This window comes from Thalassobaculum sp., from assembly GCF_040219215.1.
Classification (GTDB): Bacteria; Pseudomonadota; Alphaproteobacteria; order Thalassobaculales; family Thalassobaculaceae; genus Thalassobaculum_A.
Window position 1 is genome coordinate 56,130 of sequence record NZ_JAVJSX010000008.1, and the last position, 55,177, is coordinate 111,306.

At 67.5% G+C, this 55,177-nt stretch carries 57 protein-coding genes (2 of these 57 only partly in view); 16 read left to right on the plus strand and 41 right to left on the minus strand.

Annotated features, from left to right (window positions below; all coding sequences use genetic code 11):
- A protein-coding gene (locus tag RIC54_RS05575) for a DUF2125 domain-containing protein (RefSeq protein WP_350085119.1) crosses the window boundary here: on the plus strand, window positions 1-1,014 show its 3' portion. 6 nt of this gene lie to the left of the window's left edge; only the last 1,014 of its 1,020 coding nucleotides appear in the window; its start codon lies beyond the left edge, outside the window; its stop codon occupies window positions 1,012-1,014.
- A 36-nt stretch (window positions 1,015-1,050) separates the two neighbouring features.
- Here the strand turns inward: RIC54_RS05575 and RIC54_RS05580 are convergent, their stop codons facing one another.
- The 3 genes from RIC54_RS05580 to RIC54_RS05590 are packed head-to-tail and all read right to left on the minus strand — an operon-like array spanning window position 1,051 to window position 3,852.
- Window positions 1,051-1,968 carry a prephenate/arogenate dehydrogenase family protein gene (locus RIC54_RS05580; protein WP_350085121.1) on the minus strand — a complete coding sequence of 306 codons (918 nt, stop codon included), beginning with the start codon at window positions 1,966-1,968 and terminating at the stop codon, window positions 1,051-1,053.
- Window positions 1,965-3,065 (minus strand): pyridoxal phosphate-dependent aminotransferase, encoded by a 1,101-nt coding sequence (locus tag RIC54_RS05585; protein WP_350085123.1) that lies wholly within the window; start codon window positions 3,063-3,065, stop codon window positions 1,965-1,967. The genes RIC54_RS05580 and RIC54_RS05585 overlap by 4 nt, the downstream gene beginning before the upstream one ends.
- A gap of 28 nt (window positions 3,066-3,093) precedes the next feature.
- Window positions 3,094-3,852: a chorismate mutase gene (locus RIC54_RS05590; RefSeq protein WP_350085126.1), complete on the minus strand. Its 759-nt coding sequence runs from the start codon at window positions 3,850-3,852 to the stop codon at window positions 3,094-3,096.
- Between the two features lie 142 nt (window positions 3,853-3,994).
- Between RIC54_RS05590 and RIC54_RS05595 the strand changes: the two genes are divergently transcribed.
- Window positions 3,995-5,116 carry an FkbM family methyltransferase gene (locus RIC54_RS05595; RefSeq protein ID WP_350085128.1) on the plus strand — a complete coding sequence of 374 codons (1,122 nt, stop codon included), beginning with the start codon at window positions 3,995-3,997 and terminating at the stop codon, window positions 5,114-5,116.
- A 35-nt stretch (window positions 5,117-5,151) separates the two neighbouring features.
- Here the strand turns inward: RIC54_RS05595 and RIC54_RS05600 are convergent, their stop codons facing one another.
- From RIC54_RS05600 to RIC54_RS05615, 4 genes are all read right to left on the minus strand, one after another.
- Window positions 5,152-6,849, minus strand: a complete 1,698-nt coding sequence (locus RIC54_RS05600) for a methyl-accepting chemotaxis protein (RefSeq protein ID WP_350085130.1) — start codon at window positions 6,847-6,849, stop codon at window positions 5,152-5,154.
- 448 nt (window positions 6,850-7,297) lie between these two features.
- Window positions 7,298-7,582 carry a putative quinol monooxygenase gene (locus tag RIC54_RS05605; RefSeq protein WP_350085132.1) on the minus strand — a complete coding sequence of 95 codons (285 nt, stop codon included), beginning with the start codon at window positions 7,580-7,582 and terminating at the stop codon, window positions 7,298-7,300.
- Window positions 7,583-7,617: 35 nt separating this feature from the next.
- A complete protein-coding gene (locus RIC54_RS05610; protein ID WP_350085134.1) occupies window positions 7,618-8,406 on the minus strand; it encodes a class I SAM-dependent methyltransferase in 789 nt (262 codons plus the stop codon).
- A gap of 14 nt (window positions 8,407-8,420) precedes the next feature.
- Complete coding sequence (locus RIC54_RS05615; RefSeq protein WP_350085136.1) at window positions 8,421-9,515, minus strand: mandelate racemase/muconate lactonizing enzyme family protein; 1,095 nt, start codon at window positions 9,513-9,515, stop codon at window positions 8,421-8,423.
- A gap of 138 nt (window positions 9,516-9,653) precedes the next feature.
- Here RIC54_RS05615 and gloB point away from each other — a divergent pair, with 138 nt between their 5' ends.
- From gloB to RIC54_RS05630, 3 genes are read left to right on the plus strand one after another with little or no spacing between them, the layout of a single operon-like run.
- A complete protein-coding gene (gloB, locus tag RIC54_RS05620; RefSeq protein WP_350085138.1) occupies window positions 9,654-10,424 on the plus strand; it encodes a hydroxyacylglutathione hydrolase in 771 nt (256 codons plus the stop codon).
- A 34-nt stretch (window positions 10,425-10,458) separates the two neighbouring features.
- Window positions 10,459-11,070, plus strand: a complete 612-nt coding sequence (locus RIC54_RS05625) for a glutathione S-transferase N-terminal domain-containing protein (RefSeq protein ID WP_350085141.1) — start codon at window positions 10,459-10,461, stop codon at window positions 11,068-11,070.
- Window positions 11,067-11,501: a cupin domain-containing protein gene (locus RIC54_RS05630; RefSeq protein ID WP_350085143.1), complete on the plus strand. Its 435-nt coding sequence runs from the start codon at window positions 11,067-11,069 to the stop codon at window positions 11,499-11,501. The genes RIC54_RS05625 and RIC54_RS05630 overlap by 4 nt, the downstream gene beginning before the upstream one ends.
- Window positions 11,502-11,513: 12 nt before the next feature.
- Here RIC54_RS05630 and RIC54_RS05635 read toward each other — a convergent pair whose 3' ends face one another.
- The 3 genes from RIC54_RS05635 to yddG all read right to left on the minus strand — a co-directional run bounded on the left by RIC54_RS05635 (window position 11,514) and on the right by yddG (window position 15,685).
- Window positions 11,514-13,031 carry an aq_1923 C-terminal domain gene (locus RIC54_RS05635; protein WP_350085145.1) on the minus strand — a complete coding sequence of 506 codons (1,518 nt, stop codon included), beginning with the start codon at window positions 13,029-13,031 and terminating at the stop codon, window positions 11,514-11,516.
- A gap of 78 nt (window positions 13,032-13,109) precedes the next feature.
- Complete coding sequence (locus tag RIC54_RS05640) at window positions 13,110-14,738, minus strand: glycosyltransferase family 4 protein (protein ID WP_350085147.1); 1,629 nt, start codon at window positions 14,736-14,738, stop codon at window positions 13,110-13,112.
- Window positions 14,735-15,685 carry an aromatic amino acid exporter YddG gene (gene yddG / locus RIC54_RS05645; RefSeq protein ID WP_502989647.1) on the minus strand — a complete coding sequence of 317 codons (951 nt, stop codon included), beginning with the start codon at window positions 15,683-15,685 and terminating at the stop codon, window positions 14,735-14,737. Before yddG ends, RIC54_RS05640 begins: the two co-directional genes overlap by 4 nt.
- A gap of 267 nt (window positions 15,686-15,952) precedes the next feature.
- On the opposite strand from yddG, the gene RIC54_RS05650 reads away from it, so the two are divergent.
- Window positions 15,953-16,840: a DMT family transporter gene (locus RIC54_RS05650; RefSeq protein ID WP_350085149.1), complete on the plus strand. Its 888-nt coding sequence runs from the start codon at window positions 15,953-15,955 to the stop codon at window positions 16,838-16,840.
- Here the strand turns inward: RIC54_RS05650 and RIC54_RS05655 are convergent.
- A complete protein-coding gene (locus tag RIC54_RS05655) occupies window positions 16,766-17,542 on the minus strand; it encodes a methyltransferase domain-containing protein (protein WP_350085151.1) in 777 nt (258 codons plus the stop codon). The genes RIC54_RS05650 and RIC54_RS05655 overlap by 75 nt on opposite strands.
- A 173-nt stretch (window positions 17,543-17,715) precedes the next feature.
- On the opposite strand from RIC54_RS05655, the gene RIC54_RS05660 reads away from it, so the two are divergent.
- Window positions 17,716-18,225 carry a PAS domain-containing protein gene (locus RIC54_RS05660; RefSeq protein WP_350085153.1) on the plus strand — a complete coding sequence of 170 codons (510 nt, stop codon included), beginning with the start codon at window positions 17,716-17,718 and terminating at the stop codon, window positions 18,223-18,225.
- A gap of 14 nt (window positions 18,226-18,239) precedes the next feature.
- On the opposite strand, the gene RIC54_RS05665 is transcribed toward RIC54_RS05660, so the two are convergent.
- The 4 genes from RIC54_RS05665 to RIC54_RS05680 form a co-directional block, all read right to left on the minus strand.
- Window positions 18,240-20,546, minus strand: a complete 2,307-nt coding sequence (locus tag RIC54_RS05665; RefSeq protein ID WP_350085155.1) for an adenosylcobalamin-dependent ribonucleoside-diphosphate reductase — start codon at window positions 20,544-20,546, stop codon at window positions 18,240-18,242.
- A gap of 57 nt (window positions 20,547-20,603) precedes the next feature.
- Window positions 20,604-21,230: a YdcF family protein gene (locus RIC54_RS05670; protein WP_350085158.1), complete on the minus strand. Its 627-nt coding sequence runs from the start codon at window positions 21,228-21,230 to the stop codon at window positions 20,604-20,606.
- Window positions 21,231-21,302: 72 nt separating this feature from the next.
- A complete protein-coding gene (locus RIC54_RS05675; protein WP_350085160.1) occupies window positions 21,303-22,220 on the minus strand; it encodes a cell division protein FtsX in 918 nt (305 codons plus the stop codon).
- Window positions 22,221-22,222: 2 nt separating this feature from the next.
- Window positions 22,223-22,909 carry a cell division ATP-binding protein FtsE gene (locus RIC54_RS05680; protein ID WP_350087890.1) on the minus strand — a complete coding sequence of 229 codons (687 nt, stop codon included), beginning with the start codon at window positions 22,907-22,909 and terminating at the stop codon, window positions 22,223-22,225.
- Window positions 22,910-23,114: 205 nt separating this feature from the next.
- Between RIC54_RS05680 and RIC54_RS05685 the strand changes: the two genes are divergently transcribed.
- Complete coding sequence (locus RIC54_RS05685; protein WP_350085162.1) at window positions 23,115-23,969, plus strand: zinc-ribbon domain-containing protein; 855 nt, start codon at window positions 23,115-23,117, stop codon at window positions 23,967-23,969.
- 20 nt (window positions 23,970-23,989) lie between these two features.
- On the opposite strand, the gene RIC54_RS05690 is transcribed toward RIC54_RS05685, so the two are convergent.
- From RIC54_RS05690 to argH, 4 genes are all read right to left on the minus strand, one after another.
- Window positions 23,990-26,671, minus strand: a complete 2,682-nt coding sequence (locus tag RIC54_RS05690; RefSeq protein ID WP_350085165.1) for a TIGR02302 family protein — start codon at window positions 26,669-26,671, stop codon at window positions 23,990-23,992.
- A 153-nt stretch (window positions 26,672-26,824) separates the two neighbouring features.
- Window positions 26,825-28,087 (minus strand): diaminopimelate decarboxylase, encoded by a 1,263-nt coding sequence (gene lysA, locus RIC54_RS05695; RefSeq protein WP_350085168.1) that lies wholly within the window; start codon window positions 28,085-28,087, stop codon window positions 26,825-26,827.
- A 27-nt stretch (window positions 28,088-28,114) separates the two neighbouring features.
- Entirely contained in the window at window positions 28,115-28,261 is a 147-nt protein-coding gene (locus RIC54_RS05700; RefSeq protein WP_350085171.1) for a hypothetical protein, read from the minus strand.
- On the minus strand, window positions 28,258-29,691 hold the full coding sequence (gene argH, locus RIC54_RS05705) for an argininosuccinate lyase (protein ID WP_350085174.1): 1,434 nt from the start codon (window positions 29,689-29,691) through the stop codon (window positions 28,258-28,260). The genes RIC54_RS05700 and argH overlap by 4 nt, the downstream gene beginning before the upstream one ends.
- Between argH and RIC54_RS05710 the strand changes: the two genes are divergently transcribed.
- On the plus strand, window positions 29,690-30,289 hold the full coding sequence (locus RIC54_RS05710) for a TlpA disulfide reductase family protein (RefSeq protein WP_350085177.1): 600 nt from the start codon (window positions 29,690-29,692) through the stop codon (window positions 30,287-30,289). The genes argH and RIC54_RS05710 overlap by 2 nt on opposite strands.
- A complete protein-coding gene (locus RIC54_RS05715; protein WP_350085180.1) occupies window positions 30,289-31,326 on the plus strand; it encodes a TAXI family TRAP transporter solute-binding subunit in 1,038 nt (345 codons plus the stop codon). Before RIC54_RS05710 ends, RIC54_RS05715 begins: the two co-directional genes overlap by 1 nt.
- 119 nt (window positions 31,327-31,445) lie before the next feature.
- On the opposite strand, the gene RIC54_RS05720 is transcribed toward RIC54_RS05715, so the two are convergent.
- A complete protein-coding gene (locus RIC54_RS05720; RefSeq protein ID WP_350085183.1) occupies window positions 31,446-31,670 on the minus strand; it encodes a hypothetical protein in 225 nt (74 codons plus the stop codon).
- A gap of 127 nt (window positions 31,671-31,797) precedes the next feature.
- On the opposite strand from RIC54_RS05720, the gene RIC54_RS05725 reads away from it, so the two are divergent.
- Complete coding sequence (locus RIC54_RS05725; RefSeq protein WP_350085186.1) at window positions 31,798-32,445, plus strand: class I SAM-dependent methyltransferase; 648 nt, start codon at window positions 31,798-31,800, stop codon at window positions 32,443-32,445.
- 36 nt (window positions 32,446-32,481) lie between these two features.
- On the opposite strand, the gene RIC54_RS05730 is transcribed toward RIC54_RS05725, so the two are convergent.
- From RIC54_RS05730 to RIC54_RS05765, 8 genes are all read right to left on the minus strand, one after another.
- A complete protein-coding gene (locus RIC54_RS05730) occupies window positions 32,482-32,811 on the minus strand; it encodes an argininosuccinate lyase (RefSeq protein WP_350085189.1) in 330 nt (109 codons plus the stop codon).
- A gap of 202 nt (window positions 32,812-33,013) precedes the next feature.
- Window positions 33,014-33,883, minus strand: coding sequence for a 3-hydroxybutyryl-CoA dehydrogenase (locus RIC54_RS05735; protein WP_350085192.1), 870 nt, complete (start codon window positions 33,881-33,883; stop codon window positions 33,014-33,016).
- A gap of 63 nt (window positions 33,884-33,946) precedes the next feature.
- Window positions 33,947-34,885 carry an electron transfer flavoprotein subunit alpha/FixB family protein gene (locus RIC54_RS05740; RefSeq protein ID WP_350085195.1) on the minus strand — a complete coding sequence of 313 codons (939 nt, stop codon included), beginning with the start codon at window positions 34,883-34,885 and terminating at the stop codon, window positions 33,947-33,949.
- A 1-nt stretch (window position 34,886) separates the two neighbouring features.
- Window positions 34,887-35,636 carry an electron transfer flavoprotein subunit beta/FixA family protein gene (locus RIC54_RS05745; RefSeq protein ID WP_350085198.1) on the minus strand — a complete coding sequence of 250 codons (750 nt, stop codon included), beginning with the start codon at window positions 35,634-35,636 and terminating at the stop codon, window positions 34,887-34,889.
- A 139-nt stretch (window positions 35,637-35,775) separates the two neighbouring features.
- Entirely contained in the window at window positions 35,776-36,351 is a 576-nt protein-coding gene (locus tag RIC54_RS05750) for a cob(I)yrinic acid a,c-diamide adenosyltransferase (RefSeq protein WP_350085201.1), read from the minus strand.
- 7 nt (window positions 36,352-36,358) lie between these two features.
- Window positions 36,359-36,556 carry a twin transmembrane helix small protein gene (locus RIC54_RS05755; RefSeq protein ID WP_350085204.1) on the minus strand — a complete coding sequence of 66 codons (198 nt, stop codon included), beginning with the start codon at window positions 36,554-36,556 and terminating at the stop codon, window positions 36,359-36,361.
- An 87-nt stretch (window positions 36,557-36,643) separates the two neighbouring features.
- Window positions 36,644-37,336 carry a class I SAM-dependent methyltransferase gene (locus RIC54_RS05760; RefSeq protein ID WP_350085207.1) on the minus strand — a complete coding sequence of 231 codons (693 nt, stop codon included), beginning with the start codon at window positions 37,334-37,336 and terminating at the stop codon, window positions 36,644-36,646.
- 20 nt (window positions 37,337-37,356) lie between these two features.
- A complete protein-coding gene (locus RIC54_RS05765) occupies window positions 37,357-39,057 on the minus strand; it encodes an acyl-CoA dehydrogenase family protein (protein ID WP_350085210.1) in 1,701 nt (566 codons plus the stop codon).
- Between the two features lie 394 nt (window positions 39,058-39,451).
- Between RIC54_RS05765 and RIC54_RS05770 the strand changes: the two genes are divergently transcribed.
- The 3 genes from RIC54_RS05770 (at window position 39,452) to RIC54_RS05780 (ending at window position 41,608) form a co-directional block, all read left to right on the plus strand.
- Window positions 39,452-40,117, plus strand: coding sequence for a J domain-containing protein (locus RIC54_RS05770; protein ID WP_350085213.1), 666 nt, complete (start codon window positions 39,452-39,454; stop codon window positions 40,115-40,117).
- Between the two features lie 167 nt (window positions 40,118-40,284).
- Window positions 40,285-40,596, plus strand: coding sequence for an ACT-like domain-containing protein (locus RIC54_RS05775; RefSeq protein WP_350085216.1), 312 nt, complete (start codon window positions 40,285-40,287; stop codon window positions 40,594-40,596).
- Window positions 40,597-40,753: 157 nt separating this feature from the next.
- Window positions 40,754-41,608 carry a DUF4743 domain-containing protein gene (locus RIC54_RS05780; RefSeq protein ID WP_350085219.1) on the plus strand — a complete coding sequence of 285 codons (855 nt, stop codon included), beginning with the start codon at window positions 40,754-40,756 and terminating at the stop codon, window positions 41,606-41,608.
- A gap of 28 nt (window positions 41,609-41,636) precedes the next feature.
- On the opposite strand, the gene pheT is transcribed toward RIC54_RS05780, so the two are convergent.
- The 8 genes from pheT to rpmI form a co-directional block, all read right to left on the minus strand.
- Window positions 41,637-44,039, minus strand: coding sequence for a phenylalanine--tRNA ligase subunit beta (gene pheT, locus RIC54_RS05785; RefSeq protein ID WP_350085222.1), 2,403 nt, complete (start codon window positions 44,037-44,039; stop codon window positions 41,637-41,639).
- 3 nt (window positions 44,040-44,042) lie between these two features.
- Window positions 44,043-45,113 carry a phenylalanine--tRNA ligase subunit alpha gene (pheS, locus tag RIC54_RS05790; protein WP_350085225.1) on the minus strand — a complete coding sequence of 357 codons (1,071 nt, stop codon included), beginning with the start codon at window positions 45,111-45,113 and terminating at the stop codon, window positions 44,043-44,045.
- An 82-nt stretch (window positions 45,114-45,195) separates the two neighbouring features.
- Window positions 45,196-45,879, minus strand: a complete 684-nt coding sequence (locus tag RIC54_RS05795) for a pentapeptide repeat-containing protein (protein WP_350085228.1) — start codon at window positions 45,877-45,879, stop codon at window positions 45,196-45,198.
- A gap of 135 nt (window positions 45,880-46,014) precedes the next feature.
- Entirely contained in the window at window positions 46,015-47,319 is a 1,305-nt protein-coding gene (locus RIC54_RS05800; RefSeq protein WP_350085231.1) for a TRAP transporter large permease, read from the minus strand.
- Window positions 47,306-47,824, minus strand: coding sequence for a TRAP transporter small permease (locus tag RIC54_RS05805; RefSeq protein WP_350150844.1), 519 nt, complete (start codon window positions 47,822-47,824; stop codon window positions 47,306-47,308). Before RIC54_RS05805 ends, RIC54_RS05800 begins: the two co-directional genes overlap by 14 nt.
- Before the next feature lie 95 nt (window positions 47,825-47,919).
- Window positions 47,920-48,915, minus strand: a complete 996-nt coding sequence (locus RIC54_RS05810; protein WP_350150846.1) for a TRAP transporter substrate-binding protein — start codon at window positions 48,913-48,915, stop codon at window positions 47,920-47,922.
- A 264-nt stretch (window positions 48,916-49,179) separates the two neighbouring features.
- The gene (rplT, locus tag RIC54_RS05815) at window positions 49,180-49,539 is read right to left on the minus strand and encodes a 50S ribosomal protein L20 (protein WP_350085240.1); all 360 of its coding nucleotides are present in this window, start codon (window positions 49,537-49,539) and stop codon (window positions 49,180-49,182) included.
- A 12-nt stretch (window positions 49,540-49,551) separates the two neighbouring features.
- Window positions 49,552-49,749 carry a 50S ribosomal protein L35 gene (rpmI, locus tag RIC54_RS05820; RefSeq protein WP_350085243.1) on the minus strand — a complete coding sequence of 66 codons (198 nt, stop codon included), beginning with the start codon at window positions 49,747-49,749 and terminating at the stop codon, window positions 49,552-49,554.
- 243 nt (window positions 49,750-49,992) lie between these two features.
- Here rpmI and RIC54_RS05825 point away from each other — a divergent pair, with 243 nt between their 5' ends.
- On the plus strand, window positions 49,993-50,964 hold the full coding sequence (locus tag RIC54_RS05825; protein ID WP_350085246.1) for an SMP-30/gluconolactonase/LRE family protein: 972 nt from the start codon (window positions 49,993-49,995) through the stop codon (window positions 50,962-50,964).
- A gap of 4 nt (window positions 50,965-50,968) precedes the next feature.
- Here RIC54_RS05825 and RIC54_RS05830 read toward each other — a convergent pair whose 3' ends face one another.
- Both RIC54_RS05830 and RIC54_RS05835 read right to left on the minus strand, forming a co-directional pair.
- Window positions 50,969-51,199, minus strand: coding sequence for a hypothetical protein (locus tag RIC54_RS05830; RefSeq protein ID WP_350085249.1), 231 nt, complete (start codon window positions 51,197-51,199; stop codon window positions 50,969-50,971).
- Between the two features lie 32 nt (window positions 51,200-51,231).
- Entirely contained in the window at window positions 51,232-51,975 is a 744-nt protein-coding gene (locus tag RIC54_RS05835) for a TSUP family transporter (protein WP_350085252.1), read from the minus strand.
- 97 nt (window positions 51,976-52,072) lie between these two features.
- Here RIC54_RS05835 and RIC54_RS05840 point away from each other — a divergent pair, with 97 nt between their 5' ends.
- On the plus strand, window positions 52,073-52,963 hold the full coding sequence (locus tag RIC54_RS05840) for a LysR substrate-binding domain-containing protein (protein WP_350085255.1): 891 nt from the start codon (window positions 52,073-52,075) through the stop codon (window positions 52,961-52,963).
- A gap of 19 nt (window positions 52,964-52,982) precedes the next feature.
- Here RIC54_RS05840 and RIC54_RS05845 read toward each other — a convergent pair whose 3' ends face one another.
- The 3 genes from RIC54_RS05845 to RIC54_RS05855 form a co-directional block, all read right to left on the minus strand.
- Entirely contained in the window at window positions 52,983-53,768 is a 786-nt protein-coding gene (locus RIC54_RS05845) for a putative sugar O-methyltransferase (RefSeq protein ID WP_350085258.1), read from the minus strand.
- Between the two features lie 19 nt (window positions 53,769-53,787).
- Window positions 53,788-54,447, minus strand: a complete 660-nt coding sequence (locus RIC54_RS05850; protein ID WP_350085261.1) for a glutathione S-transferase family protein — start codon at window positions 54,445-54,447, stop codon at window positions 53,788-53,790.
- Between the two features lie 88 nt (window positions 54,448-54,535).
- Window positions 54,536-55,177 carry the end of an alkaline phosphatase family protein gene (locus RIC54_RS05855; RefSeq protein ID WP_350150848.1) on the minus strand. It continues 822 nt past the right edge of the window, so the window shows 642 of its 1,464 coding nt (coding positions 823-1,464); the start codon falls outside the window, past its right edge; its stop codon occupies window positions 54,536-54,538.

Here is a 55,177-nt window from a genome sequence, read left to right on the forward strand (position 1 = left end):
GTTCTGGGTGTTTGTCTGCTGGGCGCCGCGGCGTGGACCGTTGCGTGGCAGTTGTTGGCAATCCGGGTCGAAGCGACGTTGGATGCCTGGATAGCCCAGCGCCGGGCGCTTGGCGACCGGATCGAGCACGGACCGATGACCACCAGTGGCTTCCCGTTGGCGGTCGATGTGCAGATCCGGCAGGTGCATTGGAGTCGCGAGGACGGTCCGACCCTGCTGACGGCCGCGGCACCGGAGGTGATTGCCAGCACGCCGGTCTGGAATCCGCTGCGGTTGACGCTCCGACCGACCAAGGGCGGACGGGCAAGTGCGGCGGGCTCCTGGGGCTCGGTCACCGGTGACGCTGAAATTGCGCATGCCGTTCTGGCGCTTGGACGGCGGGCGCCCACCCGCATCGATCTGACGCTGCGCAAGCTCGACCTGACCGGCCCGGGTGGCGTGATGCATGCGACGGTCGACGAGGTTACGGCGGTGATCGACACCGAACCAGAGCCGGACGAGAACGCGGTCGCAGGCGCGGTGCCGACGGTCCTGACGATTTCTCTGTACGCCGACGGCGTGCGACCATCCGGGGTCGATCATCTGCCTTTCGACGGACCGGCCAAGATTGCGCTGAACGCCGTCCTGCGCGGACCGATGGATCCGACCGCCGGTGTGCCCGGGCTGGCAACGTGGCGTGACGCCGGCGGTGTGATCGATGTCAACCGGTTGACCCTGTCGTGGTCGCCGGTCGATCTGGTGGGCGACGGCACCGTCGCGCTCGACGCCGCCCTGCGACCGGAGGGAGCCGGCGTCGCGGAGATCCAGGGCGTCGCCGAGACACTCGACCGGCTTGTCGCCCAGGGGCGGATGAAGGCCGGCCAGGCGGCGCTGTTCAAGCTGGCGGTAATCGCGGCCAGCGAACCGTCGGACGACGGGTCGGCTCAGCGGCTCAAGGCGCCGGTCACGGTCCAGGGCGGAGTGGTGCGCGTCGGCCAGATTGCGGTCGGAAAGGTTCGTCCGATCACCGAGTAGCACCACCCGTTCGCGAGGCAGTGCGCGGACGTCTCGCTATTTGCCGTTGGTTCCGTAGGGGAAGGGTTGGGCCTGGTTGGCCTCGACCACCCCGCGACGAACCTCGCGGGTCTTGGTGAACAACTCTTCCAGCTTGTCGCCCTCGCCCCACCGGATGGCGCGCTGCAGGTAGCTCAGATCCTCGCTGAAGCGTTGCAGCATCTCCAGAACCGCCTCGCGGTTGTTCAGGAAGATGTCCCGCCACATGATCGGGTTCGACCCGGCGATCCGGGTGAAGTCCCGGAAACCGCCGGCAGAGAACCGGATGACATCACGCTGCTCCTGGCCTTCCAGATCGAAGGCCGTACCGACGATGGTGTAGGCGATCAGGTGCGGCAGGTGCGAGGTGACCGCCAGGACCTTGTCATGGTAGGCGGCCGGCAGCTCCTCCACCAGCGCGCCGCAGCGCGACCACAGCGTCGAGACCCGACCGATCGCCTCCGGATCGGTGCCCTCGGACGGGGTGAGGATCCAGTACCGCCCCTCGAACAGTGCGCCGGAGCCGGCGTCCGGGCCGGACTTCTCGGTGCCCGCGATCGGGTGGCCGGGGACGAAATGCACGCCGTCGGGCACGTGCGGGGTGACCGCCGCCACCACCGCCAGCTTGACCGAGCCGATGTCGGTCAGGACAGCACCCGGCTTCAGGTGCGGCGCGATGGCCTCGGCGATTGACGCATAGGCGCTGATCGGCGTGCAGATCACCACCACGTCGGCGTTCTCCACCGCCTCGGTCGCCGTTGAGACGTACCGGTCGGCAAGGTCGAGTTCCGCTGCGCGTGCCCGCACCTCCGCGGAAGCGTCGGCGACCACCACGGTCTGCACCAGGCCGCGTGACCGAACAGCGCGGGCGATCGACGATCCAAGGTTGCCGATACCGATCAGCGCCATGCGCTCGAAGACGATGCCGTCGCTCATGAGCTCGCCCCGTTCAGGAAGTCGCGAAGGGCGTCGACCAGCAGCTGGTTGTCGTCCTCGCTGCCGACCGACAGCCGGATGAACTCCGGCGCACCATAGCCGGCCATCTCGCGCACCAGAATGCCGCGGGCCGCCAGGAACCGGCGGGCGGCATCGGCGTTGCGCGCCGGCTCGGTGGGAAACCGGACCATCAGGAAGTTGGTGACCGTCGGCAGCGGCTCCAGGCCAAGGGCTTTGAACTGCGCTTGCAGCCAGGGCATCCAGCGGGCGTTGTGAGCCACCGTTGCGTCCTGGAACGCCTGGTCCTCGATCGCCGCCACCCCGGCCGCGAGGGCGGGTATGTTCACGCCATAGGGCGGCCGGATCGAGTACAGGGTATCGGCCATGGTCTTCGGGCAATACGCCCAGCCCAGTCGCAGCCCCGCCATCCCGAACGCCTTCGAGAAGGTCCGCAGCATCACCGTGTTGTCGGTCTCCTCGACCAGCTCAATGCCGGCGGCGTAGTCGTTGCGCTGGACATATTCCGCGTAGGCCGCGTCAAGCACCAGCACCACGCGGTCCGGCAGGCCGGCGCGCAGGCGACGCACTTCGTCATGCGCCAGGTAGGTGCCGGTCGGGTTGTTCGGGTTGGCCAGGAACACCAGCTTGGTGCGCGGCGTCACCCGCTCCAGGATCGCGTCCACGCTGACGGTGTAGCCGTCATCCGGTGCCGAGACCGGGACGCCGCCGGCGATCTTCGCGGCCATCGGAAACAGCAGGAATCCGTACTGGGTATGGATGACCTCGTCGCCCGGTTCGACGTAGGCAAGACACAGTACCTGGATCAACTCGTCCGAACCGCAGCCGAGTACGATGCGTTGCGGATCGATGCCGTGCTTGCGGCCGATCGCGACGGCGAGCCCCGATGCGTCGACTGCCGGATACTGGTGGATGCGGGTTGCCACGGTCTGCATCGCCTCCATCGCCTTGGGCGATGGGCCGAGCGCGCCTTCGTTCACGTGCAGCCGCACCACCCGCGCGTGTCCCGGTGCACCGGCGAGGGCAGGCTTGTAGCCAATCAGGTCGGCAATGGACGCTTTGGGCGCGACGCTGGGCATCGAGCACTCCTCGGGGAGGTCGGTTGGATCAATAGGAATGGGTACGGGCGTAGGCACCGATCGAGACTGCACCTGCCGGCAGGGTGTCGGCCAACGGCCAGCCGTCAATGGCGAGCAGGGACAGCGCCGAGCCGTCAACGGTCTTCGCCGTGTCGACGGCAGATCCCACCGTCCCCGGGACAACGCACAGGGTGACGTCGTCGCCGGAAGGATCAGGCTCCTGGCAGCCGACGCCGACACCGGCGAGCGCATCGGAACCAGGAGCCCCGAAAAGCGGAAGCCGCGCAATGATGCGCGGCTTCAGGGGCGAATCGACAAGCAACAACGGCCACCAGCGCCACTGGATCAGCTCCGGGGTCGGCAGCACGGCCAGCGTCGCACGGCCCTCGGCAACCGCTGCCAGCGCGGCGGCCGGGCCATCCACGGCCTCGACCCGGGTCGAGACACCGCCGCGATCACGGGCCAGGTCGACCAGGGCTTCGGCTCCGGCCGGTGCCCAGACCACGGTGACGGGATCGACCTGACGGGCCAGGTTGGCGGCCAGGATCTCGCGCCACACCCGCTCCATCACCGGCACGGGCAGGTCGGCACCGGTGAGCTTGCCGGCCAGCCGTCGCAGGATCTGCGCCTCGCGTCCCGGCCGCAGGAACGGTCCCGACGCGTCACCCTTGGCGGCCGCCACACGCCGGCCGATGCCGACCCGGCGCTCGAGCAGCTCCAGCAGGCTGTTGTCGATCTCGTCGATCTCGGCGCGAAGCTGCGCGAGCGAAGGGGACGCGTCGGCCATGGTCGTACGGTCGTCTCGACACGGGAAAAGGACCAGGACACTTATCGGGAGCCGCGGCCGATGGCAAGGATCACCGCGTCCTTCATTGACAGTGGACGGCTGCCATAGGAAACGGACCCGGCTGCGGAGCATGGATGAACGAATGACCGGGACTGCCTCGACGAACGATCGTGAGCGGGCGGCAGCGGGTCGGCCGCCACCCTACGAACTGGCGCGCGGCCTAGCCAATCGCTCGAGCGAACAGGCCAACCGCGACCTGCGGCGTGCCCTGATCCTGACGCCGGGCGACCCGGACATGAACGCGCTGGCGCTGTGGCATCTGCTGCGCCGCCACCGGGTTGAGCCTGCCACCCTGCGCCGCATCAACCGGGTGCTGGTCATCGTGCGGCTGCTCGACCGCCGGCTCACGACCGGTAACGCCTTCCAAGCCTGCGTCCTGGCCCGGCAGGCAACGCAGGAGCAGTCCGACCCCCACCTGTTCTTCCAGTACGCGACGGTCGCGCATGCCTGCGGCATGATCGCGTTCTGGGACCGCTACGGCCGGTCGCTGTCGGTGGAACACCATGGCCGCCGCTTTGACCTTCGGGTCGGCGATGCGCAGGTGTCGTTCAATGTTGCCGGCCCGCAACTCGGGCTGTTCTTCGACTTCTTTTTCATCCACGAGCCGGGCATGTGGGCGTGGTTGGCGGAGATGGCGCCGTCGGACGTGCTGCCCGACGTTGGCGCCAACGTCGGGCTGTACAGCATTGCCGCGGCGGGCCTGCGAGGCTGCCGGTCGGTCGGCCTGGAGCCGTTTCCGGTGAACATCGACGCCGCCACGGCGAACATCGCGATCAGCGGGTTGAACGATCGCGTCCGGATACTTCCCATAGCTGCGGCCGCCCGCAGCGGAAGTGGTCGCCTGAGCCATCGGGAGGTGCTTCCCGGCGTCGCGGCCCAGGCGTTTCACGGCGGACACGGTGCTGCTGTGTCAGGGGACGCGCACATCGACGTCGAGGGTGCGGCGATCGACGATCTGGTCGAGCGCGGAGTGATTCCGTTCCCGACCCATGTGAAGATCGATGTCGACGGTGGCGAAGACGGGGTGATCGCCGGTATGGAGCGGACGCTGGCCGATCCGCGCCTCGACAGCGTGCGCATGGAGATCCGCTGGTGGGAACCCGGGAAGCAGGCCGTCGTCGACCGGCTCAAGCGTCACGGCTTTGAGCCGAAGGTCGACGATGATCGCAAGAACCTGCTGTTCCGCCGGTCCTGGCCATCCTGAGGCAGCTGCGGTGGCCCGGGTTCGCGGAGTCTCGGTTAGGCCACCTTGACGTCCTGCAGGAACCGCTCGACCTGGCCTCGAAGCTTCTCCGCCTGCTGCGACAGCTCCGTTGACGACGTGAGCACTTGGGCCGCTGCGGCGCCGGTGTCCTCGGCAGCGTCCTTTACGCCGGCAATGTTCTGCGTCACCTCGGTGGTTCCATTGGCCGCCTGCTGAACGTTGCGGGCGATCTCCGCCGTCGCGGCGGCCTGCTGCTCGACCGCCGAGGCAATCATCGTGGAGATCTGATTGACCTCGTCGATGACCTTGCTGATCGACTCGATGGAATCAACGGAGTCAGTGGTTGCCGACTGAATGGCGGCGATCTGGGCCGAGATCTCCTCGGTCGCCTTCGACGTCTGGCTGGCCAGGTTCTTGACCTCGGCGGCGACCACGGCGAAACCACGGCCGGACTCACCGGCGCGGGCGGCTTCGATCGTTGCGTTCAGCGCCAGCAGGTTGGTCTGTGCGGCGATGTCGCTGATCAGGGTAACGACTTCGCCGATCTGCTGGGCGGCGGCTGCCAGGCCCTTGACCTTGGAATTGGCTTGATCAGCCTCGTCCTTGGCCCGGTTGGCGACCGAACTGGACTGCCGGACCTGATTGCTGATTTCCGAGATGGAGCTCGACAACTCCTCGGAGGCTGCCGCTACGGTTTCAACATTGGTGCCGGCCTCCTCGGCGGCGGCGGCCACCGCCAGGGATTGCTGGCTGGTCTGCTCGGCGGTCGCCGTCAGGGACGCGGCCGTGGTCTGCAGCTCGGTCGAAGCCGAGGCCACGGTCTTGAGGACTGCTGATACTTCGGAGTCGAAGGTGCTGGTCAGTTGGTTCAGCTTGCTTGACCGGGCTTCTTTCTCTCCGGCGGCGCGCCGTTCCTGCTGGCGGGTCTGTTCCAGCGTCGACTGCATGCCGATGAGGTGTTCGAGGGCTTGCCCGATCTCGTCGCGGCGCTCGATCTCGATCACGTTGTCGTACTTGCCCTTGGCGATCTCGCCCATCGCGGCGATCAGCCGTTCGAGGGGGCGTGATATCGCCCGGATGGTGGCAACTCCGCTGAACGTGCCGATGACGATGGCTCCGGCCAGAAGGGCCAGCATGACCAGGAAGGCGATCGTGAAGGTCGATGTCGCTGCCGCGTACTCCTGGGCTGCCACATCGGTCTGCAGGACCATCAGTTTCTCGGCTTCCGGCTTGGCCGCTTCGTAGAGCGGCACGACGGTCTTGGTAACAAAATCATCCAGTTCCGCGTAGTTCTGGACACCCATCAACACCAGGGCCGGGCGCAGTCCGCTCTCGACGAACGACTTGCGGGCTTTCTGGTAGGCGGCGGCGATGACGGCTTCCTCGGGCGTCAGGTAGGTCGACATGTAGACCTTCCAGATCTCGCTGATTCTGGAGATGTTCTGGTTGACCTGTTCGGTAACCGCCGCCGGGTCGAATTTGTGGCCGGCGCTGCCGTCGCTGGCGGCCTGGTACAGCGCGAGGATGTTCGCGCTCATGCGGTTGTTGATGTCTGCAATCTGTCCCAAGGGAACCGTCCGGTCGTCATAGACCGTTTTCAGCTTTCCATTGGAGTAGTTGGCGGTCAGGAGACCGACGGCTCCGACGATGAGCAGCCCACCCATCAGAGTTGCGATCAATGTTATCAACCGCGCCCTGATGGTGCCGGTCAGTTTGTCGGCCAGTCCACTCATCGTGAATTCCTTTCGGCGTCGAAGGCGGGCGACTTCCCGCCCGGTTCGCGTAATTGTTCGCCGCCAAGCGTGCTGGAGAGGCGGTGTGTTCCCAGCAAGCGTAATAATGAATTGCTAACAAGTTATTTACTTAATGATTATTTGTCGTTGATGGATAAATCATTATATTGACGGTTGAATAAATTGAAAAACATCAATTGAAATATGATTCGGTCTATTGATCTGCATGCTGTTGTTGAAATTGACATGAGAAGCCCCTCATCAATACGTTTGATGACACGGGGAAACCTCGGGCTGGTCAACCATCTCTCAACGGCGGAGAAAGCGAGCCGTATACGGAGCCGCCGAACCCAACAGGACAGAACGGGACGGTGGCTTCAATGCGGCGCATGGTGCCCGATCGTGGGAGGCAGCTGTCCGGGCCGCTCCACGACCGGGCGAACTAGGGTCAGGCGATCAGACTGCCGGTGGCGAGCACGCGGTTCTTCACCAGCGGTCCGGCAAATTTCGAGAACTCGGCCATGAAGTCGGCGGTCTTGTGGGCGTCGAACGCAGCGGCGTCCTTGTAGACCTCCCAAAGATGGAACGAGGCCGGGTTGTCGTGGTCGCGGCTGATCGAGAAACCAAGGCAGCCGGACTGGGTCAGGCTGTTCTTGGCGTGCTGCTTGATCCGTTCGGCGAACGTATCGGCGTCCTTCGGATCGACCACCAGGTTGACGGCAACGATGTACACGGCTCTCTCCTCGATCTGTTCGGTTCGTGCAAACGTCAGTCGGCCAGATCGCGCCGTGCCGGCACCGTGGCCCGGCCGCGGCTCGGCAGAAGCGCGCGGGCACGCGCCATCACCGGCTTGCGGTCCCGGCGGACCGCGTAGACTTCCTTCTGCGCTTCGATCATGACCGCACCGGCGAAGCTGGTAAACCACCGGTGCCCGACCTGTTCCAGCGCCGAGGCGGAACGGATCACCAGGCCGGAGGTGTAGGGCGGGGCGTACAGGGCGTGCACGGTGCGGGTCGGTGTGAACCGGCTGTCGCGCAGCACCCGCGACAGCTGCGAGACCGTGTAGGGCTGGCCGTGACCGAACGGGGTGTGGTCGAAGCGGGCCCACAAGCCGCGGCGGTTCGGCGCCACCGCCAGCAACCGCCCGTTGCCGGCCAGCACCCGCCAGGCCTCGGCCATCATGGCGGCGCGTTGTTCGGTGGTTTCCAGCGCGTGCACCATCAGGATGCGGTCGATCGAGGCGTCCTCGAACGGCAGCTCAGCCTCGTCGACCAGCAGCGACGCGTTCGGCCCCTCGGGTGGCCAGTGCAGCACGCCCTGCTGCGCCGGCATCGCCGCGATCACCCGCTCGGCCTCGCCGCGGTACAGACGCAGGTACGGCACGGCGTACCCGATGCCGAGCAGTGACTGGCCGCGCAGGTTCGGCCACAACTCGCGCAGCCGGCGCCGGATCATCCGGCGCGCGAGCACGCCCAGCGGGCCGTTGTAGAAGTCGCGCAGTTCGACAGCGTCCAGATACATGGCGCGGAGGGTACCCGTCGCCTCGCCCGCCGTCACCCGCGATGGCGCCGCTACGCCACCCGGTACCGCTTGATCACGTCCGGATCGGGGTCCAGGCCGAGACCGGGGCCGCCCGGCACCCGGAACGCGCCGTTCACCGGGTTGATCCAATCGCCGTACAGGCTGGCTTCCGGCTCCACGTAGAAGCGTTCCACCAGGCCCGGGTTCGGCATCGCCGCCGCCAGCTGCAGGGTGGCGAGGAAGCCGGGGCCGAAGTATGGCGAGTGCGGCATGACCTGTACGCCGGCGGCCTCGCACAGGGCGACAACCTTGCGGAACTCGGTGACGCCGCCGACCTTGGTGACGCTCGGCTGTGCGTAGTCGATTGCACCGGCCTCGATCGCCTGGGCGAACTGGAACGACGTGCACCAGTTCTCGCCGGCGGCCACCGCCACGCCGGTCTCGCCGCGCACCCGGGCCAGCGAGTGGAAGTCCTCCGGTGGGAACACCGGTTCCTCCAGCCAGTGCAACTCGAACTGGTCGAGCGTGCGGGCCATGCGTATTGCCTGCTCCGGCGTCCACGGGCAGTTGACGTCGACCATGATCGGGATCGCGTCGCCGGCCACCTCGCGGGCCGCTCCGACCTCCACCTCGCCGATCTCGTGCAGCTTGATGTACTCGTAGCCCTCGTCCAGGGAGCGCCAGACGTCGGCCATCACCTTCTCCTTGTCGCGCAGGATGAACAGCGACGAGTAGGCGGGCAGGGTGCGGTCGGTGGTGCCGCCGAGCAGGGTGGCCAGGGGCAGCCCGGCGGCCTTGCCTGCGATGTCCCACAGCGCGATGTCGAGGCCGGACAGCGCGAACAGGGTGATGCCGTAGCGTCCGAACAGGTGGAACTTCTGCTGCAGCCGGTGGCTCAGCCCGGCGATGTCACGGGCGTCCTGGCCGATTGCCGCCGGCTTGACCATGTTCTCGACCGCCGCCACCACCGATTCCCTGCAGTGGTAGGAGAAGGCGTCGCCCCAGCCGACGATGCCGGTGTCGGTGGTCACCTTCACCAGGCAGAAGTCGAGCGCCGGCCAGCCGCCGGCGGTGACGTCCCGGTCGGAACCGGCGTGGTTGAACGGCATGCGCAGCGGCACCGCCTCGACGTTTGCGATCTTCATGGTCGTCTCCTCGTGGGCCCACAATGTCCGGTTCGTGATGCCCGGGTCGGTGGCAGGTGCCTGATCTTAATGCTAGTGTGCGGCCCGCTGTCGACTCCGACAGTTCCGCACCGCCCAACACGACACCAGGAGGCCCCGATGGCAGCCCTCGAAATCGTGCTCGTCCCGGCTCTGTCGGACAATTACGTCTACCTGCTCCACGACGCCGGTACCGGCGCCACGGCGGTGGTGGATCCCGGTGAAGCGGCACCGGTGGAGGCCGCCCTGGCCGCCCGCGGCTGGACGCTGACCCAGATCGTCAACACCCACCACCATCACGACCACACCGACGGCAACGATGCGCTGAAAGCCAAGTACGGGGCGCCGCTGGTCGGTCCGCGCGCCGAATCGGCACGCATCTCGGGCATGGATGTGACGGTCGGGGACGGCGACACCGTGGAGATCGCCGGACACCGCGCGACCGTCTACGAGACGCCGGGCCACACCACCGGGCACATATCGTTTCACATCGCGGATTCCCAGGCGCTGTTCTGCGGCGACACCCTGTTCGCGCTCGGCTGCGGGCGGATGTTCGAGGGTACGCCAACCCAGTTCTGGAAATCGCTGTCGACCCTGCGCGGCCTGCCGGCCGATACACGGATCTACTGCGGCCACGAATACACCCAGTCGAATGCCCGGTTTGCGGTGTCGGTGGACGGCGGCAATGCCAAGCTGAAGGCCCGGGCTGCCGAGATCGACCGTCTGCGGGCGGCGAAGCAGCCGACCGTGCCGTCGATCCTGGCGGACGAGCTGGACACCAACCCGTTCCTGCGGGCCGACGACCCGGCAATGGCCGCGGCGGTCGGGATGGCCGGTGCCGATCCGACGGCGGTGTTCGCCGAGATCCGCAAGCGCAAGGATGCCTTCTGAACGCCTCGATAGTGCCACTGGGAGAAAACCCGTCATGAAGCTCTACCACTCGCCGGCCTCGCCCTATGTCCGCAAGGTCATGGTGCTGGCCCAGGAAACCGGACAACTCGACAAGATCGAGATCGTCGCCGTGGCCACCACTCCGCTGGCGCCCGACGCCAACGTGGCGGCCGCCAACCCGATCAAGAAGATCCCGGCCCTGGTGGCCGACGACGGCATGACCCTGTTCGACTCGCCGGTGATCTGCGAGTACCTGGACAGCCTGCATTCCGGCACCAAGATGTTCCCGCAGGGCAAGGCCCGGTGGGAGGCGCTGCGCCTGCAGGCGGCGGCAGACGGCCTGCTCGATGCCGCCCTGCTGGTGGTCTACGAGAGCCGGTTCCGCGAAGAGGCGATGCGCAACCAGGCGTGGGTCGACGGCCAGCTGTCGAAGATCGACGGCGCCCTCGATGCGTTCGAGGCCGCGGCCGGCGGCTTCGGTGACCGGGTCGACATCGGCACCATCTCGATCGGCTGCGCTCTCGGCTACATCGACTTCCGCCTGGGCCACCGCGACTGGCGGGCCAGCCGCCCGCAACTGTCGGCCTGGTACAAGGCATTCCTGGCCCGGCCGTCCATGGACGCAACCAAGCCGCCGGCGGCATGACGGCACGAACCGCAGAGGAACTGGTTGCGGCGCTCGGGCTGGCGCCGCACCCGGAGGGCGGGTGGTACAAGGAGACGTTCCGCGACCGGCCGGCAGACGGCGGTCGCGGCGCGCTCACCCAGATCTTCTACCTGCTGCCGGCCGGCGAGATATCGGCCTGGCACCGGGTGAACGACGCTACCGAGATCTGGCACCACTATGCGGGCGCACCGCTCACCCTGTCGCTGTCGATGGACGGCCGGACGGTGGTCGATCACGTCATGGGGCCGGACGTCCTGGCCGGGCAGGCGCCGCACGTGGTGGTGGCGCCCGCGGCGTGGCAGAGCGCGCGGTCGCTCGGCGACTGGACGCTGTGCGGTTGCACGGTGGCGCCGGCATTCGAGTTCGCCGGATTCGAGATGGCGCCGAGCGGATGGTCGCCCGGCGGTTAGGCCCCGGCGCCCCTAGCGGCGCGTCACCGCGAGTCCGTAGCGATTGGCGAGGTCGGTCAGGGTATTGGCCTTGATCTGTGACTCCTGAAGCGCGGAAACCGGAATCGGCCGGGTTCCGCCGATTGCCAGGGTGCCGCCGAGCCGCACGAAATCCTGGACGACCCTCAACCAGTCCAGCAAACGCGGATCCTTCTTGGCGTTCAGGGACTGGGCGAAGGCGCCCAACTGTTCGGCAAGGGCACCGCGCAGCTGCGATGGCCGGGCTTTCTTGTCGTCGGTCAGCATCAGCACGGTGCGGTCGAGGCCACCGGTGTCGGTAAGCGACATTGAGAACCCGTTGATGACGATGGCGTCGAGGCGGGGATCGCTCTTGGTGACCGTCTGCCATTCCGCGATCGTCAGGTCGGGGATCCCGAGCAGATCCAGCTGCAGCCCGACCGATCCGAAATCGTCGACCGTCATGCTCTGCCGATAACCCACGAAACCCTCGCTGGTATCGTAGGACAGGTCGCCCTCCAGGCGTGTTTCGAACTGGCCGTCGGGTGGAAAGAGCGCCATGAGAAAGGGCGCCAGGTCGTGTGCCGACTCCGCCGGCTGGCTGCGCATGCCTTCGCTGCCGAACACGATTGCCCCGGACCGGCCGGGGACGTAGGCGCGGGTCTTGGCCCACTGGCGATCGATCTCCGTGGTTCCCGTCAACGTCGACGACGTACGGACGCCCGACATCTCCACCATGCCGACCTGCAGGTCGGCGAGAGCGGACAGCAAGCGGACTTTGGTCGGCTCCCGGGTGACCTGGTTGGACAGCGTGCGGATGCCGAAGTCGGTGGCTCGGATTGCGTCGATGGACATCGTTGTCTGGTCGCCATCGCTGGCGGTCGGCGTCATGACCAGGTTGTCGACGTCCAGGCGCTTAATCCTGCCTTGTTCAACGCCGGAGGTGACAAACCGCCCGAAGCGGACCTCGACCGGTCGGTCCTCGACCTCGGTGCTGGCCTGGAAATCGCTGATCTCGACGCCGCCGGACAACAAGCGGGACCACAGTTCCTGGTCCTCGAGGTCCTGTCTCGCCTTGGACACCGACGCCGTCAGCAGCCGCAGCATGGTGGCGAGGTCAGGACGATCCACCTCGATCCGACGCGCGGCCAAGCTCGACCAATTGCCATCGGTCAACTGGACGGCCTCGAGAACCAGTGCATCTGCCACAAGACCGTCGGGGGTGGCGAGTCTGGGACGTTGCAGGGTCATGGTTCCGACGGACAGGCGCTCCACGCTGCCGTCGCGCGCGCCCTGCAGCCCGTCAACCGAGACGTGGGTACCGGAAGGTCCGGCCGTCACCCGGTCCCACGACAGTCGATAGCCCGATGCGGCCAACGGCTGGGCGATCGCGCGCAACCAGCCTTCGACGAGCACGGTTCGCGCGTCGGCTGCGGCCGGCCGCGGCGCCAGCGCACCGACTGTCAGGGCTGCGGTCAGAACCAGCACCGCAGTCCGAACGGGAAGGATGAAGCGGAGTCGACGGTTGATCATGCAGGCACCTGGTTCGGCAGCTACTGAATGACGTGGCCTAGTACGGGATCGTGTCACCAGCGTCGAGCCGATTGATCGTCAATGGAACGTGATCCGTACGATTCCGGCGTGGGCCAGCCAGAACGCGGCGCGCAGCAGGGCTCGATGCGCGCCTGGCTGGGCGGAGATCTGGTCGCCCGACAGGGTCAGGCTTCCTTGTTGGCCCAGCCGTTCCAGCAATGCTGCAGCGTCGCCCGGCAATCGGGGATCGATCACCGCCTTCGGCAATGCGGCAATCCGGGCCAGTTCGACCACCGGGTCCAAACCGTCGGTCGCCCGGATTCGCATCTCGCCGGTTCTGCCGGGGGTCGCGAAGCCGGCAAACGCGGCGAATGGATCGGGTGCGATCGATGGCTCGGCGCCTGCCGTCGGGCCGGCCGCGGCACGTCGCTCCATCAACTCGGCCCACAGGGCCTCGTAGGCGCCGATCACCCGCGGCCAGACATAGGTCGCCAGCGTCCGGGCCTGGCCCGCCGCCCCCATGCGGCGGCGCAGCGCCGGATCATCCGCCAGACGGGCCAGCGCCTCGGCGGCGGCCTCGGTGTCGACCGCAACCGCCTCGCTGGTCAAGGCATGGAACACCGACTCGTCGTCGATACCGAGCAGCCGGCGCCAGGCGAGCTCGGCGCCGATACCAGGCGGGGGCAGGGCGGTCGGGACCCGGAAGCCGGTCTCGCCATCAACGACGGTGTCGCGGTAGCCGTCCCAGTCCGAGACCACGCAGGGCAGGCCGGCGGCCATTGCCTCGACCGGGGTCAACCCGAAGCTTTCCTGCAGGTTGTCGGACAGCGACAGGAACACGTCGGCGCCGGCCAGCGCGCCGCGTTTCACCGCCGGCGGGCGGGCATCGACAGCGATCACGCGCACGGTTGGTGCCAACGCCGCCGCCGTCGCCTCGAACGCAGTCCGGGTTTCGTCGTCGTGGTACCAGCCGGCCAGCACCGCGACGATCGGTCGGGTCGTGCGCGATGCGGCGCGGCCCAGCGCGCGGAACATCGGTAGCGGATGAGCCTTGGCGTGGGCCGACAGGCGTCCGAGATACAGCACCGCCACCGCGTCGTCCGACAGTCCGTGCTCGGCCCGGAACCGGGCGCGATCCTCTCCGCGGATCCGCGGCAGGTCGATGCCCAGCGGAATCACCGGCAATTGCAGCGGAATGCCCATGGGAACGCCGCCGGTGCGTTCCGCCAAATGCTCGGCGTGGCGGTCGAGCACACCTTCCACCAGGTCACGGATCGCCCGTGAGGCGCAGATCAGCGCGTCCCAAGGCCGGGTCGGCGCCACCAGCAGGTCGCGCACCGCGTCGAGGGCGCGCACGCTCGACATGGTGTGGGTCACCCCGGTCAGCGAGTACGCAGCATCGCCGACGACCCGGCGCCGCCAGGCGAACGGTGCCAGCACGGGACCTGGCACGAACAGAGCGCCGGGCTCGGCGAGCCGCCGAGTCTGCAGGCGGTGCACCACCTCGATCCGGCGGTCCGTCGGAAACCGTCCGCGAAAGGCCTCGGCGTCGGTACTCTCGTCGGTGGGATGCAGCCACAGGGGCCCCGGCTGGGCGTGGTCCAGATAGGCGCGCAGGAATCCGGCGCTGGCCATGGCGAGGCCGGTCAGACGCTCGCGGCCGGCGTCGAAACCCCTGGAATCATACAGGATCGCGGCCCGGGTCATGGGGCGGGCGCCTTGGGCCGTCGCAGCACTTCGTTCGCGGCCAGGACCGCGCCGGTGACGATCAGCAGGCACGACGCCGCGACGATGCCGTTCAATGGTGCCAGCCCGGCGGCGATCAGGATCAGCGTCGACAGCAGCGGGGCGGCATAGGCAGCGGCACCCAGCGCCTGAATGTCGCCGCGCTTCATGCCGATGTCCCAGGTGAAGAACGCGCCGCCGACCGGGCCGAGGCCGAGCGCCAGGACTGCCAGCCACTCGATCCAGCCGGCCGGCCATACTGTGGTCTCGAACAGCAGATGGCAGGGCACCGCCAGGATCGCCGCCGCCGCGCAGAACCCGCCGACCGCGTCGGTAGGAACCTGTCCGAACCGGCGCGATCCGATCGAATAGCTCGACCAGATCAGCGCACAGGCCAGGGCGGCGAGATACCCCAGTGTATAGCGGTCGTCGAAATCGAGGCTGGCGCCCTTGGTGACCAGCAGCCCGGCTCCGGCTAGGCCGAGCAGCGCGCCTGTCACGTGGAACCAGCGCAACCGCTCGCCCGGCAGCAATGCCGAGAACACCACGATCAGCAACGGCCACAGATAGGCGATCAGGCTGGCCTCGACCGCCGGTGCGTTGCGCAGCGCCAGGAAGTAGAAGAAGTGATAGCCGAACAGCCCGCCAACCCCAGTGGCCCACACCGGCCAGGGCTGCCGCAGGTGGCTCAGCGGCGAGGTGCCGCGCGCGATCGATGCGACGACGCCGATCCCGGTGGCGATGGCGAAGGTCATGGCCAGCAACTGGAACGGTGGCACCGAGCCGGACAGCGCGGTCAGCAGGGCCAGCACGGCCCACATCAGCACGGCGGTGAAGCCGATCAGGGTGGCCCGCCGGCGGCGTGCCTGGTCGGAGGGCATATGGTTGGCGGTGGCTTGGGTGGCGGTGGCTTGGGTGGCGGTGGTCATCGAAGGCTCCCGAGACGGCTGCCGCTGGCCCACGGCCTATCGGCCCGACGGGTCGTCGGCGAACAAGACTGAGGGGAGCCCCCGGGCCCGCGCGGTTGCTCGCGCACCGACTGACGGCCTGCGGCGGCGCGGAGGACTCGAGGCGCGGCGCAGATTGCGTGTAGCGCGACGCGACGCGGTCGGCAAGGGGCAGTGGACTGCTGACAGGAGGTTGTCAGCAGCGGGATGGTAGGCGATGCCCGGTACCCGCATAACCCGGAGCGCACGATGTCGGCTGAAACAAGTGCGATCCCGCCGGCAGCTCGGATCGGCGCCATCATGGTGCTGCTGTCGGCGGTGGCCTGGAGTATGGCCGGGCCGTTGACGAAAGGAGTGACGGCGGATGCCTGGGCGGTGCTTGCCTGGCGCGGTTTGGTCAGCGGCGCGGTGATCCTGGCGTATGTGGCGTGGCGTTCCGGCGGCATCATGGTGGATTTGCGCCGAATGGGGTTGGCGGCCTGGGCGGCGACCGTGATCGGCAGTGTCGCCACGGTGGCGTTCATCGCGTCGTTCAAGATGACGGCGGTAGCGCATGTTGCGGTGATCTATGGCACCGCCCCGTTCTGGGCCGCGGGCGTCGCGTGGCTGTGGTTGCGCGAGCAGACCAGCAGGGCCGTGGTGATCGCCAGCACCGCCGCGTTGACCGGCGTCGTGGTGATGGTCAGTGGTTCGACCGGAGGCGGGCCGGCCAGTTTGACCGGCGACGGGCTCGCGATCCTGATGACCTTGGGAATGGCGGTCATGATGGTGATGATCCGCCGCTATCCGGGGGCGCCAATGGTACTGGCCGCGGCGGTTTCATCAGCGCTTTTGTTGATTGTCGGGCTGATGGTCGGAGCGATGTTCGGCGGTACCGATCCGCTGGCGATCCCGTCGTCTGAAATCGCAATCATGGTAGCGTTCGGCCTGCTGCATGCCGCGGCCGTTGTACTGTTGACCGAAGGCACCCGGCTCATTCCGGCATCGGAAGCGGCTTTGCTCGGGGCGATGGAGGTGCCTTTGGCACCCGTCTGGGCCCTGCTGCTCCTGGGCGAAGGGCTGTCAGGGTCGACCCTGGTCGGCGCTGGCACTGTGGTGGTCGCCCTTTTCTGGTATCTGCGCCGCGGCTCCGATTGAAGGCAGCCTGGGCCGCGCCACATAGGTGCGTCGCCGGGGATTGAAGCCGAAGTTCCGATCGAGGCGGGTCGCGGCGAACCCGGCGCTCGCGAGCAACCCCACGAACTCGCTGTCGCCGTAGGCTGACAGCCCGATCTGCCGGCGGATCCGCCGGTAGTCGGAGAACAGCGTTGCGCCGAGGCTGCCGATGGCTGCCAGCAGGAACCCGTGACGAGCACCGGTGCTCAGCAGCGCCGTTACGTCGGCGACCAAGCCGGCCTCCGGCGGGATCACGTCGGCGATCACCAGCATGCCGTCGTCAGCCAGCAGGCGCCGGAGGTCGAGCAGGATCGCGGGCAGGAGGTCGCGATCAATGTATTGGATGACCGACGATACCGTGACGACGTCGATCGAGTGGCGGGGAACGCCGGCCAACCCCTCGTCGTCCAGCACCGTAAGCTTCGGCGTATCGCGGAACGTCTCGAAGAGTCGGGCTCGGACGCTCGGCGCCGCGTCGTAGAGGAACAACCGCTCGGTCCGGGCAGCGACGCGGGCGGCCTCGCGCGCCTCGCCGCAGCCGAAGTCCAGAATCCGCAGCCCGGCGCGGCTTGGCAGGATGGACAGGATGTCGTCGGCAATGCGGACGTAGTGGACCTGCCGATGGCGGTCGTTCGCGTAGATCGCGTGCGGACGGTCCCAGAAACGGAGCCAGGAATCGCGCATCAAGCACGCAAGCAGTGATACCGGATGCCGAGCATGCCGGGGACCCGGGCCGCGAGCAAGAGGCTGACGCACGGCCCCTTGCCCTGTGATAGAATACGAAGGTGGCGTGCCTGACGGCGTTCGAACCGTCGCGGTACTCTTCGGTGGAAGACCTGCGGGAGATATCCACGCGCGTGAGCCAGGACTCGACCGGACTCGACATCGTTCAGCAGTCCAGCCATCCGCTGGTCCGGCAGTTCAGCGGCATGTGGAATGCCAAGCGCCGGAGCGGTGGTCTGCCCAGCCGCTCGGACTTCGAGATCGACGAATTGATGCCCTGGTTCGGGCACGTGATCATCATGGATGTCATCGACGGGGGGCGGGACTTCCGCTACCGGATGATCGGCACCCGGATCACCGAGTTCCTGGACCGGGACTATACCGGCAAGTGCGTGTCGGAGTGCGAGTACGGCGAAGGCCGGGCGAAGGTGGTCGACACCTTCAGGCGACCGATCATCGTCCAGGGGCCGGTGCACCGATCCGGCCAGGTGATCTGGGCGGCGGACAAGACCTGGCGTCGGTACGACAGCGTGCATTGCCCGCTGGCGCGTGACGCCGACACGCCTGAGTTCACGATCGGCGTGCTCTACTTCGGAGCCGCCGCCGTCTCACGCTCCGGCGGTCTGCACGATCTTTCAGGCTAGGCCGCCGCTGCTGCCTAGCCGCACTTCGAATAACCGCAGGCGGTGCACAGCGCGCAGCCTTCCTGATGAACCAGCGCCACGGATCCGCAGCTCGGGCACTGGCCCGGGGTGGTGCCGAGATTGACGACTTCGCGCTGCGCCTCCGGTTCGTGGCCGGCCGGCACGGCGCCCCGGCGCTTCAGGAAGCCGATCTCGATCATGTGAGTCTCGATCACCTCGCCGATCGCCGCCAGCAGCGACGGCACGTACTTGCCCTTCAGCCACTGGCCGCCGCGCGGGTCGAACACCGCCTTCAACTCGTCGACCACGAACGACACGTCGCCGCCGCGGCGGAACACCGCGCTGATCATCCTGGTCAAAGCCACCGTCCAGGCGAAATGCTCCATGTTCTTGGAGTTGATGAATACCTCGAACGGCCGGCGCCGGCCGTCCTGCAGGATGTCGTTCACAGTGATGTAGATCGCGTGGTCGCTGTCCGCCCACTTGATCTTGTAGGTCTCGCCCGGCAGCGAGGCCGGACGGTCGAGCGGCTGGGTGAGATGCACCACGGCGCGACCGTCGGCGAGGATGGTCGCGGTCTCCGCCGGACCCGCGGGCTCGGCAGCGGCCCGCTCCGGCTCTTTGCGGCGGGTGGCCAGCACCGCACCGGTCACGTCGTTCGGCCGGTAGGTCGTGCAGCCTTTGCATCCGGACTCATAGGCCTGCCGGTAGACATCCTTGAACGCCTCGAAGGCGATGTCCTCGGGACAGTTGATGGTCTTGGAGATCGAACTGTCGACATACTTCTGGACGGCCGCCTGCATCACGACATGATCACTCGGCGCCAGGCTCTGGGCGTGCACGAAGGCATCGGTCAACGGTGCGTCCGGACCCTTCAACTCGCGGTACAGGCGATAGGCGAGGTCGCTGACTTCCTCGGTCTTCCTGCTGCCGTCCGGCATCAGAACGGTCCGGTCGTAGGTGAAGCTGAACACCGGCTCCAGACCCGAGGAGACATTGTCGGCGAACAGCGAGATGGTGCCGGTCGGCGCGATCGAGGTGACCAGTGCGTTGCGGATGCCGTGCTCGGCAATGGCCTCGCGAAGATCCTCGTCCAGTTCCCGGATCGACTCGCCGGCCAGGTAGGGCTCGGCGTCGAACAATGGGAATGGACCTTTCTCGCGGGCGATGTCGATCGACGCCTGGTAGGCGTGGCGGCGTAGCAGGGCCATCCAACGCTCGGTGACCGCGACCGCCTCCGGCGAGCCGTAGCGCAGCCCGCAGAAGATCAGCGCGTCGGCCAGGCCGGTCACGCCGAGCCCGATCCGGCGCTTGGCCCGGGCTTCGGCGGCCTGCGCGTCCAGTGGGAAGCGCGAGACGTCCACCACATTGTCCATCATGCGCACGGCCAGCGGCACGATCTCGGCCAGTGCCGCCTCGTCAAGGGCGGCGTCCGCCTCGAAGGGGCGGGCGATCAGGGTTGCCAGGTTGATCGAGCCGAGCAGGCAGGCACCGTACGGCGGCAGCGGCTGCTCGCCGCAGGGGTTGGTGGCGCTGATGGTTTCGCAATAGTGCAGGTTGTTGCGACGGTTGATCCGGTCGATGAAGATCACGCCCGGCTCGGCCACGTCGTAGGTGGTCTGCATGATCCGGTCCCACAACGCGCGGGCTTTCACGGTGCGGTAGGTCGTGCCCTCGAACACCAGGTCCCAGTCGCCATCGGCCTTCACCGCCTCCATGAACGGATCGGTGATCAGGACCGAGAGGTTGAACATGCGCAGGCGCGACGGGTCGCGCTTGGCCTCGACGAAGCCTTCAATGTCCGGGTGGTCGCAGCGCAAGGTCGCCATCATGGCGCCGCGGCGGGACCCGGCGCTCATGATGGTGCGGCACATGGCGTCCCAGACGTCCATGAACGACAGCGGGCCGGACGCGTCGGCGCCGACGCCCTTCACCGGCGCGCCGCGCGGCCGGATGGTCGAGAAGTCGTAGCCGATGCCGCCACCCTGCTGCATGGTCAGGGCGGCTTCCTTGAGCGACTCGAAGATCCCGCCCATGGAATCCGGGACCGTGCCCATGACGAAGCAGTTGAACAGGGTGACGGACCGCCCGGTGCCCGCGCCGGCCAGGATCCGGCCGGCCGGCAGGAAACGGTAGCCCTCCATCGCCTCGTAGAACCGCTCGGCCCAGCGCGCCCGGTCATTCGGGGCCTCCGCCTCGGCCAACGCCGTCGCCACCCGGCGCCAGCTGTCCTGGGGCGATGCCTCGACCGGCTCGCCCCCGACCCGCAGCCGATACTTCATGTCCCAGATCTGTCGGCTGATCGGCGCCGGATCCTGCATCACACACCCAAACGGTAAAAGAGCGGCCTTATAAGATAAGATCCGGGGGCCGTCGGATCAATTTTTTTGTTCCTGATCCGTTCCGGAGGGCGGCATCGTGGCCGATGAAACCAGGTCGGCGAGCCCGATCCGGACCCGGGCGAAGACGTACTTGGTCCATTCGCCGGCGACCAGGCCCAGTGTCCCGGGCCAGCGCCACCAGGCATCCATCCGGACGTCGGGCGGGATGACTGGGTAGGGAATCAGCCGTACCTCCGGCAGGGCGTGTGTGAACTCCAGCCGGGCGCGCGGCATGTGGTAGTTCGAGGTGACCAGGATCAGGGATTTCCGTTCGGTCGCGCGTGCCCACAACGCGGTCTCGCGGGCGTTGCCGAGGGTGTCCGACGCGCCGTAGCCCAGGACGACGCAGCAGTCGATGACCGCCTGATCGAGACTGTCGCCGGCATCCGGAACCAAGTCGCGGATGCGCGCGGGATCGACCCGATGGTCAACGCCGGAGACGAACAGCACCGGCGCGGTGCCGTTCGACAGCAGAGCCACGCCGGCATCCATGCGTTTGCTGCCGCCGGTCAGCACGACGACCGCGGCCGCCGGCTCGACCAGAACCGGCTGGACGGGGATTCGGCCGGCGTAGCGCACCAGCCCGATTACCCAGGCGGTGGCCAGCGACAGGGCCACGACCATGATCAGCAATCCGATGCCGTATCCTGATCGGTCGGGTTCGCGACGGAACCGGTAGCGACGGCGGGCCATGGTTCAGGGCAGGCGGGCGAGCGACAGCATCACGGACGCCCGAGCGGTCAGGGTGGCGATCGCCGTGGCTGCGATCGGAAGCGCGATCACCGCCAGCCAGTCGCGGAGGCCGAAGTCGATCGAGGCGATCAAGGTCGCGAGACCGGCCGGGCCGGTCACCGCGGCGGCATCGGTTGCCGTCCAGCGCAGGGCGATCACGGTGACGATCGCCAGTATGGCCCCGATCACGCCGCCGACCGCGGCCAGCCGGCCGGTGTGGCGCTGGAACTGCCGGGCGATGAAGCGGTCCGGCGCCCCGATCAGGTGCAGAACCTCGATTTCGTTGCGGTGAACGCCAAGCCCGGTGCGCACGGCGAACACCACGGCGAGAATGGCTGCCAGCGACACCAGCACGATCACCACCAGCCCGGTGACGGCGACCGAACGCGCCAGGGCCTGGGCGTCGGCCAGCCACCGAGCATGGTCGTCGAGGGTGGTGCCCGGCGCCGCGTTCTCCAGGCGCTCGGCGAGGGACTCGCGGTCCAGCGGCTGGCTTTGCGCAAGCCGGACGTCCACCAGGAGCGGCAACGGCAGCGTGCGGACCAGTTCCGGTCCCAGCCAGGGTTCGAGCAACGCGGCCGAATCGGCTTCGGAGATCGGCCGCGCGTCGGCGATGCCCGGTGTCACCTTCAGCAGCCGCATGACCGCGTCGCGACGCTCGGCCGAGGCTGCACGGGACGCGTCGTCCCCGGTGTTCAGGGTGGGCGGGATCTGGATGGTGAGCGATCCGGCCAGCCGGCGGTCCCAGTCGGAAACGAAGCCCTGCGCCGTCAATCCGCCGACTGCCGCCAGCGCCGCCAGGTAGACCAGGACAGCCAGCAGGCCCGGCAGGAACCGGGTCGACGGGTCGCGCGCCAGGGCGAGATCGTTGCGGCCCCACATGGTCAGGCCGGGCGCGCGGCCGCGTTGCCCGGCTTGGCGGAGGCGCCGCCGGGCATCTGCACCCGGGACAGCCGTGCGCCCTCGAGATGCAGGCGCGGATGGTCGAAACGTTTCACCAGCGACTCATTGTGGGTGGCGATCAGTACGGTGGTACCCATTTTGTTCAACTCTTCAAACAGATAGAGCAGCCGGATCGCAATACGATCGTCGACGTTGCCGGTCGGCTCGTCGGCCAGCAGCAGGTTCGGCCGGCCGATCACCGCGCGGGCGATCGCGATCCGCTGCTGCTGGCCGCCGGACAGGGTGGCGGGCAGCGCGTCCAGATGACCGCTCAACCCGACCCAGGCCAGCAGTTCCGGCACATGCTCGCGGATCAGCGACTCGCGGGTTCCGGCAATGCGCAGCGGCAGCGCCACATTGTCCAACGCGGACAGGTGGGGGATCAGCCGGAAATCCTGGAACACCACTCCGACCCGGCGTCGCATTGCCGGCCGCTCGGCCCGGCGAATTCCGGAGATGTCGCGGTCGAACAGGCGGATGTTGCCGGACACCGGGCGGGCGCCGAGGTACATCAGGCGCAGCAGGGTCGACTTGCCGGCGCCGCTGCCGCCGGTCAGGAAGTGAAAGCTGCCGGGTTCCAGTTCGAACGACACATCGCGCAGGATGACGGGCCCGCCGTCGTAGCGCATGAACACGTTTTCGAACCGGACCACCTGGCTACTCGCCCCTCGCTCATTCTCGGCACGGCCGGATCTTGGACGAACGCCGTGGCGAAAGAAAGACATGGTCGCCGAGCACGGGAGCCGGTTTGCGGACCCAGGTCGCGACGCGATCGTGGCGGGGCCCGGCGGGCGCGTTATACTCCGCGCCGCGGATTGGATGATGAGGCGGCGAATGCGGGTTACCTGCCCGGAGTGCGAAGCGAAATTCAAGGTTCCGGACAAGGCCCTGGGAACGACCGGGCGCAAGCTGCGCTGCGGCAGTTGCTCGCATCAGTGGATGCAGGCACCGCCTCCCCCTAAGCCGGCCAAGGCGCCGGCGGAGGAGGGAGCCGGGAAGCCGAAGGCCAAAGCAAAGGGCAAGGCGAAGGCCAAACCGAAACCCAAGCCTAAGCCCATGCCGGAGCCGGAACCGGAGGACGAACTCCCCGAGGAGGAGGCTTCGGAGGGCGACGAGGAGTTCGACAGGGACGACCTGCGGCCGCCGACCGATGACGACGAGGGAGGGATGGACCCGCCTCCGCTCGGCGGGGTGTCCCGATTCCGCGGTGCCCGTTCGACGCCTCCCCCGAAACGCCGGTTGCCCGTGGCACTACTGGTTCTGACCGCGGCGGCGTTCGCGATTCCGGGGATACTGGTGGCGGCCCGGACGTCGCTGGTCGAGGCGTGGCCGGCCAGCGCCCTGCTCTACGACACGATCGGCATGCATGTGGACGTGCCGGGCGAGGGGCTGGTCCTGCAGAACGTCTATGTCCAGCGCCGCCAGGAAGGCAGCGTGCTGCTGCTGGTGGTCTCCGGCGAGATCAGCAACCCGACCGAACAGATGCGCAGCCTGCCGGCCCTGCGCGGCACGGTGCTGGATGCGCGTGGCGACACCCTGCAGTCCTGGCTGTTCACCGCCACCACCCCGCAGTTGCTGCCGGGCGACGTCGGGCGGTTCCAGTCGGAGTTCGCCGGCGGATCCAGCGACGCCAGCCGGGTCAACGTCACCTTCACCCACGAACGGCCGGAGGTGGGCGTCGGGTATTAGGCGGGTTCGCCAGTGCCTGATCAGAAGCGCTTCAGCAGCCGCTCGATGTAGTTGAGCTCGGTTTCCGGGCGCTGGCGGTCGCCGGAGCGGCGACGCAACTCGTCGAAGATCCGCCGGGCGCGCAGCAGGTCGCTTTCGCCGGGGATCTCGATCCCACCGTTGTCGTTGGCGTAACCCTGGCTGTTCGGCCGGTCGCGCAGCGGATCGCGGCGCTGGTCGTCGTGGTTGAGACCCTGGACGTTCGGGTCGGGAGCCGCGCCGCCGTTGGCCTGCTGGTTCTGCCGCATCGTCTCGGCCAGCGCCTGGGCGCCGTCCTGCAGGCGTTCCACCGCGTCGCCCTGCGGTCCGACGGCGTCACCGGGCTGGGCACGGCCAAGCGCGTCCGTGGCGTCCTTCATCGCCCGCTCGGCCTCGCCGAACGGCTGTGGGATCTGTCCCAGGCCTTCGCCGAGCTTGCGCATGAACTCGCCGAGCTGGCGGCGCAGCCGTTCCTGCATCTGCGCCAGCGCCTCGGGCGTCATCTGTCCCTGGTCGGGCCGGCTCTGCCGGCCGCTGCGGTCGGCGCCCTGAGGGGTGCCGTCGCCGGCCTGGCCCTGCTGTCCGGAGCGTTGACCGGGCCGGTGCTCGCGCGGTTGACCGGGCATCTGGCCCATCTGCTGGTCACGGCCCTCGCGCTGGAAGCCTTCCTGGTGCGCCTTGTAGGTGTCGTCCATCAGGCGCTGCTGCTGTTCGGCCAGTTCCTGAAGCTGACGCATCATCTCCTGGACGGCCTGCTGCTCGGGCGACATTGGCTGCGGCCGGCCGGCGCGCAGGTTCTCCATCATCTCGCGGAGCTGCGAGAGCAGCTGGCGGGCGGCGTCCTTGGCGCCGGACTTCATCAGCTCGCGGGCGCGGTCGACCATGTCCATCAGATCCTTGCGCTCGATCATCTGGCGCGGATCGATGTCCTGGGCCTGCTGCGGATCACCCTGCTGGAGCTGCTGCTGCATCTGCTCCATCATCGCCTTCAGGTATTTGTCGATGGCCTGCTTGAGCTCCTCCATCAGCTGCTCGAGCGCCTGCTGGTCGGGGTTGTCCTGGGCCAGCATCTCCATCAGCCGGCGCTCAAGCTCGCGCAGTTCCCGGGCGGCCAGCGACATCTCGCCGTCCTCGACCCGAAGCGCGGTGTCCCACAGCAGCGACTGGACGTTGGCGATCAACGCCGGCGAGGTGTCGCTGATCACCAGACGGCCGGCGGCGACCCGCAGCGACAGGAAGGTGACGATGTCGTCGTAGTAGTGCTGCGGCCGCGCCGCCAGCGACATCAGCACCTCGGCGATGTCGGTCTTCTCATGCGGCTCCGTCAGCAGCCGCTTGCGCTGTTCGATGATTGCCCTGGCAACCGGGTGCTGGAACTGCCGTTCCGGAAGGATCATGCGGGCCGGTTCGCTGACGCCTTCCTGGCCGGCCTCGTCGCGCGCCACCAGGGTGATGTCCACGGTCTGGCCCGCCCAGGGATGCGGCGTGAGGTCGTGATAGTCCTTGGCATCCGCCGCTTCCAGGCCGTTGCCGGGCAGCGCCATGGGCAACATGATCGGATCGTCCGAGGTCGGCTTGCCGTCCGGGTCCAGCAACCGGATCCGGGCCTCGACCCCGGCCAGTCCGTAGTCGTCCGACGCGGCGTAGTGGACCATCAACGCTGCGCGCTCGGTTGCCTGCGGTGGTTCGGCAAAGGCGACGGTCGGTTGCAGGTCGGGCAGGACCGTGATGGTCCAGGCCGCCAGTTCGGCGCGGTTCTGGCGGATCGACAGGGCCGTCCCCTCGGTGATCGGGGTCTCGATCTGATGGGCCTGCTCGGCGACCTTCTCGAACGGCTTGACGTTCTCGCCGTCGCGGGTCGCGAACGCCAGCAACGGGGCGCCGGTACCGCCGTTGACCTTGGCCAGCAGAACCGAGCCGGTCGGTACGGCCAGCCGCTTCGGGCTGTTGGCGGGGCTCCGCGGATCATGGCCGTTCGGCTTGCCGGCTCCGCTTGTGACGGGCTGGCCGGCTCGGGCCAGCATCATCGGCGGCCGGCCGGTATAGGCCGGCGGGTTGATCCAGACGTCGAAAGTCGGAGCCGGCGTCTCCGCCAGGGGGGTCAGGGTCACGTCGAAGGCCTCGGCCATCCGGCCGAGCGGATCCGGGGCAGCGACCGCGATGCCGGCGATCAGGACCATGCCGGCAAGCGAACGCGTCCCGAACCGGTCCAGGCGGGTCATGGTGGGCTCGGGGGCCGCGACTCGCAGGTTCGCAAGGCTGTCTTCCTGGCGCCGGCGGTGGGCTGTCCACAGGGCTTGCGCCACCAGATCCCGGTCGGCGCCGGCCGGACGGTCGGCGAGGCTGGAGACCGGGCGGTGCGCCAGGGAGCTGTCAAACTCGAGCCGACGTGCGGCATCGGTTTCGTTCGCGGGCTGCCACGCCACCACACCCCGGCGTACGATCCACAGGAACAGTGCCGCGAACCCGACCAGAAGCGCCAACTGGCCCCAGCCGCCGGTCAGCGCACCAATCGCGCTGGGCAGGCCGAGCAGGGCGATGCCGAAGAAGACCGCCAGCATCATGAGCGCCGGCCACAGCGAAGGCCAAAGCCGCTCCCAATCGACGATCGCCCGGGCAAGCGTCAGCTTGCGGGCGACGCTCGGATACGGCGTCCTGTCGGACGGGGCCTCGGTGCGGCGCACGGCAAACCTCCGCATCAGCGGTGGGCGACCAACGCCATCCGATACAGCCCCCTCCATCGGCGACGTCGAGCGGTCGATTGCCTAAGTGTCGGGTCGCGCCCCGTGATCGTCAAGTGCCGCGCTGCTGCCGGAACAGGCCGCCAGCCGCCGCCTTCAGTCGGCAAGCCACTCGGGAACCCTGTCGAGCGCGATCAGCGCGTCGACGCTCTGGCGCGGCCGGATCACGGTCCAGCGGTCGCCGTCGACCAGCACCTCGGGCGCCAGCGGCCGGGCGTTGTAGGTCGACGACATGACGGCCCCATAGGCGCCGGCGTCGCGAACCACCAGCAGCTCGCCGGCCGTGACCGCCGGCAGCGGCCGGTCCTTGGCCAAATAGTCGCCGGACTCGCAGATCGGCCCGACGATGTCGGCCATCCCGGCGTCGGCGCGGTCGCGTCCGACGACCGGCTCGATGCGGTGGAAGCCTTCGTACAGGGTCGGCCGGATCAAGTCGTTCATGGCGGCATCGACCACCACGTGACGCTTGGTCTCGCCCTGCTTGACCAGGATCACCCGGGCCAGCAGCACGCCGGCGGCACCGACCAGCCAGCGGCCGGGCTCGACCGCCAGCTCGAAGTCGAGGTCGCCGAGCTGCTCCTTGATGATGGCGGCGAGGCCCTGCGGGTCCGGGCCGTCCTCGCCGCGATAGCCGATGCCCAGACCGCCGCCCAGGTCCAAATTGCGCAGGCCGTAGCCTTGGGTGCGCAGGGTCAGCGCCATCTCGCGCACCCGCACATAGGTTTGACGGTACGGTTCGAGGTCGAGGATCTGCGAGCCGATGTGCACCGACAGGCCGACCGCCTCCACGCCGCCCAGCTCGCCGGCCCGGGCGAAGAACGCCGGCGCCCGCTCGATCGGCACACCGAATTTGTTCTCGGCCTTGCCGGTGGTGATCTTGGCGTGGGTCTTGGCGTCGACGTTCGGATTGACCCGCAGGCCGACCCGAGCGGTCGTCCCCTTCGAGCGGGCGACCTCCGCCAGCGTCTCCAGCTCCGGCTCCGACTCGATGTTGAACAGGTGAATGCCGGCATCGAGGGCCGCGGCCATCTCGTCACGGGTCTTGCCGACGCCGGCGAACACGATCCGGTCGGCCGGGATCCCGGCGGCCAGCGCCCTGGCCAGTTCGCCGCCCGACACCACGTCCGCTCCGGCTCCCAGGCCGCGCAGCAGCGTGATGATCGCCTGGTTGCTGTTGGCCTTCACCGCGTAGTGGATCGCAATGCCGAGCGGGTCGAGGGCGGTGGCCAGCGCCTGGTAGCGGGCACGGATGGCGCCGGCCGAATAGACATAGGCTGGCGTGCCGACCTGCTCGGCTATCGTGGCGAGCGGTACGTTCTCGACGGCGAGTGCTCCGTCGCGGGTCTCGAAGCCCTGCATGGCGATACCTGGATCCGTAAGGTGTTGTCAGGAGGTCGGGTAGGTGCGCGGCCAGGTCGACGGTTTGCCTTCCGGCGCCTCCAGCTTGCCGCGCTTGCCGCAGGCGATCGGCCCGGCCAGCGCCAGGGCCGCCAGAACCGCGAACAGCACGACCAGATGGTAACGCCGGCTCATGATCCGTCTCCGTCCAGGAAGCGCTGCCGGGCGGCTGCGACCTGTTCGCGGACCCGGACCGGCGCCGTGCCGCCGAAACTGGTGCGGGCGTTCACCGAGGCTTCCACCGAGACCACGGCGTAGATCCGTTCGTCAAGCGCCGGATGGGCCGCCTTCATGACGTCCAGCGGCAGGTCGGCGAGGCCGCAGCCACGGGTCTCGGCCTGCTTGACCAGACTGCCGCTGACGTGGTGGGCGTCGCGGAACGGTACGCCCGCCTCGCGAACCAGCCAGTCGGCCAGGTCGGTCGCGGTCGGGAATCCAGCCTCGACCGCCTGCCGCATGGCGGCCGGGTTGGCCTGCATGTCGGCGATCATGCCGGCGGTCGCGGCGATGCACAGCCCGAGCGTGTCGACCGCATCGAACAGTGGCTCCTTGTCCTCCTGCATGTCCTTGCCGTACGCCAACGGCAGGCCCTTCATCACCACGGCGAGCGCGGTGAACGCGCCGAGCACGCGGCCGGCCTTGCCGCGCACCAGCTCAGCGGCGTCGGCGTTGCGCTTCTGCGGCATGATCGAGCTGCCGGTGGAGAACGCGTCGGACAGCCGCACGAACCGGAACTGCTGGGTGGTCCACAGCACCAGCTCCTCAGCCAGGCGCGAGAGGTGGGTGGCGCAGATCCCTGCGGCGGCTGCCAGCTCAAGCGCAAAGTCCCGGTCCGACACCGCGTCCAATGAGTTCGCCGCCGGCCGGTCGAAGCCGAGGGCGGAGGCGGTGCGGTGCCGGTCGATCGGATAGGGTGTGCCGGCCAGGGCCGCCGCACCCAAGGGGCTCTCGTTCAACCGCTTGCGGGCGTCGGCCAGCCTGCTGCGGTCGCGGCCGAACATCTCGGTGTAGGCCAGAAGGTGGTGGCCGAAGGTCACCGGCTGGGCGACCTGCAGGTGGGTGAAACCCGGCATCACGGTGTCGGTGTGCTGCTCGGCCTGGCCGATCAGCGCGGCCTGCAGGGCTTTCAACTCGACCTCAAGATCGTCGATCGCGCCGCGCGCCCAGAGCTTCATGTCGAGCGCGACCTGATCGTTGCGCGACCGCCCGGTATGCAGGCGACCCGCCGGCTCGTTGATGAGTTCGCGCAGCCGCGACTCCACATTCATGTGGATGTCCTCGAGCGCGCGCGAGAATTTGAACTGGCCGGACTCGATTTCGCCCCAAATGTCATCTAGACCATGAGCAATGGCGGCGCCGTCCTCGGCTGAGATGATTCCCTGAGCCACCAGCATCTCGGCATGCGCCTTCGACCCGAGGATGTCTTCCCGCCACAGTCGTCGGTCGAAGTCGATGGATGGATTGATCCGTTCCATGACCTCGGCGGGCCCGGACGCGAAGCGACCGCCCCAGAGTGCGTTCGTCCGGCTCTCGGTTTCGACTGGGGCGGGAGTGTGATCGGTCATGACGGGTCCCGGTTCGCAGAAAACTCGATTTCCGTGGCGCCTCGGCATTCTGTCCGGGGCGGTCGCGGCGGTGCTGGCCGGTGCGGTGGTTGCGGTCGGAGCGACCGGCGGGCCGCCCCCCCTGTCCGGCGGGTACGGTGCCTATGATCCTCTTCCCGAGCGTGTGCCCGCCCCGAGCACCGCTTTCCTAGACCCGGACGGCCGCCCCATCAAGCTCGACGCATACCGTGGGTCGCTGGTTCTGCTGAACGTCTGGGCGACTTGGTGCGCGCCCTGCGTGAAGGAACTGCCGTCGCTCGACCGGCTGCAGGCCGCGCTCGGCAGCGACCGGTTCCGGGTTGTGCTGGTATCGGTTGACCGAAAGGGCCTTGAAGTCGCGGCCCCGTTCCTGAAGCGGGTGGGGGTGACCAACCTTCGGACGGCCGCCGATCCGAAATCCGAACTGGCGCGGGCGCTGGGTGCCGCCGGGTTGCCGACATCGATCCTGCTGGACAGCGAGGGCCGGATCATCGGGAAGATGCTCGGTGATGCCGAATGGGACTCGCCGAGCGCCAAGGCGCTGATCCTGCACTACCTGAACCAGCCGGAGGAAACCTGATGGCAGCGGTCGACCGGATCGGAGCATTGGGTCGGGTTCTGGCCCTGGGGTTGTCGGTCGCGTTCGGACCCTGGCTTGGCGGGTCGGCTGCGGCACAGGACCCGGAACTGGCATTCTTTCGGATCGCCACCGGCGGGGTGAACGGCACCTACTACCCGATCGGAGCAATCATCGGGAACGCCATCTCCAGTCCGGTCGGATCTCGCCCCTGCAGCGAGGGTGGAAGCTGCGGCGTGCCGAACCTGATCGCGGCGGCCGTGTCGTCTCACGGTTCGGTCGCCAACGTCGACGCCATCCAGAAGGGTGACATCGAGTCCGGTTTCGCCCAGGCGGACGTGGTGCACGACGCCTATTTCGGCGAGGGTGCCTTTGCCGGCCGCGAACCGATGCGCAAACTCCGAGTGATCGCCAACCTCTACGCCGAACGCATGCAGTTGGTGGCTCGGAAGGGGCTCGGCATCACCGGCGTTCGCGATCTGGTCGGCAAGCGGGTCTCGCTGGACGAACCGGGGTCGGGGACCCTGCTGATGAATCGCCTGCTGCTCGGCGCCTTCGAGCTCAGCGAGGCTGATCTGGTGGTCGAGTATCTGAAGCCGGGGCCCGCATCGTCCCTGATGCAGCGCGGGGAACTGGACGCGTTCATCATCGTTGCGGGCGTGCCGACGAACGTCGTGGCGGACATGCTCGCCCAACGGGTCGCCGAACTGGTCCCGATCGACGGTGACGCGGTCGACTCGATTCTGGCGAAGCATCCGTTCATTGCCCGGTCACCGATTCCGGCGGGCACCTACCGGCGGGACGCCCCGGCCATTCCGACCATCGGTGTCGGCGCGCAATGGGTCGTGGCCGAAGATGTGCCCGAGGAGCGGGTCTACGCGATCTGCCGGGCGCTATGGAATGACGCGACCCGGGTTCTGCTCGACGGGGGCCACCCGACCGGCAAGATGATCCAGGTTGCCACTGCGCTCGACGGAGTCGACATCCCGCTGCATCCGGGGGCGGAGCGCTGCTACGCGGATCTGAAAGCCGGGCGGTGACGGTCTCGCACGCGTTCCCCGGCCGCGAAGGCTCCCTCGGCCGGAGCGGTATCCGGCCGAGGGAAATGCCGACGCTGCGAAATGATATTCCGCTGCGGCAGTTCCGGCGGCCGGTCCGGTCAGTGCATCGTTCCGGAAGCCAGCCGCACAGCGTATCCCTGGATCTGTCGGCGGATCGTCGCGTCCAGATCGTCAAAGGAAGCCTGAGCCATGACGAGATCCATGGGGCTTCCAGTGTGAATCGCGCGCGAAAGGGCGCTCGCAATCCGGGTCTCGTCACCGACGATGTCGGAGACCGATTGTGTCAACAAGGCAAGTGCTTTGTCCGTTACCATTCTGGTCATTATCGTTCCCTCATTCTGAAGGACTATGTGAAGGCTTTTGGATTTATCTAAAAATTTATCTAAAGGCAAGGAAAAAGCATCCCTCCCATCGATCACGATGGGTTTCACCGACCCCGGAGAGCATTGCGTGAAAGACCCGATCGGCGGCCATCCGACCCGCGGCGAGCAGTTGGACGTTCTGGTTCAGATCGTTGCGGACCTCGCCAACCCCGGCGACGCGGTCCTCGATCTGGGTTGCGGCACCGGCTACCTGGAGCATCTGCTGGTAGCTCGGCGCGACGATCTCGTATTGACCGGGGTCGACCGGAAGGGATCGGCGCTGGACGAGGCGCGCGAGCGGTTCGGTGAACGGGTAACGTTCGCCGAGGGCGATCTGACGGAGCCGGCGGCAATCCAGATTCCGGGTCGGCGGTTCCGGTTCGTGGTCAGCGTCCTGACGTTCCACGATCTGACCGACGCCCAGAAGCGGGCCACGCTGAGCTGGGCGCGCGACCGGCTGAGCGATGACGGCTTGATCCTGATCTACGACCGCATCCGGCTCGACCAGCCAGCACTGTTCCCGGCCCAGCAGGCGATCTGGCGGCGGATCGAGCGGGTACACGGTGCGGCGATGCGCACGGCCGACAGCTTCGCGGCCTACGAGGCGGATCTGTCGGACACAAACCGCCCGGCTCGGCTGGACGACTATCGCGACTGGTTCAGCGGCTTGGGGATGGCATCGCAGGTGCTGCACCTGCACGGCAACGTCGGGCTGATCGGCGCAGCACCGCAATAGAGCGGATGCCGCACCGACCGCTGTTGCCGATGACGGTCAGTCGAAGGACGCCGATGTCGTGTCGGTCGAACGGTTGTACCGGATGGTGATCTTCGACACGGTGCACAGGTCGATGCCGTACCAGACGGCGCTGGAGCTATCGTCGTGGTAGATGACCTTCAGGTCCCAGAAGCAGCTCTTGTCGGAGCGGTCGAAGGAGATGTCGAAGGCTTCCCCGTCCGGCATGAGGTCGCGACCCAGAATGTCATTTTCCCAGTCGTCCGATTTGCTCGGCGCGACATAGACTTCGCTCAGTGCGTAGCCGGTCTTGTTCACCAGGGTGAAATCCTGCTTGGCCTGTCCCCAGGCCATTGCAGACATTGCCATGCTTGACACTACGACCATCGACCCAAGAAGGGCGCGCATTGCCATTTCCCGTCTCCGTATGAGGCAACCCAGCAGCCACCGATGTCTTGGCGCCGACAGAACTGGCGGAGAGCAGGGGTGAGTGGGCCAGGAACTCTGGCGGATTTTACTTAAATTTGCAAATAGGATAACGACGAGCACTTGTCGTTTCGTTTGATCGCGATCAGCGCGTCGGCACCGGGACTTCACCGCCGTAGTCGTAGAAGCCGCGATCGGTCTTGCGGCCGAGCCAGCCGGCCTCGACGTACTTCACCAGCAGCGGACACGGGCGGTACTTGCTGTCGGCCAAACCGTCGTACAGCATGTGCATGATCGCCAGGCAGGTATCGAGGCCGATGAAATCCGCCAGTTCCAGCGGACCCATCGGGTGGTTGGCACCCAGCTTCATCGCCGTGTCGATCGACTCGACCGAACCGACGCCCTCGTACAGCGTGTAGACCGCCTCGTTGATCATCGGCAGCAGGATCCGGTTCACGATGAAGGCCGGAAAGTCCTCGGCGACCGAGATGGTCTTGCCGAGACGCTCGGCGAGGCCGCGCACCGCTTCGAAAGTGGCCTGCTCGGTCTGGATGCCCCGGATCAGCTCGACCAGTTGCATCACCGGTACCGGGTTCATGAAGTGCATGCCCATGAACCGGCCGGGCCGGTCGGTGGCGGCACCCAGCCGGGTGATCGAGATCGACGAGGTGTTGGTGGCGATCAGCGCGTCGGCGTTCAGATGCGGGACCAACTGCTTGAGGATCTCGCGCTTGAGTTCCTCGTTCTCGGTGGCAGCCTCGATCACCAGGTCGCAATCGCCAAAGGCGGCGTAGTCGGTACCGGCCGTAATCCGGGCCAGCGCCGCCTGCATCTCGGCATCGGTCAGCTTGCCGCGGGCAATCTGCCGGTTGAGGTTGTGCTCGATCTGGGCGCGCGAGCGGGTCAGCACATCGTCCGAGACGTCCACCATCCGGACGTCCAGCCCTGCCACCGCGCAGACATGGGCGATTCCGTTGCCCATCTGCCCGGCACCGATCACGCCGATGCGCTGCATGTCGCCCTCCTGTTCGGGAGCGGGGCGATGGTTGTCGCCGCCGCGTCCCTAAGGCCTACGTCGTCAGGCTTTGTCGAGCGCCTGGCTCAGTTCCGGCACCGCCTTGAACAGGTCCGCCACCAGGCCGTAGTCGGCGACCTGGAAGATCGGCGCCTCTTCGTCCTTGTTGATGGCGACGATGACCTTGCTGTCCTTCATCCCGGCCAGGTGCTGGATCGCCCCCGAGATGCCGACGGCGATGTACAGGTCCGGTGCCACGACCTTGCCGGTCTGGCCGACCTGGTACTCGTTCGGCACGAAGCCGGCGTCGACGGCGGCGCGCGAGGCGCCCACGGCGGCGTTCAGCTTGTCGGCGACCTCGTCGAGCATCTTGAAGTTCTCGCCGTTCTGCATGCCCCGGCCGCCCGAGATCACCACCCGGGCGCTGGTCAGCTCCGGACGGTCGGACTTCGACAGGGCCTGGCCGACGAAGCTCGACAGGCCCTTGTCGCCCTCACCCGAGGCGTCCTCGACGCTGGCGGAGCCGCCTTCCGCCGCAGCGGGCTCGAAGTTGGTGCCGCGGACGGTGACCACCTTGATGGCGTCCGACGACTTCACGGTCGCCATCGCGTTGCCGGCGTAGATCGGCCGCACGAAGGTCTCGGCGTCGACCACCTCGATGATCTCGGAGACCTGCGCCACGTCGAGCAGGGCGGCAACCCGCGGCATGATGTTCTTGCCGACGGTGGTTGCGGTCGCGACCAGATGGCTGTGCCCGGCCGCCAGCTTGGCGATCAGCGGAGCCAGGTTCTCGGCCAGGGTGTGCTCGTATTCGGCGGAGTCGACCTTCACGACCTTGGCCACCCCGGAAACCTTGGCGGCGGCCTGGGCAGCCGCGTCGCAGCCCTTGCCTGCGACCAGAAGAACGACCTGATCGCTCATCTGGGCGGCGGCGGTGACGGCGCTCAGCGTGGATGGCCGCAACGAGCCGTTCTCATGTTCGGCGAAGACCAGCGCGCTCATGTCAGATCACCTTCGCTTCGTTCTTCAGCTTCGACACCAGTTCGGCAACGTCGGCGACCTTCACGCCGCCCTGGCGCTTCGGCGGCTCGACGACCTTCAGCGTGGTGAGGCGGGGCGCCGGGTCCACACCCAGATCGGCCGGCGTGGTCGGATCGATCGGCTTCTTCTTCGCCTTCATGATGTTCGGCAGCGACGCATAGCGCGGTTCGTTCAGGCGCAGGTCGGTGGTGACGATCGCCGGGGTCTTGACCGAAACGGTCTCCAGCCCGCCGTCGACTTCACGGGTTACCGTGAGGGCACCGTCGCCGACCTCGATCTTCGATGCGAATGTCGCCTGGCTCCATCCAAGCAGGGCCGACAGCATCTGGCCGGTCTGATTGCAGTCGTCGTCGATTGCCTGCTTGCCGAGGATCACGATGCCCGGCTGTTCCTTCTCGACGATGGCCTTCAGCATCTTGGCGACCGCCAGCGGCTCGAGCTCGCCGTCGTGCACCACATGGATGCCGCGGTCGGCGCCCATGGCCAGGGCGGTGCGGATGGTCTCCTGCGCCTGCTGCGGACCAATGGAGACCGCGACGACCTCCTCGGCCTTGCCGGCTTCGCGCATGCGGATGGCCTCTTCGACGGCGATCTCGTCGAACGGGTTCATCGACATCTTGACGTTCGCGAGTTCGACACCGCTCTGGTCCGCCTTCACGCGAACCTTCACGTTGTAGTCGATCACCCGCTTGACGGGGACGAGTACCTTCATTGTTCCCTCGATCGGATAAGGGGATATCGGCCGATCTCCGCCGGGCGACCCCGCTCTTTAGAAAGCGCCCCTTGGCATGTCAAGGAAACGCCGCTGAACTGCCGTGCAATGCGATGACCAGACGTGCCGGTGGCGCGCATCATCGGCTGCCTCCCGGTACCCATAGCACGTCCTGCCGGCCGCGGTCGTTGATCCAGCGGGCCAGCACGAACAAATGGTCGGACAGGCGGTTCGCGTAGTGCACCGCCAAAGGATTGATCGTCTCGTGTTCGGCCAGCGCGGTGATCTCGCGCTCGGCCCGCCGGGCAACCGTCCGGGCGAGGTGAAGCTGGGCGGCGGCCGGCTTGCCACCGGGCAGGATGAATGAGTTGAGCGGCGCCAGTTCGGCGTTCATGGCGTCGATCTCGCTTTCCAGCCGGGTTACCTGTTCCGCCACGATGCGCAGCGGCGGGTATTTCGGGTCGGCCTGTTCGGGCGTGCACAGATCGGCGCCGAGGTCGAACAGGTCGTTCTGGATGCGGGCGAGCATGGCGTCGCATTCCGCTCCGCCGTCGGCGGCAGCGGTCAGCCGGGCAAGGCCGATCACCGCGTTCGCCTCGTCGACCGTGCCGTAGGCGGCAGGCCGCGCCGAATGCTTGGCGACCCGCGTGCCGTCGCCGAGTGAGGTCTGACCCTGGTCGCCGCCGCGCGTGTAGATCCGGGTCAGGCGCACCATCGACGGCTCACCCCTTCGTCAGGCCGAGCAGCACCGCGAAGACCGCGATCGCGATGGCCTGGAACAGGACGCGGTAGCGCATCATCTTGTTCGACCACTTCGCGTTAAACTCGCCGCCGCGGGCCATTGCGATCAGGCCCCAGAACAGCGCGCCGACGGTCGCGGCCATCGCCAGAAACAGGAAGACTGTGAAAAGCGTGTTCATGGTTGAAACATATAGACCCGGCGCGGGCGACTGCGATACCGAAACCGACTTTGCGCCGTGGCTGATCGTCGCGGACTGGATAGCAGGCTATGCCGTCCGTGCCGCGACCATCAGCAGGGACAGTGGGGCGCCGTTGTCGCCTGCCGGTTCGCGCAGGGTCTCGAGCGCCAGCCCGGCATCGCGGATTAGAGCCAGCCAGGATTCAAGGGTCCGGAAGTACCAGGGCATCGGCGCCCACGCCTCATCCGAGCTCGCGAATGCGGAGAAGTCCTCGGTCCGCCAGCCGTCGCGGTAGCTGCTGCCGGCCGACGCCCAGGGGTGCAGGGTCTGGACGATCACCACGCCGCCGGGGGCCAGCCGGGAGGCGGCGGACGACAGCAGGTCGACGGCTCGGCTCTCCAGAAGGGCATAGTTGAACACCGCCACGTCGACTCCGGCGACGACTGCATCCGGGTTTGCAATGAACTCGGCGTAGGTAAGATCCCGGTAGTCGCCGCCGGGGTCGCTTGCCCGTGCGGCGGCGATCAGCGACGCGCAGCCGTCCAGGCCGACGGTGGCGCATCCGGGTTCCTGGGTGAGGCGTCGGACCAGCCAACCTTCACCGCAACCGATGTCGAGCACGCGGCGCGGCCGCCGACCGACGATCGCCGAAACGATTGCGGCGTCGGTCGCTGCCTTGCGGCTGGCGATTCCGCCGCTGCGCACCGTCCTGGTCCAGGCGACGGCGTTGGCGTTCCATGAACGGATGAGTTGTTCGACAGGATCGGTTCGGTCAGGCATCGGCCTCGGGGTCAAACGGGTCAGTTGCGCCCAGCGGTGAGCAGGCCCCGCGCGATCACACCCGCTTGGATCTCGCCGGCTCCCTCGAAGATGTTGAGAATCCGGGCGTCGCACAAGACCCGGCTGATCGGATATTCCAGTGCGAAGCCGTTGCCGCCGTGGATCTGCAGGGCGTCGTCGGCCGCGGCCCAGGCGACCCTGGCGGCCAGCAGCTTGGCCATTCCGGCCTCGATGTCACAGCGCCGGTCGCTGTCTTTCTCGCGGGCTGCGTAAAGGGTCAGAGCGCGGGCTGCGGCAAGCTCTGCCGCCATGCGCGCCAGCTTGTTCGCAACCCGCGGAAAGTGGCGGATTGCCTTGCCAAACTGCACTCTTTCGGAGGCGTAACGAAGCCCGAGTTCCAGGGCATTGCGTCCGACCCCGAGGGCGCGCGCGGCGGTCTGAATCCGCGCACTCTCAAAGGTCGCCATCAACTGCTTGAAGCCCTGACCCTCGACGCCGCCAAGCAGGGATGCAGCCGGAACGGAGAAGCCGTCGAACGCGATCTCGTATTCCTTCATGCCGCGGTACCCCAGCACCGGGATCTCGCCGCCGCTCATGCCCGGCGCGGGAAATGGTTCGGTGTCGGTGCCGCGCGGCTTCTCCGCCAGCAGCATCGACAGACCGCGGTAGCCGGACTCGTTCGGATCGGTCCGCACCAGCAATGTCATCAGGTCGGTGCGGGCGGCGTGGGTGATCCAGGTCTTGTTGCCATGCACCTTATAGGTGTCGCCGTCGCGTACCGCCCGGGTGCGTAGCCGGGCCAAGTCGGAGCCGGTGTTCGGTTCGGTGAACACCGCGGTCGGCAGGGTCTCGCCCGACGCGATCCGAGGCAGCCAATGCGCCTTCTGGGCGTCGGTGCCGCCGAGCCGGATCAATTCCGCGGCGATCTCCGAACGGGTGCCCAACGATCCGACGCCGATGTAGGCGCGGCTCAAGGTCTCGGAGACCACGACCAGGGCCTCCTTGCCCATGCCGAGCCCGCCGTGCTCTTCCGGGACCGTCAGCCCGAAGGTGCCGAGTTCGGCCATGGCCTCGACCACCTCGATCGGGATCAGTTCGTCGTCCAGATGCCAGCGGTGGGCATACGGTTCGACCTTGTCGGCGCCGAAGCGGGTGAACTGCTCGCGGACCATGGCCATGGTCTCGTCCAGGCCGTGGTCGCCGAGGCCGTCCGGATCGCCGCTTTCCAGGCCATCGTGCAGAGATTCCGCGAGCGCCATCCGGGCCGCCTGGCCGTTGCCCTCGCGCATCAGGCGCCGGCACGGCTCGTCGGCCAGCGGCGCGAGGTCGGCCGGCTCCAGTCCCAGATCGTGGGGGCGTATGGTCTCGGTCTGGGTCATGGCGATGCCGCCGGCGATCTGGCCCAGATACTCACCGTAGGCGACACCGAGAATGGCGGACTCGCGGTCGCCGAAACGCCCGGAATCCGCCAATCGATCCGCCCAGGCGAGGGTCTGACGCAGCGCTTCGACGGTCGTCGCAAGCCATGCGAATCCGTGGGCCATGGTCTGTTCGGAATCCAGCGCGGCGGCGTCGGCCCGGCCTCCGGGTGCAAGGCGAGCGCTGACCTGACGTCGCGCGGCCTCCAGCACGGAATCGGCGGCGGGAAGGGCGGCGCGGGCCAGCGCTCGGGTGTCGAGATCCCGTCGTTCAGCGGCCGAATCCGGGGCGGTGTCGTTCATGGGAGGCTCCGAGGGGTGTCCTGCGGGCACGATGGCGCGGAAGTGCCTGTGGGTCCAGGCGATGCGGCGGTGAAATCAGTTCGGATCCGACGCGTTTCTCATGTTGAGCCAAAGCTGTGGATTATAAGGCATTGAAATCACGTGATAGATGAAGTTTGATCATATCTGAAATGCCGGCTCCGCTTGATGCTCCGTCGGGTTGAAAGTGTCTGCCGGACGCGGCATTAACCATATTTATCAGCCAATTGTTAAGAACTTGGTGACGGAGCGGAACGGACCGGCGGGCGCGTAACTCCGAACGCGGTTGCACGGGAGTGCTGCCGGGAGTACCGTCAGGGTGACTTGTCCATATGTGGCGCGCTTCTGCGGTTTTGAGTCTAGTAGTGGTAGGATTATGCCTGACGCCTCCAATCCCGCCAGCACGCGCGGCACGTCGTACATTGTGGCCTGTTCGACCGGATTTCGCGACCGGGTGACCCGTCTGGCGGCGCGCCGAGGCGCCAGCCCGGCCGATCTGGCGCGCGCGGTTCTGTTGCTGGTGGATCCCGAACAGCTTGGTCGGGTTCAGGACCCGGGCGAGCCCGCGCCCGGTGACCGCGAGGCGATCGAGTTGCGATCCGGGGCGTCCAAGGGCCGAACGCTCAAGCGCAAGCCACGGATCCAAATGCGACTTCCGGCGGGATACCGCGATACGGACCTGCGCCGGGCGCTGGCACTCGCGCTGCAGATGGCAGAGGGCGAAGCCGAGCTTTCGGTGGTCACCGCGTCGGACCGCAAGGCGGAAGCTGCCGTCGATCGGGCGCGCGACGGCCTGGCGACGGAGAACGACACCCTGCGTCAGCTGGTGGCGGACCTCGCCACGCCGGTGCTGGCTCGTGGCATCACCAGCCGGGCCGATGCCCTGTTCGTCCTGGGGTTTCCGCCGTCGACCGTGCCGGACGCAACCATGATCAAGCGGCGCTGGCGGCGGCTCGCGGTCATCTACCACCCGGATTCCGCATTCGGCGACCACGACCGGATGAGCCAACTGAACCTCGCTCTATCGCGGTTGATGGGGTGACTCAGGTCGTCGTTGACCGGCGGTCGCGCCTCGGGTAATTTTCTTTCCATGAAAGTGGATCTCCAATTGCGGCCGGTCGGCCGCATCGGCCGGCGAATTAGCCGCCCGGTCCTCGTCGAGGGCCGGGACTGTGCTGTTCGTCCGTCCGACATCGTTGGAGATACCCCATGCGCGCCGAGCGCCTGACACCGTCTACCGCTTCCGCCTTTCCCGCTGAAACCCAATCCCCGGTTGCCTGCTTCTCGATCCAGGCAGACGCCGATCCGTCGGTCATGCCTCGGGTGCTGGAGCTGTTCGCCAAGCGCGGGATGATTCCGCTGCGCTGGCACGCCGATCTCGGCGGCCGACGGCGGGACGAGTTGACCATCGACCTGCAAGTCGATGGCGTCGATCGTTCCAAGGCCGAGCAGATCGCCAACGCCATCCGGCAGATGGTGGCGGTGGTCAACGTTCTGACCAGCGAGAAGAGTTACGCCTGATAGAGCTCCGGGCGGTCGCTTTCCGGTCGTCATACCAGACGGGGGCTGACCCGGAGACCGTCAGGCGGCGGGTGCCGGCAGGTTGTCGCGCGCGGGATGACGGTTGTTGCGGTTGCGGGGGATTGCCGTGCCTTGCCGCCTCGGGCATAGAGCAGGCATGTCCTTTCTCGACCACGTCCGCCACTGCAACGCCTACTCCCTTGCCGACTTCGTGCCGTTCCGCGTGGGCTCGGCCAGGGTCGGCTGGATCCGCCGCCCGTTGACGCTGGAGCTGATGCGCTTCGGGCCGCTGTTCCACGTGTTCGAGGACCTGGTGCACCTGAACCCCGACCTGCGCACCGCGGAGGAGCGTACCGCCGCTGTCGACGAGGCGTTGTCGGCGCTCCGGGAGGACGGCCTGATCGGCCGGTTGCGCGGTGAGCGCTATGCGGTGATGGAGCGGCCCGGCACCGAGGTGCTGTTCGAGATGGACCGCGGGGCGGTGACCCAGTTCGGGATCGTCAATCTCGGCTTCCACCTGAACGGCCTGGTCGGCCACGGGCCGGACACCCGGATGTGGATCGCCCGGCGCGCGCTGGACAAGACGACCTATCCCGGCCGTCTGGACAACATGGTGGCCGGCGGCCACCCGGCCGGGCTGACGCCCCGGCAGAACCTGCTGAAGGAATGCGCCGAAGAGGCGGGGATACCGGAGTCGCTCGCCGAAACGGCAGTCCCGGTGTCGATGATCAGCTACACCATGGAGGTTCCCGAAGGACTGCGCCGGCACGCCTTCTGGTCATACGACCTGCAGGTGCCGGCCGGGTTCACGCCCGAGCCGGTGGACGGCGAGGTCGACAGCTTCACCCTGATGGACATCGACGAGGTTGCCCGCATCGTCGAGACTTCGGATGCCTTCAAGTACAACTGCAGCCTGGTCGTCATCGACTGGCTGATGCGCACCGGCCGGATCGACCCGGAGCACCCCGACTTCCACGAACTGTCGGTCGGACTGCACCAGCCCTGGCCGTAACGACCGAGGGCTGCTGCATCCGGCCCGATCAGCCGCGCAGGGTGCCGCCGACGTTCTTCTGGACCGCGGCGACGATCTTGGTGCTGACCGCTTCGATCTGCTCTTCGGTCAGGGTCGCGGTGCGGGGCTGCAGCGTCACTTCGATGGCGATTGACTTGCTGCCCTCCGGCAGGCCGGCGCCGCGGTACTCGTCGAACACCCGGACCCCGTCGATCAGCGCCTTGTCGGCCCCGGCTGCCGCCCGCGCCAGCTTGTCGGCCGGTGTCTGCTCGTCCACCACGAAGGCGAAGTCGCGCACCGACGCCTGGAACGGGATGCGCTCCAGCAGCGGGCGCTGCGATCCCTTGCGCTTCGGCATCGGAACCGCGTCCAGCAGAACCTCGAACGCCACCGCCGGTCCCTTCAGGTCGAATGCCTGGAGGATGCGCGGGTGCAGTTCGCCGAACCGCGCCAGCACCTTGGGGCCCAGCCGCAAACACCCCGAGCGGCCGGGGTGGTACCAGGACGGGGCGTCGTCGGTGGAGACCTGCAGGTTGCCGGTCGGCGCGTCGAGCGCCTCAAGCAGCTCGATCGCATCGGCCTTCACGTCGAACACGTCGACCGGACGGTCGGTCTTGCGCACGTCGCGCGGGCCGGTGCGGCCATGTCGCAGGCCTGAGGCGACCCAGGCCTGGTCCTGCGGCTGGTCGCCGGCATATTCCGGCCCGACCTCGAACAGCGCCAGATCGGGATAGCCCTGGTTGGCGTTGCGGGCGGTGGCGGCCAGCAGGTTCGGCAGGATCGCCGGTCGCATGACGTCGAGGTCGGCGCTGATCGGATTGACCAGGGTCCGCTCGGCGCCGGCACCGCCGAACAGCGCGGCGTGCTTCGACGGCAGAAACGAGAAGGTCACCGCCTCCATCATGCCGCGCGCGGCCAGCGCCCGCTTGGCCAGGCGGCGGCGATTCTGCTCCGGTGTCAGCGCCGGATGCGGAACGGTGGTGTCGCGCTCCATCGAGACCGGTGCGATGGCGTCGTAGCCGTTGACCCGCACCACTTCCTCGACCAGGTCGGCCTCGCCCTCGATGTCGCCACGCCACGGCGGCGGCATCACGGTCATGGTCTCGCCGGCGCCGGATACCTCGAACCCGAGCACCGACAGGATGCGCTTGGCCTCTGCCTCCGGCACGTCGACGCCGCACAGCCCCTTGATCCGGGAGTGCCGAAGCGCGATCGACCGACGCCAGTTCGGCTCGGTGCCGGCGACCACCATTTCGCTGGCCTCGCCGCCGCAGATCTCGAGCACCAGCCGGGTCGCGACCTCGGTGCCCCAGAACGGGCCGGTCTGGTCCAGTCCGCGCTCGAACCGATAGCGCGCGTCGGACAGCACCCCGAGCTTGCGGCCGGTCGTCGCCACCGAGATCGGATCGAAGATCGCGACTTCCAGGAACATGTCGGTGGTCTCGTCCGACACGCCGGAACGCTCGCCGCCCATCACGCCGGCCAGGTCGTCGGCCCCGTGGTCGTCGGCCAGGACCAGCATGCTCTCGTCGAACACGTACTCCTTGCCGTTCAGGGCCAAGTACTTCTCGCCCGGCTTGGCCAGCCGGATCGTCAGGTCACCGGACACTTTCGCCGGATCGTAGGCGTGCAGCGGCCGGCCGACGTCCAGCATCACGTAGTTGGTGATGTCGACCAGCGCGGAAATCGGGCGCAGCCCGACCGCGCGTAGCCGGTCCTGCATCCATTTCGGGCTGGGGCCGTTCCTGACCCCGCGGAAGTAGCGCCCGGCGACGATCGGCGCCAGGTGCTGACGGTCATCCGGCAGGTCGATCCGCCACTTCAGGGGACTCTGGAAGGTTCCAGCGACCGGCGAGGTATCGAGCGGCTTCAGGGTGCCGAGGCCGGCGGCCGCGAGATCGCGGGCGATACCGCGCACACCGAGGCAGTCGGCGCGGTTCGGCGTGACCGCGACGTCGATGACGGGATCGCCCAGGCCGGCCCAGTCGGCCCAGCCGGCACCGACCGGCGCGTCCTGCGGTAGGTCGATGATGCCGTCATGCTCGTCCGACAGGCCGAGCTCGCGCTCGGACAGCAGCATGCCGTTGGATTCCTCGCCCCGGATCACGCCCTTCTTCAGGTCGACGCCGGTGCCGGGGATGTGGGTGCCGGCCGGTGCGAACACGCCCTTCATGCCGGTGCGGGCGTTCGGCGCGCCGCACACCACCTGCACGATGCCGTCGCCCGCGTCGACCTTACAGACCCGCAGGCGGTCGGCGTTCGGGTGCTGGACCGCCTCGATGACATGGGCGATGCGGAACGGCTTGAACGCGGCGGAGCGGTCCTCCACCCCCTCGAGTTCCAGGCCGAGCATGGTCAGCCGGTCGGTGATCTCGGTCAGCGACGCGGTGGTGTCGAGGTGGGTCTTCAGCCAACTCAGGGTGAACTTCATGGCTCAGAGTCCTCCCGCCACGGTCGGCTGGGCGATCGGCACGAAGCCGTAGTGGCGCAGCCAGCGCAGGTCGGTGTCGTAGAACGGTCGCAGGTCCGGGATGCCGTATTTCAGCATGGCGATCCGCTCGATCCCCATGCCGAAGGCGAAGCCCTGGTACTCGGCCGGGTCGATGCCGGCGTAGCGCAGCACGTTCGGGTGGACCATGCCGGAGCCGAGGATCTCCAGCCAGTCGTCGCCGGCGCCGATGGTCAGGCCGCCTCCCTTTCGCGAACAGCCGATGTCGACCTCGGCCGACGGCTCGGTGAACGGGAAGTAGGACGGCCGGAACCGCACCGGCAGGTCGTCGATGCCGAAGAACGCCCGGCAGAAGTCGATGAGGCAGCCCTTGAGGTGGCCCATGTGGGTCTTCTTGTCGATCACCAGCCCCTCGACCTGATGGAACATCGGTGAATGGGTGGCGTCGTGGTCGGAGCGGAAGGTGCGGCCGGGCACGATGATCCGGATCGGCGGGGTCGTCGTCTCCATGGTGCGGACCTGCACCGGCGAGGTATGGGTGCGCAGAACCTTGCGACGGCCCTCGGCGTCGGGCTGCAGGTAGAAGGTGTCATGGTCCTGGCGGGCCGGATGCTCCGGCGGGAAGTTCAAGGCCTCGAAGTTGTAGTAGTCGGTCTCGATGTCGGGACCTTCGGCGACCGTGAATCCCATCTCGCAGAAGATGGCGGTCAACTCGTCGATGGTCTGGGTGATCGGATGGATGCGGCCGCGGGCCTCCGGCCGCGCCGGCAGCGACACGTCGATGCGCTCGCGGGCCAGCCGGGCGTTGAGCGCGGCGTCCCCCAGCGCGGCACGGCGGCCTTCCAATGCGTCGCTGACCGCGTCCTTGACGGCGTTAAGGGTCTGGCCGGCGGCGCGGCGCGCCTCGGGATCCAGCCCGCCCAGCGCCTTCATGCGCTCGGTGATCCGCCCCTTCTTGCCAAGGGCGGTGATGCGTACCTGTTCCAGCGCTTCCAGCGTGCCGGCCTGTTCGACCTCGGTCAGCAACTCGGCGCGCAGCGCGTCCACGTTATCCATCATGTCCCCGAAAATCGGACGATCCTCTACCAAGGGCGCCGTTTTAACGGGTCGCGCGCGTCAAGGCGAGCACGAGATGGTTTCAGGGCTGTTGATAGCGATTTTCGCCGTTCGCGCGCCGCAGGCCGACTCCGGCGTAGAAGGCGGCGAGGCTGGCCGCTTCAATCGGCGAGGCCGATGCAACGGCCGATGTGCGGCACATCGAAGCCATTGCCTTGTCGCGGGCCGCCGGCTCCAGGTAGGCGCCCTCAAAGTCGCAATCGACCAACTCGGCCTGGTCGAACTTGACGGCGCGCAGGTCGGCGTTGCGGAACGAGGAGCCGCTGATCACGGCCTTGCGGAATCGGACCCCGACCAGCCGGACGGCAACCTCGCCGTGCGTCGTCGATCCGTCGCCGCGAACCAGTTCGATCGGATCGAAGCGCGAATCGGTCACGTGGGCCCGATCGAACACCGCTCGGTCCAGGTTGGCGCCGTCGAAGTGGACCTGGTTGATCGACGCGCCGTCGAGGTGCACGCCGCGCATGGTCGCCAGACGGAACTGGCTGCGGTTGAGGCAGGCACCACGAAGATCGGCACCGGACAGGTCGGCGCCGCTCAACTCGACCCCGGTCAGGTCCATGTCCCGGAGGTCGAAGTCGCGCAGTTCCGCACGTTCGCCGGCCCGGCCGTTGGTCTGGATCCATCGACGGTGAGCCGCGATGATCCGACGCAACACCGGCGGAATCCCGCACTGGCCGGGGGACACGGCGGCCAATGCCGTCATGCCATACCCCCAGGGACGTGGTGCGCGGAGCCCGTCGCGGTGTCTAAGCGCTGATGCATCCGTCTTTCATACGGACCCTTTGTTAAAGGCGGATGAACGCGGATGGTTAATTACGCGGGACGGGCGGACGTTTGGTCAGCCGATGAATTTGGGCATGACCCAGCGAGGCAGGGCCAGGATCGCCTCGGGGAACAGGATCACGAACAGCAGGACCCCCAGCATCGGCAACAGGATGACGCAGACGTCCTTCAGCGCGTGGATCAGCTTGATCTCGCCAATCGAACTGGCGATCAGCAGGCACAGGCCGTAGGGCGGCGTCACCAGCCCGAACGCCAGCGAGACGACGCCGATGATCGCGAAATGGATCGGGTGGATGCCGGCGGCCTGGGCGACCGGGAACAGCACGGTGCCCAGGATGATGATCGCCGGGATGGCGTCGATGAACATCCCGACGATCAGGAACGCCGCAGCGACCAAGAGGCCGGTCTCGATCGGGCCGGTGCCCCAGGCGGCCATCACCGTGACCAGGGATTTCGGGATCTGGAAGAACGCCAGAATCCAGCCGAACGCCGATGCCGTGCCGATGCAGAACAACGAGATCGCCGCGAACCGGGCGCTCTCGTACAGCACCTTCGGCAGGGTCTGGAAGGTGAAGGTGCGGTAGACGAACAGCCCGATCGCCAAGGCGTACAGGACCGCCACCACCGAGGCTTCGGTCGGGGTGAAGAACCCGCCGACGATGCCGCCGACGATGATCAGCGGCGTCATCAGAGGCAGAATGGCATTGGCAATGGCGCGCCCGACCTCGGGCACGCTGGAGCGGGTGTAGACCGGGTATCCGCGGCGGATCGCGTAGATGTACACCAGCACCATCATGGACGCGGCAATCAGAATGCCCGGCAGGACGCCGGCCAGAAACAGCCCGCCGATCGAGACCGACATCAGCCCGCCCCACACCACCATCAGGATGCTCGGCGGGATGATCACGCCCATCACCGACGAACAGGCGGTGATCGCGACCGAGAAGCTGGCGTCGTAGCCCTGCTTCTTCATCTGCGGGATCAGCAGGGAGCCGATGCCGGCGGCGTCGGCGGTCGACGAGCCGGAAATGCCGGCGAACAGCATCGAGACCATGACGTTGATGTGGCCGAGCCCGCCGGGCAGGTGGCCGACCAGCGCTTTCGACAGGTCGATAAGGCGCTGCGTGATGCCCGCGCTGTTCATCAAATTGGCGGCCAGCAGGAAGAACGGTACGGCCAGCAGCACGAAGGAATTGTAGGAGCCGAACATCTGGTCGAACAGCAGGGTCGGCGACAATCGGTTCGACAGGAAGAACACCGGAACGCAGGCCAGGCCCAGCGCGAACGCCACCGGAATACGGATCAGAACCAGAACGCCGAAGGTCCCGAACAGGATGGCGGCGACCTCACCCGGCGACATTGGTCTCTCCCGTATTGTAGGTTCCGCGGATCTTGGCGATGTCGACGGCGAGTTTCTCGATCAGGAACAGGGTCCAGGCCACGCCGGCCAGCGGCCAGGCGATGTAGATCGTGATCATCGGCAGGTCGGCGATCTCCGACGACTGCAGCAGTCCTTCATCGGCGAACTGCTTGCCGTACCACACGAAGCACAGCGCCAGCGCCATCATGACGGAGTGCACGACCAGCCGTTGCCAGCCCTCGCCGGCAAGGGTGCGGGGGTGCGGCAGCACGTCGACGTCGAAATGGCTGTCGTCGCGCACGGCGATCATCGCGCCCAGCATGATGATCCACACGAAGAAGAACCGCGCGACTTCCTCGGTCCAGATGTAGCGCGGCACGAAATCGATGTAGCGGGCCAGGATCTGCAGGGTGACCGGGACGATCAGCAGGGCGATCAGCGCGGTGATCGCCACCCGCATCACGCGGTCGATCCAGTCGAGTATTCGGGTCAGTCTCGGGGTCATGGCAGGCGGCCCACCTCAAGCTCGTCACACGTCAACCGACGGCGGACGATCGTTTCCAATCGTCCGCCGCACGGTCTGCTCGCAGATTGCCGAGATTACTTGATGCTGTTGATCTTCTCGAGCACGGCGGTGGCGCCGAGTTCGGCGGCGTACGCCTGCTTCACCGGCTCGGCCAGTTCAAGCAGCTTGGCGCGGTCGGTGAACTTGTGGGTCTTCAGCTTGCCTTCGCTCTCCATCTTGGCGAGCTTGGCGGAATCCTGCGACGACTCGATGTCGCGGCCGTGCTTTCCGGCCGCCTTGCCCGAACTCATGATGCAGGCCTGCAGGTCGGCGGGCAGCTTGCGGAAGGTCTTGCCGCTGAACCCGATCGGCCGGACGGTGATGGCGTGCTGGGTCAGCGAGATGTCCGGACCGACTTCATAGAACTTCATCTGCTCGATGCCGGCCGATTCGTTCTCGGCGGCGTCGATCACCCCGGTCTGGATGGCGTTGTAGACCTCGGAGTAGGCGATCACGGTCGGGGCCGCGGTGATGGCCTGGAAGATCTGGGTCTGGATCGGCGCGCCCATCACGCGGATCGGCAGGCCCTTCAGATCGGCCATGTTCTCGACCGGCCGCTTGACGATCAGGTTGCGGGTGCCGCCGCCGGCATAGCCGATCAGGATCACGTCGGCCTTCGCCTTCACATCGTCGGCGATCGGCGCCAGCCCGTCCTGCTCAAGCACCTTGTTCCAGTGATCCAGGTCCCGGAATAGGAACGGCATGTCCATGAGCGGGGCCATCTTCGAGTAGGTCGACATGTGCGACGGCGAGGCGATCGCGTAGTCGACCGACACACCCTTGCTCATGAAGTTGAAGTAGTCCTTCTCCAGACCGAGTTCGCTGTTGCGATGGAGCACGAACTTGATCGGCTTCTTGTAGCAGGCGGTGGTCAGCTCCTCGAACTTCAGCAGCGCCTTGTTGAAGGCGTGGTTGTCGTCGAACTGGACGGCGCCGTGCAGCTCGATTTCCTGGGCGGCGGCCGGCATGGCTGCCATGGCCAATAGGCCGGCGGCGGCGAGGGCGCCGGCGAGGCGGATGCGGTGGGTCATGTCTCACTCCCTTGGAACGCAATTATCTGGCCCGCCGATCTCCATTCGGGCCGGCAGGCTCGTGGCCGGCAGTCACCGACGCCCCGCAGCGTAGGCGGTTACCATATCAGATGGCAATATGATGACTTGAGGTTGCGCGCTGATCGCGAGCCGGCAGGGTACGCCGCTGCGGGCTGCGCACCAAGGGGTGAAGGCCGTGCTCGCAACGCGAAAACGGCCGGTCTTGCGACCGGCCGTTCAGCTATCTCGTCGTCTGACGTTCGATCAGGCGGGCAGGGCTGCCTTCGCCTGTTCGACGATCTGCTTGAAGGCCTCAGGCTCGCGGATCGCCAGGTCCGAAAGAACCTTGCGGTCGAGCTCGATGCCGGCCAGCTTCATGCCGTTCATGAACGTCGAGTAGGTCATGCCGTACAACCGCACACCGGCGTTGATGCGCTGGATCCACAAGGCGCGGAACTCGCGCTTGCGGACCTTGCGGTCGCGGTAGGCGTACTGCTGGGCCTTCTCGACCGCCTGGACGGCGACCCGGAAGACGTTCTTGCGGCGGCCGTAGTAGCCGGCGGCCTTGTCGATAACCTTCTTGTGGCGGGCGTGAGCCGTTACGCCCCGCTTAACGCGTGCCATTGCTCAGCCTCCTCAGCCGTAGGGCATGAATTGTTTGATGATGCCGGCATCCGCCTCGCACAGGATCATGGTCCCGCGATTCTGCCGCTTCATCTTCACGCTCTTGGCGCTGAGCTGGTGCCGCTTGTAGGCCACGTTCGCCCGGACCTTGCCGGAGCCCGTGAGCCGGAAGCGCTTCTTCACGCTGCTCTTGGTCTTCATCTTGGGCATTTCGTCGCTCCTGTTCTGTCGTGATCGACACGTCGCCGGCCGGGCAGCCCTTTTGGCCCGCACGCGGCGCCCCGTCCCGGAACCCGCAGGTCCCGAGAGGAAGGCGGGGATATACAGGCAGCAGCGGCACGGTGCAAGCGATCTCGACCGCGGCGGCTTGCCCTGCGTCGACAGGGCGGCTTAGGCTCGCACAACGTGTTCGGCGACCGCGTCCGGACCGGCCATCGTCCAGGATCGAACCGCATGACAACCGACAATCCTCCGTCCGCCGGCTGGCGCGCGTTTCCGCGCTATCCCGACCCCGCGATCACCAGCCTCGATCCGCGGTTCGACAAGTACAAGATCTTCAGCGCCGCGGTCGAACGGCTGCACACCGGATCGCGCTGGGCGGAGGGTCCAGTGTGGATCGGCGACGGCCGCTACCTGCTGTGGAGCGACATCCCGAACAACCGGATGCTGAAGTGGGAGGAGGAGACCGGTGCGGTCAGCGTCTACCGCCACTCCACCGACTATCCGAACGGCAACACCCGCGACCGCCAGGGCCGCCTGATTACCTGCGAGCACGCCGGCCGCCGGGTCGTCCGCACCGAGTACGACGGCTCGATCACCGTTCTGATGGACCGTTGGCAGGGCAAGCGCCTGAACTCGCCGAACGACGTGGTGGTGAAATCCGACGGCTCGATCTGGTTCACCGACCCGCCGTTCGGCCTGCTCGGCAACTACGAGGGCAACCAGGCGGAGTCCGAGACCGGGCAGGCGGTCTACCGGATCGACGGCGAGACCGGCGAGGCGGCCCTGATCGCCGACGATGTGCTGGGTCCGAACGGCCTGTGCTTCTCGCCCGACGAAAGCATCCTGTACGTCGTGGAGTCGCGCGGCGTACCGCACCGCAAGATCCTGGCCTATGACGTGGTCGATGGCGGCCGCGGCATCGCCAACAAGCGTGTGCACATCGACGCCGGTCCCGGTGGCACCCCGGACGGCATGCGCTGCGACGTCGATGGCAATCTGTGGTGCGGCTGGGGCATGGGCACCGCCGAACTCGACGGCGTGCTGGTGTTCGCGCCGGACGGCGCCAAGATCGGCCGGATCGCCCTGCCGGAACGTTGCGCCAACGTCTGTTTCGGCGGGCGCAAGCGCAACCGGCTGTTCATGGCGGCCAGCCAGTCGCTGTACGCGGTCTACGTCAACACCCAGGGAGTGGCTGGCGGCTGACCGGCTACCGGCCGCTGGCGCGCAGCAGCGCCAGCCCGGCCGGTGTCGCCTGCACCACCGGGCCGGCCGTTCCGCCGTCGGTCCGGGCCACCAGGCCGCGATCGACCGCATCCTCCCACACCGGCAGACGCGGGCACGAGGTGCGCCAGGCGTCCATGACCTCGGTGTAGGGCTTCGGCTCGACCGCGACCCAGGCCACCAGGTCGAGGATCAGCGGTTCGTGCGTTTCCGGCATGGCGGTTCTCCTTTCGCGTCGGATCGTCATCCCTAGCTCGTGACCATCAGGTAGCTGCCCTGCAGCACATAGTACCCTGAAATCGCGGTGATCAGGTGGCCGGCCCAGCGGCGGTACTGGGTGTCGCTCATCGCTTCCAGGACCTTCTTCGACAGCAGGGTCCCGGTCATGGCGGCGGCGACCGCCAGCACGGCCACCAGCGGATCCACCGTGCCGACCTGGTCGATCAGCGCGCTGAAGTACAGAAGCTTGATGCCGTGGCCGACGATCTGGCAGATCCCCTTGGTCGCGATGATCTGCCGACGCTCCAGACTGCCACCCAGGAAGAACTGGTCGAGCAGCGGGCCGGCGACGCCGGTCATCAGCAGCAGGCTCATGCAGGTCGCGCCCATGGCGACGCAGTGAGTCTTCTTCTCCGGTGTCAGCCGGCGCCCTTCCGGCACCAGCCTCGCCAGGAACGGGGTGACGCCCAGGAACAGCAGGGCCATCGGCTTGCTGGGGACGAACAGCCAGATCGACCACACCGCCAGGGCCAGGCCCGATCCGACGACGAACACGGCGACGACCCGCCACTGCACATGGCGCCACCACAGCGCCGCCCGCCAGCCGTTGGAGGCGATCTGGGTGATGCCGTGCAGCGCCATCGCCTCCGGCACCGGCATGATCGCGAGCAGGACGCCGACCAGGATCATGCCGCCGGCCATCCCGAAGATGCCGGACAGGAACGACGTGGCCACCATCACGGAGCACACGACCAGGATCAGCAGCGGTGTCATTCGATAGATCCCCTCGCCTGCCAACGTTGTGCGCCGGTTGAGCCGGTTCGGCAAACGGAGTTATGTTCCGATCAGCATCAGCTTTCCTGAGGGTGACATGCGCCGGCTCCCGTTTCTGAACGGCGTTCGCGCGTTCGAGGCCGCGGCCCGAGCCGGCAGCTTTGCCGGCGCAGCACAGGAACTGCACGTCTCGCCGGCGGCGGTCAGCCGGATGGTCCGATTGCTCGAACAACGGCTCGGCCTCGCCCTGTTCGAACGCAGCGCCAATCGGTTGGCGCTCACCGTGGCCGGTCGAACCTATCAGGCCGGCCTGACCCAGATCTTTGATTCCCTGACGCTGCTGACCGATCAGGTGACTTCAGTCGGCACCCGTCGGGTCCTGACGGTGGGTGTCGGTCCGACCTTCGCGATCCGCTGGTTGATCCCGCGGCTGGCGGATTTCCGCCGGCGTGCGCCGGAGATCGACGTGCGCATCACCACCGGCGGGGTGGCGGCCCCGTTCGACCCGGACTGGAGCTGCGGCATTACCCTGGGCGACGGGCGTTGGCCCGATCTGGTGGCGGAACCGCTGTTCGCCGCCGACCTGCTGCCGGTGTGCACGCCGGCGCTGGCCCGCACCCTGTCGGCGCCGGCCGATCTCGACGGAGCGTCCCTGCTGCGGGTCGGTCACGCGCCGGACGACTGGCCGCGCTGGCTGCGAGCGGCCGGCCAGACCCGGACAACGGCCAACGGGCCGCAGTTCGAATACTACGGTCAGGCCCTGCAGGCGGCGCTCGACGGGGTCGGGGTGGCAATGGGCATCCGGCCCTATGTGGACGACGACTTGGCCGCCGGCCGCTTGGTCGCGCCGTTCACGGCGACCGTGTCGAAAGGCAAGGGCTGGTATCTGGTCTACCGGCAGGCCCGCGCCGACGAGCCGGCGTTCACCGCCTTCCGGGAGTGGTTGCGCGTCGGCACCGACGTCCACTCGGGAGGCGCTGTCACCTGACGCCAGACGAACGGCGGCGTTACGATCGGACGAGGAACTCCTCGATGACCGACCCGACCGGCCGGCCGTGCGGGTCGGTCGGCACGAAGGTTTCCCGGGTGCGGACGGAGGTGAAAGGGGCCCGGAACGGGTAGTCGGTCATTCCGACGTCGTGCCTCTCGCGCGGTCGGTCCCGGTTCTCGTGAAACACCGCCTGCACCCGCGGTTCGATCAGACGCTCGCCGTAGAAGCGGAGTGCCGCCATCGACATGTGCTGGAACGACAGGAAGTTCACGAGCAGGTCGATCGGAACGTCGATGCGGTCAATCAGCCAGGGAGCGACGATGTTGATGCCGCCCTCGATGATCGGGTCCCGATCATGCCAAACCACGTTCACCCGGCCGCCGAAGAAACGGTGAAGGTATCGCGCGGCCAGCAGCATGTTGAGCGGCAGATCGATGTAGAAGGCGGTCTTCACACCGAGCAGCAGAACCAGATCACGGGTTGTCCGACCATGTCCGCCGCCGATCTCGACGAGGATGCGCGTCGGACGGTCGTGCCGGCGCATCGCGGCATTGGCGTCAAGCCCTCGCCGCCCGACCCTCAGCGCGTGGTATGTGCTCGTGATGGCGCGCTGGTTTACGACGAGCGGCACACGGATTCCGCCGAAATCATAGCGTTCGTCGATCAATGTCAGCCAGTCGCCGAACCGTTCGGGATAGTCATCTGCAACTGTCTGACCGACCCGACGGGCCCGGGATCCCACCATCTTCTGGTAGCGCTCGATCTCGGCCCCCTCGACGGTCGGCCGGCGTTGGCCGGCCACGTCGACGCCATTATCAGGATCAGGGCGTTCCGCTGGTCTCGGCAAGGCGCTCCCGGACGGTCGACCGGAAACTCTCGCGGTCGTTCATGCGGTCGAGCCAACCGGCCAGACCCGGTGTCGGCGTTATCAGCTTTGGCCATTCCGGGGTTCTGGCCAGAAAGGCGAGATGCGGTGCTAGGTGCAGGTCGGCGAGGGTCACTCTGTCGCCGACTAGATGCTGCTGCTCCCCAAGGATGCGATCCAGCACGCGGAGCACCGCGTGCGCCCTTGGCATCGCTTGCGCAATCGCCGCTTCGTCGGGAGGCAACTTGGTCAGGTGTGGCCGGACCAGACGCTGGAAGCCGATGACATTGACGACGCCCTGGAACAGATACCAGTCGCAGATGCCCATGACCTGATCCATGCGGGCGATTGTCCGCGGATCGGATGGCGTCAGCAACGGGCTTGGCAGCACGCGGTCGAGATAGCGCAGGATGGCCTGGGTCTCATAAAGCACGATGCCGCTGTGCTCGAGCACTGGTACTCGCCCGAATGGGTGCAGCGAGAGGTGAGGCTCGACCTTCCAGGCGCCTGGCGCGACGGGCACGAGCGTGTAGGGGGCGCCCTTTTCCAGCAAGGTTGCCAGGACTGCGCGGCCAAACGGGCTGCCGAGCGCGGTGTGCACAACAAACTCGGCCATGACGCATTTCCCTTCGCGCCAAGTCACGGCATGTCGAACGCTATCGTCGAGGCGTTCGAGGGTGTGCGCAAGAGCGCAAAGGTCAGGCCTACGCCGTCCGCAGCCCCCAGCGCAGGTATGGCCGCTTAGAGCCGGCCACCTCGGCGGTCACCAACGTCTGGGCGTAGCCGTTGCGGCCGGCCTCGTGGACGATCTCCCGGACCGCCGGTGCCGCCTCGCCGATCGCGAACGCTTCTTCCAGCGCCCGTCCCGGCATCAGGGGGTGCGGCGGCAGGCCGAGGCTCCGCAGCACGGTCGGCGCCAGATCGACATGGGCGGTGGGCGTCGAAACCTCGACCCCGCTGCGGAACTGGTCGCCGCCGATGAACAGGCAGTGGTTCAACTCGGCCTTGGCGAATCCGCCGTGCATGCCGCCGCCGATCGGGATGTCCGGGTTGTCGGCCAGCGCCACGCCGGGCAGGCCGTCGGCCGAAGCATCGTCGCGGGCACGCAGGGTGAACAGCACGTCGCCGGCGCGCGGGTGGTCGACGTTGGCGGCCGCCAGCGGCAGCACGCCAAGAGCCGCCGGGTCGGCGGCGCGCGCCAGGATCGGCCCCGACCACTCGGCATCCTGCAGCACCCGGACCAGCCGTTCGATGCGGCTCGGATCGCGGTCGCGCACCGCGACGTGGGCCGAGTAGCCCGGTTTCAGCGCGTAGTCGACGTCGGGGCCGAGCGCCTTGCCGACCGC

Coding starts and splice junctions, on each gene's coding strand:
- RIC54_RS05680 (WP_350087890.1), bottom strand. CDS start 22,909: ATGCGCTACGACGGCGGGCCCGTCATCCTGCGCGATGTGTCGTTCGAA.
- RIC54_RS05650 (WP_350085149.1), top strand. CDS start 15,953: ATGTCGGCTGAAACAAGTGCGATCCCGCCGGCAGCTCGGATCGGCGCC.
- RIC54_RS05800 (WP_350085231.1), bottom strand. CDS start 47,319: ATGTCGCCGGGTGAGGTCGCCGCCATCCTGTTCGGGACCTTCGGCGTT.
- RIC54_RS05655 (WP_350085151.1), bottom strand. CDS start 17,542: ATGCGCGATTCCTGGCTCCGTTTCTGGGACCGTCCGCACGCGATCTAC.
- RIC54_RS05775 (WP_350085216.1), top strand. CDS start 40,285: ATGCGCGCCGAGCGCCTGACACCGTCTACCGCTTCCGCCTTTCCCGCT.
- rpmI (WP_350085243.1), bottom strand. CDS start 49,749: ATGCCCAAGATGAAGACCAAGAGCAGCGTGAAGAAGCGCTTCCGGCTC.
- RIC54_RS05685 (WP_350085162.1), top strand. CDS start 23,115: ATGCGGGTTACCTGCCCGGAGTGCGAAGCGAAATTCAAGGTTCCGGAC.
- RIC54_RS05810 (WP_350150846.1), bottom strand. CDS start 48,915: ATGACCCACCGCATCCGCCTCGCCGGCGCCCTCGCCGCCGCCGGCCTA.
- rplT (WP_350085240.1), bottom strand. CDS start 49,539: ATGGCACGCGTTAAGCGGGGCGTAACGGCTCACGCCCGCCACAAGAAG.
- RIC54_RS05615 (WP_350085136.1), bottom strand. CDS start 9,515: ATGAAGATCGCAAACGTCGAGGCGGTGCCGCTGCGCATGCCGTTCAAC.
- RIC54_RS05635 (WP_350085145.1), bottom strand. CDS start 13,031: ATGATCAACCGTCGACTCCGCTTCATCCTTCCCGTTCGGACTGCGGTG.
- RIC54_RS05600 (WP_350085130.1), bottom strand. CDS start 6,849: ATGAGTGGACTGGCCGACAAACTGACCGGCACCATCAGGGCGCGGTTG.
- RIC54_RS05755 (WP_350085204.1), bottom strand. CDS start 36,556: ATGAACACGCTTTTCACAGTCTTCCTGTTTCTGGCGATGGCCGCGACC.
- RIC54_RS05630 (WP_350085143.1), top strand. CDS start 11,067: ATGACGGCACGAACCGCAGAGGAACTGGTTGCGGCGCTCGGGCTGGCG.
- RIC54_RS05770 (WP_350085213.1), top strand. CDS start 39,452: ATGCCTGACGCCTCCAATCCCGCCAGCACGCGCGGCACGTCGTACATT.
- pheT (WP_350085222.1), bottom strand. CDS start 44,039: ATGAAGTTCACCCTGAGTTGGCTGAAGACCCACCTCGACACCACCGCG.
- RIC54_RS05835 (WP_350085252.1), bottom strand. CDS start 51,975: ATGACACCGCTGCTGATCCTGGTCGTGTGCTCCGTGATGGTGGCCACG.
- RIC54_RS05580 (WP_350085121.1), bottom strand. CDS start 1,968: ATGAGCGACGGCATCGTCTTCGAGCGCATGGCGCTGATCGGTATCGGC.
- lysA (WP_350085168.1), bottom strand. CDS start 28,087: ATGCAGGGCTTCGAGACCCGCGACGGAGCACTCGCCGTCGAGAACGTA.
- RIC54_RS05850 (WP_350085261.1), bottom strand. CDS start 54,447: ATGGCCGAGTTTGTTGTGCACACCGCGCTCGGCAGCCCGTTTGGCCGC.
- RIC54_RS05595 (WP_350085128.1), top strand. CDS start 3,995: ATGACCGGGACTGCCTCGACGAACGATCGTGAGCGGGCGGCAGCGGGT.
- RIC54_RS05670 (WP_350085158.1), bottom strand. CDS start 21,230: ATGGTCGTGGCCCTGTCGCTGGCCACCGCCTGGGTAATCGGGCTGGTG.
- RIC54_RS05720 (WP_350085183.1), bottom strand. CDS start 31,670: ATGACCAGAATGGTAACGGACAAAGCACTTGCCTTGTTGACACAATCG.
- RIC54_RS05745 (WP_350085198.1), bottom strand. CDS start 35,636: ATGAAGGTACTCGTCCCCGTCAAGCGGGTGATCGACTACAACGTGAAG.
- RIC54_RS05825 (WP_350085246.1), top strand. CDS start 49,993: ATGACAACCGACAATCCTCCGTCCGCCGGCTGGCGCGCGTTTCCGCGC.
- RIC54_RS05590 (WP_350085126.1), bottom strand. CDS start 3,852: ATGGCCGACGCGTCCCCTTCGCTCGCGCAGCTTCGCGCCGAGATCGAC.
- RIC54_RS05735 (WP_350085192.1), bottom strand. CDS start 33,883: ATGCAGCGCATCGGCGTGATCGGTGCCGGGCAGATGGGCAACGGAATC.
- RIC54_RS05780 (WP_350085219.1), top strand. CDS start 40,754: ATGTCCTTTCTCGACCACGTCCGCCACTGCAACGCCTACTCCCTTGCC.
- pheS (WP_350085225.1), bottom strand. CDS start 45,113: ATGGATAACGTGGACGCGCTGCGCGCCGAGTTGCTGACCGAGGTCGAA.
- RIC54_RS05715 (WP_350085180.1), top strand. CDS start 30,289: ATGGCAGCGGTCGACCGGATCGGAGCATTGGGTCGGGTTCTGGCCCTG.
- RIC54_RS05740 (WP_350085195.1), bottom strand. CDS start 34,885: ATGAGCGCGCTGGTCTTCGCCGAACATGAGAACGGCTCGTTGCGGCCA.
- RIC54_RS05625 (WP_350085141.1), top strand. CDS start 10,459: ATGAAGCTCTACCACTCGCCGGCCTCGCCCTATGTCCGCAAGGTCATG.
- gloB (WP_350085138.1), top strand. CDS start 9,654: ATGGCAGCCCTCGAAATCGTGCTCGTCCCGGCTCTGTCGGACAATTAC.
- yddG (WP_502989647.1), bottom strand. CDS start 15,685: ATGACCACCGCCACCCAAGCCACCGCCACCCAAGCCACCGCCAACCAT.
- RIC54_RS05765 (WP_350085210.1), bottom strand. CDS start 39,057: ATGAACGACACCGCCCCGGATTCGGCCGCTGAACGACGGGATCTCGAC.
- RIC54_RS05585 (WP_350085123.1), bottom strand. CDS start 3,065: ATGCCCAGCGTCGCGCCCAAAGCGTCCATTGCCGACCTGATTGGCTAC.
- RIC54_RS05840 (WP_350085255.1), top strand. CDS start 52,073: ATGCGCCGGCTCCCGTTTCTGAACGGCGTTCGCGCGTTCGAGGCCGCG.
- RIC54_RS05750 (WP_350085201.1), bottom strand. CDS start 36,351: ATGGTGCGCCTGACCCGGATCTACACGCGCGGCGGCGACCAGGGTCAG.
- RIC54_RS05730 (WP_350085189.1), bottom strand. CDS start 32,811: ATGGCAATGTCTGCAATGGCCTGGGGACAGGCCAAGCAGGATTTCACC.
- RIC54_RS05640 (WP_350085147.1), bottom strand. CDS start 14,738: ATGACCCGGGCCGCGATCCTGTATGATTCCAGGGGTTTCGACGCCGGC.
- RIC54_RS05795 (WP_350085228.1), bottom strand. CDS start 45,879: ATGACGGCATTGGCCGCCGTGTCCCCCGGCCAGTGCGGGATTCCGCCG.
- RIC54_RS05710 (WP_350085177.1), top strand. CDS start 29,690: ATGACGGGTCCCGGTTCGCAGAAAACTCGATTTCCGTGGCGCCTCGGC.
- RIC54_RS05665 (WP_350085155.1), bottom strand. CDS start 20,546: ATGCAGGATCCGGCGCCGATCAGCCGACAGATCTGGGACATGAAGTAT.
- argH (WP_350085174.1), bottom strand. CDS start 29,691: ATGACCGATCACACTCCCGCCCCAGTCGAAACCGAGAGCCGGACGAAC.
- RIC54_RS05675 (WP_350085160.1), bottom strand. CDS start 22,220: ATGTGGGGCCGCAACGATCTCGCCCTGGCGCGCGACCCGTCGACCCGG.
- RIC54_RS05805 (WP_350150844.1), bottom strand. CDS start 47,824: ATGACCCCGAGACTGACCCGAATACTCGACTGGATCGACCGCGTGATG.
- RIC54_RS05760 (WP_350085207.1), bottom strand. CDS start 37,336: ATGCCTGACCGAACCGATCCTGTCGAACAACTCATCCGTTCATGGAAC.
- RIC54_RS05830 (WP_350085249.1), bottom strand. CDS start 51,199: ATGCCGGAAACGCACGAACCGCTGATCCTCGACCTGGTGGCCTGGGTC.
- RIC54_RS05700 (WP_350085171.1), bottom strand. CDS start 28,261: ATGAGCCGGCGTTACCATCTGGTCGTGCTGTTCGCGGTTCTGGCGGCC.